This window comes from Kitasatospora sp. GAS204B (genome assembly GCF_029892155.1).
Lineage (GTDB): Bacteria > Actinomycetota > Actinomycetes > Streptomycetales > Streptomycetaceae > Kitasatospora.
In genome coordinates this window covers 1-55,581 of the sequence record NZ_JARZAG010000034.1, presented here as the reverse complement: position 1 = coordinate 55,581, position 55,581 = coordinate 1, and the positions used below count along the sequence as shown (strand labels likewise).

General features: G+C 72.5%; 53 protein-coding genes (1 of these 53 only partly in view). 26 read left to right on the top strand and 27 right to left on the bottom strand.

What is annotated here, in order from left to right:
- Together P3T41_RS32655 and P3T41_RS32650 are read left to right on the top strand one after the other, a co-directional pair.
- Nucleotides 1-164, top strand: partial view of an acyltransferase gene (locus tag P3T41_RS32655; RefSeq protein WP_280694216.1) — the 3' end only. It extends 589 nt beyond the left edge of the window; the window shows 164 of its 753 coding nt (coding positions 590-753); its start codon lies off the left edge, out of view; the stop codon is at nt 162-164.
- Nucleotides 165-173: 9 nt separating this feature from the next.
- Complete coding sequence (locus tag P3T41_RS32650) at nt 174-671, top strand: GNAT family N-acetyltransferase (RefSeq protein WP_280694214.1); 498 nt, start codon at nt 174-176, stop codon at nt 669-671.
- Between the two features lie 26 nt (nt 672-697).
- Here P3T41_RS32650 and P3T41_RS32645 read toward each other — a convergent pair whose 3' ends face one another.
- The 3 genes from P3T41_RS32645 to P3T41_RS32635 all read right to left on the bottom strand — a co-directional run bounded on the left by P3T41_RS32645 (nt 698) and on the right by P3T41_RS32635 (nt 3,305).
- Nucleotides 698-1,408, bottom strand: a complete 711-nt coding sequence (locus tag P3T41_RS32645) for a nucleotidyltransferase domain-containing protein (protein WP_280694213.1) — start codon at nt 1,406-1,408, stop codon at nt 698-700.
- 92 nt (nt 1,409-1,500) lie between these two features.
- The gene (locus P3T41_RS32640) at nt 1,501-1,989 is read right to left on the bottom strand and encodes a HutD family protein (RefSeq protein WP_280694212.1); all 489 of its coding nucleotides are present in this window, start codon (nt 1,987-1,989) and stop codon (nt 1,501-1,503) included.
- Nucleotides 1,990-2,081: 92 nt separating this feature from the next.
- Nucleotides 2,082-3,305: an MFS transporter gene (locus P3T41_RS32635; RefSeq protein WP_280694211.1), complete on the bottom strand. Its 1,224-nt coding sequence runs from the start codon at nt 3,303-3,305 to the stop codon at nt 2,082-2,084.
- Between the two features lie 47 nt (nt 3,306-3,352).
- On the opposite strand from P3T41_RS32635, the gene P3T41_RS32630 reads away from it, so the two are divergent.
- The gene (locus P3T41_RS32630) at nt 3,353-4,576 is read left to right on the top strand and encodes an ROK family protein (protein WP_280694210.1); all 1,224 of its coding nucleotides are present in this window, start codon (nt 3,353-3,355) and stop codon (nt 4,574-4,576) included.
- Between the two features lie 283 nt (nt 4,577-4,859).
- Here P3T41_RS32630 and P3T41_RS32625 read toward each other — a convergent pair whose 3' ends face one another.
- Nucleotides 4,860-6,830, bottom strand: coding sequence for a BTAD domain-containing putative transcriptional regulator (locus tag P3T41_RS32625; protein WP_280694231.1), 1,971 nt, complete (start codon nt 6,828-6,830; stop codon nt 4,860-4,862).
- Nucleotides 6,831-6,969: 139 nt separating this feature from the next.
- Here P3T41_RS32625 and P3T41_RS32620 point away from each other — a divergent pair, with 139 nt between their 5' ends.
- Together P3T41_RS32620 and P3T41_RS32615 are read left to right on the top strand one after the other, a co-directional pair.
- A complete protein-coding gene (locus tag P3T41_RS32620; RefSeq protein WP_280694209.1) occupies nt 6,970-7,851 on the top strand; it encodes an alpha/beta hydrolase in 882 nt (293 codons plus the stop codon).
- 550 nt (nt 7,852-8,401) lie between these two features.
- Nucleotides 8,402-10,036, top strand: coding sequence for an alpha-galactosidase (locus P3T41_RS32615; protein ID WP_280694207.1), 1,635 nt, complete (start codon nt 8,402-8,404; stop codon nt 10,034-10,036).
- Nucleotides 10,037-10,244: 208 nt separating this feature from the next.
- On the opposite strand, the gene P3T41_RS32610 is transcribed toward P3T41_RS32615, so the two are convergent.
- Nucleotides 10,245-11,189: an NADP-dependent oxidoreductase gene (locus tag P3T41_RS32610; protein WP_280694206.1), complete on the bottom strand. Its 945-nt coding sequence runs from the start codon at nt 11,187-11,189 to the stop codon at nt 10,245-10,247.
- Nucleotides 11,190-11,292: 103 nt separating this feature from the next.
- Here P3T41_RS32610 and P3T41_RS32605 point away from each other — a divergent pair, with 103 nt between their 5' ends.
- Both P3T41_RS32605 and dacB read left to right on the top strand, forming a co-directional pair.
- The gene (locus P3T41_RS32605) at nt 11,293-12,300 is read left to right on the top strand and encodes a helix-turn-helix domain-containing protein (protein WP_280694205.1); all 1,008 of its coding nucleotides are present in this window, start codon (nt 11,293-11,295) and stop codon (nt 12,298-12,300) included.
- 280 nt (nt 12,301-12,580) lie between these two features.
- Nucleotides 12,581-14,260 carry a D-alanyl-D-alanine carboxypeptidase/D-alanyl-D-alanine-endopeptidase gene (gene dacB / locus P3T41_RS32600; protein ID WP_280694204.1) on the top strand — a complete coding sequence of 560 codons (1,680 nt, stop codon included), beginning with the start codon at nt 12,581-12,583 and terminating at the stop codon, nt 14,258-14,260.
- Between the two features lie 343 nt (nt 14,261-14,603).
- On the opposite strand, the gene P3T41_RS32595 is transcribed toward dacB, so the two are convergent.
- The 3 genes from P3T41_RS32595 to P3T41_RS32585 form a co-directional block, all read right to left on the bottom strand.
- Nucleotides 14,604-15,758, bottom strand: a complete 1,155-nt coding sequence (locus tag P3T41_RS32595; protein WP_280694203.1) for a N(5)-(carboxyethyl)ornithine synthase — start codon at nt 15,756-15,758, stop codon at nt 14,604-14,606.
- A gap of 79 nt (nt 15,759-15,837) precedes the next feature.
- Complete coding sequence (locus P3T41_RS32590) at nt 15,838-17,118, bottom strand: RICIN domain-containing protein (protein ID WP_280694202.1); 1,281 nt, start codon at nt 17,116-17,118, stop codon at nt 15,838-15,840.
- Nucleotides 17,119-17,345: 227 nt separating this feature from the next.
- A complete protein-coding gene (locus P3T41_RS32585; protein ID WP_280694201.1) occupies nt 17,346-18,161 on the bottom strand; it encodes an AraC family transcriptional regulator in 816 nt (271 codons plus the stop codon).
- 139 nt (nt 18,162-18,300) lie between these two features.
- On the opposite strand from P3T41_RS32585, the gene P3T41_RS32580 reads away from it, so the two are divergent.
- Nucleotides 18,301-18,687: a VOC family protein gene (locus tag P3T41_RS32580; RefSeq protein WP_280694200.1), complete on the top strand. Its 387-nt coding sequence runs from the start codon at nt 18,301-18,303 to the stop codon at nt 18,685-18,687.
- A gap of 129 nt (nt 18,688-18,816) precedes the next feature.
- Here P3T41_RS32580 and P3T41_RS32575 read toward each other — a convergent pair whose 3' ends face one another.
- Entirely contained in the window at nt 18,817-19,563 is a 747-nt protein-coding gene (locus P3T41_RS32575) for an SDR family NAD(P)-dependent oxidoreductase (RefSeq protein ID WP_280694199.1), read from the bottom strand.
- Nucleotides 19,564-19,761: 198 nt separating this feature from the next.
- On the bottom strand, nt 19,762-20,661 hold the full coding sequence (locus P3T41_RS32570) for a LysR family transcriptional regulator (protein WP_280694198.1): 900 nt from the start codon (nt 20,659-20,661) through the stop codon (nt 19,762-19,764).
- Nucleotides 20,662-20,886: 225 nt separating this feature from the next.
- Here P3T41_RS32570 and P3T41_RS32565 point away from each other — a divergent pair, with 225 nt between their 5' ends.
- Nucleotides 20,887-22,014: an NADH:flavin oxidoreductase gene (locus P3T41_RS32565; RefSeq protein WP_280694197.1), complete on the top strand. Its 1,128-nt coding sequence runs from the start codon at nt 20,887-20,889 to the stop codon at nt 22,012-22,014.
- Between the two features lie 81 nt (nt 22,015-22,095).
- Here the strand turns inward: P3T41_RS32565 and P3T41_RS32560 are convergent, their stop codons facing one another.
- A complete protein-coding gene (locus P3T41_RS32560; RefSeq protein ID WP_280694196.1) occupies nt 22,096-22,968 on the bottom strand; it encodes an aldo/keto reductase family oxidoreductase in 873 nt (290 codons plus the stop codon).
- Between the two features lie 139 nt (nt 22,969-23,107).
- Between P3T41_RS32560 and P3T41_RS32555 the strand changes: the two genes are divergently transcribed.
- The 7 genes from P3T41_RS32555 to P3T41_RS32525 all read left to right on the top strand — a co-directional run bounded on the left by P3T41_RS32555 (nt 23,108) and on the right by P3T41_RS32525 (nt 28,612).
- A complete protein-coding gene (locus P3T41_RS32555) occupies nt 23,108-23,551 on the top strand; it encodes a helix-turn-helix domain-containing protein (RefSeq protein WP_280694195.1) in 444 nt (147 codons plus the stop codon).
- Between the two features lie 158 nt (nt 23,552-23,709).
- The gene (locus P3T41_RS32550; protein ID WP_280694194.1) at nt 23,710-24,390 is read left to right on the top strand and encodes a hypothetical protein; all 681 of its coding nucleotides are present in this window, start codon (nt 23,710-23,712) and stop codon (nt 24,388-24,390) included.
- A gap of 113 nt (nt 24,391-24,503) precedes the next feature.
- On the top strand, nt 24,504-25,502 hold the full coding sequence (locus tag P3T41_RS32545; RefSeq protein ID WP_280694192.1) for a DUF1996 domain-containing protein: 999 nt from the start codon (nt 24,504-24,506) through the stop codon (nt 25,500-25,502).
- Between the two features lie 76 nt (nt 25,503-25,578).
- Nucleotides 25,579-26,139, top strand: a complete 561-nt coding sequence (locus P3T41_RS32540) for a sigma-70 family RNA polymerase sigma factor (protein ID WP_280694191.1) — start codon at nt 25,579-25,581, stop codon at nt 26,137-26,139.
- Nucleotides 26,136-26,897 carry a zf-HC2 domain-containing protein gene (locus P3T41_RS32535; RefSeq protein ID WP_280694190.1) on the top strand — a complete coding sequence of 254 codons (762 nt, stop codon included), beginning with the start codon at nt 26,136-26,138 and terminating at the stop codon, nt 26,895-26,897. Before P3T41_RS32540 ends, P3T41_RS32535 begins: the two co-directional genes overlap by 4 nt.
- A 160-nt stretch (nt 26,898-27,057) precedes the next feature.
- Nucleotides 27,058-27,357 carry an SHOCT domain-containing protein gene (locus P3T41_RS32530; protein ID WP_280694189.1) on the top strand — a complete coding sequence of 100 codons (300 nt, stop codon included), beginning with the start codon at nt 27,058-27,060 and terminating at the stop codon, nt 27,355-27,357.
- Nucleotides 27,358-27,484: 127 nt separating this feature from the next.
- Entirely contained in the window at nt 27,485-28,612 is a 1,128-nt protein-coding gene (locus tag P3T41_RS32525; RefSeq protein WP_280694188.1) for a PLP-dependent cysteine synthase family protein, read from the top strand.
- A 7-nt stretch (nt 28,613-28,619) separates the two neighbouring features.
- Here the strand turns inward: P3T41_RS32525 and P3T41_RS32520 are convergent, their stop codons facing one another.
- Together P3T41_RS32520 and P3T41_RS32515 are read right to left on the bottom strand one after the other, a co-directional pair.
- Nucleotides 28,620-29,336 (bottom strand): alpha/beta hydrolase, encoded by a 717-nt coding sequence (locus P3T41_RS32520; protein ID WP_280694187.1) that lies wholly within the window; start codon nt 29,334-29,336, stop codon nt 28,620-28,622.
- A gap of 175 nt (nt 29,337-29,511) precedes the next feature.
- Nucleotides 29,512-29,871 (bottom strand): UBP-type zinc finger domain-containing protein, encoded by a 360-nt coding sequence (locus tag P3T41_RS32515; RefSeq protein WP_280694186.1) that lies wholly within the window; start codon nt 29,869-29,871, stop codon nt 29,512-29,514.
- A gap of 135 nt (nt 29,872-30,006) precedes the next feature.
- Here P3T41_RS32515 and P3T41_RS32510 point away from each other — a divergent pair, with 135 nt between their 5' ends.
- On the top strand, nt 30,007-30,600 hold the full coding sequence (locus tag P3T41_RS32510) for a YceI family protein (protein WP_280694185.1): 594 nt from the start codon (nt 30,007-30,009) through the stop codon (nt 30,598-30,600).
- A 6-nt stretch (nt 30,601-30,606) separates the two neighbouring features.
- On the opposite strand, the gene P3T41_RS32505 is transcribed toward P3T41_RS32510, so the two are convergent.
- From P3T41_RS32505 to mscL, 6 genes are all read right to left on the bottom strand, one after another.
- Nucleotides 30,607-32,109 (bottom strand): condensation domain-containing protein, encoded by a 1,503-nt coding sequence (locus P3T41_RS32505; RefSeq protein WP_280694184.1) that lies wholly within the window; start codon nt 32,107-32,109, stop codon nt 30,607-30,609.
- Nucleotides 32,110-32,545: 436 nt separating this feature from the next.
- Nucleotides 32,546-33,361, bottom strand: a complete 816-nt coding sequence (locus P3T41_RS32500; RefSeq protein ID WP_280694183.1) for a DeoR/GlpR family DNA-binding transcription regulator — start codon at nt 33,359-33,361, stop codon at nt 32,546-32,548.
- 55 nt (nt 33,362-33,416) lie between these two features.
- On the bottom strand, nt 33,417-35,834 hold the full coding sequence (locus P3T41_RS32495; protein ID WP_280694182.1) for a right-handed parallel beta-helix repeat-containing protein: 2,418 nt from the start codon (nt 35,832-35,834) through the stop codon (nt 33,417-33,419).
- Between the two features lie 91 nt (nt 35,835-35,925).
- Entirely contained in the window at nt 35,926-36,804 is an 879-nt protein-coding gene (locus tag P3T41_RS32490; RefSeq protein WP_280694181.1) for an MOSC N-terminal beta barrel domain-containing protein, read from the bottom strand.
- A 171-nt stretch (nt 36,805-36,975) separates the two neighbouring features.
- Nucleotides 36,976-37,650 carry a DUF6643 family protein gene (locus tag P3T41_RS32485; RefSeq protein WP_280694180.1) on the bottom strand — a complete coding sequence of 225 codons (675 nt, stop codon included), beginning with the start codon at nt 37,648-37,650 and terminating at the stop codon, nt 36,976-36,978.
- A 227-nt stretch (nt 37,651-37,877) separates the two neighbouring features.
- Nucleotides 37,878-38,321 (bottom strand): large conductance mechanosensitive channel protein MscL, encoded by a 444-nt coding sequence (gene mscL / locus P3T41_RS32480; RefSeq protein WP_280694179.1) that lies wholly within the window; start codon nt 38,319-38,321, stop codon nt 37,878-37,880.
- A gap of 417 nt (nt 38,322-38,738) precedes the next feature.
- Between mscL and P3T41_RS32475 the strand changes: the two genes are divergently transcribed.
- Both P3T41_RS32475 and P3T41_RS32470 read left to right on the top strand, forming a co-directional pair.
- Nucleotides 38,739-39,683: a slipin family protein gene (locus P3T41_RS32475; RefSeq protein ID WP_280694178.1), complete on the top strand. Its 945-nt coding sequence runs from the start codon at nt 38,739-38,741 to the stop codon at nt 39,681-39,683.
- Nucleotides 39,684-39,710: 27 nt separating this feature from the next.
- Nucleotides 39,711-40,364 (top strand): thiol:disulfide interchange protein DsbA/DsbL, encoded by a 654-nt coding sequence (locus P3T41_RS32470; protein ID WP_280694177.1) that lies wholly within the window; start codon nt 39,711-39,713, stop codon nt 40,362-40,364.
- Between the two features lie 11 nt (nt 40,365-40,375).
- On the opposite strand, the gene P3T41_RS32465 is transcribed toward P3T41_RS32470, so the two are convergent.
- Nucleotides 40,376-41,608 (bottom strand): glycosyltransferase, encoded by a 1,233-nt coding sequence (locus P3T41_RS32465; protein WP_280694176.1) that lies wholly within the window; start codon nt 41,606-41,608, stop codon nt 40,376-40,378.
- A 5-nt stretch (nt 41,609-41,613) separates the two neighbouring features.
- Between P3T41_RS32465 and P3T41_RS32460 the strand changes: the two genes are divergently transcribed.
- Nucleotides 41,614-42,411: an aspartate/glutamate racemase family protein gene (locus P3T41_RS32460; protein WP_280694175.1), complete on the top strand. Its 798-nt coding sequence runs from the start codon at nt 41,614-41,616 to the stop codon at nt 42,409-42,411.
- 35 nt (nt 42,412-42,446) lie between these two features.
- Here P3T41_RS32460 and P3T41_RS32455 read toward each other — a convergent pair whose 3' ends face one another.
- Nucleotides 42,447-43,349, bottom strand: coding sequence for an alpha/beta hydrolase (locus P3T41_RS32455; RefSeq protein WP_280694174.1), 903 nt, complete (start codon nt 43,347-43,349; stop codon nt 42,447-42,449).
- 64 nt (nt 43,350-43,413) lie between these two features.
- On the opposite strand from P3T41_RS32455, the gene P3T41_RS32450 reads away from it, so the two are divergent.
- Complete coding sequence (locus P3T41_RS32450; RefSeq protein ID WP_280694173.1) at nt 43,414-43,950, top strand: helix-turn-helix domain-containing protein; 537 nt, start codon at nt 43,414-43,416, stop codon at nt 43,948-43,950.
- Nucleotides 43,951-44,001: 51 nt separating this feature from the next.
- Here P3T41_RS32450 and P3T41_RS32445 read toward each other — a convergent pair whose 3' ends face one another.
- The 3 genes from P3T41_RS32445 to P3T41_RS32435 all read right to left on the bottom strand — a co-directional run bounded on the left by P3T41_RS32445 (nt 44,002) and on the right by P3T41_RS32435 (nt 46,192).
- A complete protein-coding gene (locus P3T41_RS32445) occupies nt 44,002-45,030 on the bottom strand; it encodes a polysaccharide deacetylase family protein (RefSeq protein WP_280694172.1) in 1,029 nt (342 codons plus the stop codon).
- 135 nt (nt 45,031-45,165) lie between these two features.
- Nucleotides 45,166-45,519: a hypothetical protein gene (locus P3T41_RS32440; protein ID WP_280694171.1), complete on the bottom strand. Its 354-nt coding sequence runs from the start codon at nt 45,517-45,519 to the stop codon at nt 45,166-45,168.
- A gap of 157 nt (nt 45,520-45,676) precedes the next feature.
- Nucleotides 45,677-46,192: a PTS fructose transporter subunit IIA gene (locus tag P3T41_RS32435; protein ID WP_348533715.1), complete on the bottom strand. Its 516-nt coding sequence runs from the start codon at nt 46,190-46,192 to the stop codon at nt 45,677-45,679.
- A gap of 370 nt (nt 46,193-46,562) precedes the next feature.
- Between P3T41_RS32435 and P3T41_RS32430 the strand changes: the two genes are divergently transcribed.
- The 3 genes from P3T41_RS32430 (at nt 46,563) to P3T41_RS32420 (ending at nt 49,628) form a co-directional block, all read left to right on the top strand.
- A complete protein-coding gene (locus P3T41_RS32430) occupies nt 46,563-46,760 on the top strand; it encodes a DUF397 domain-containing protein (RefSeq protein WP_221521773.1) in 198 nt (65 codons plus the stop codon).
- Nucleotides 46,761-47,423: 663 nt separating this feature from the next.
- Nucleotides 47,424-47,918 (top strand): hypothetical protein, encoded by a 495-nt coding sequence (locus P3T41_RS32425; protein ID WP_280694170.1) that lies wholly within the window; start codon nt 47,424-47,426, stop codon nt 47,916-47,918.
- 411 nt (nt 47,919-48,329) lie between these two features.
- Entirely contained in the window at nt 48,330-49,628 is a 1,299-nt protein-coding gene (locus P3T41_RS32420) for an acyl-CoA dehydrogenase family protein (RefSeq protein ID WP_280694169.1), read from the top strand.
- Nucleotides 49,629-49,747: 119 nt separating this feature from the next.
- Here P3T41_RS32420 and P3T41_RS32415 read toward each other — a convergent pair whose 3' ends face one another.
- Nucleotides 49,748-50,899 carry an aminoglycoside phosphotransferase family protein gene (locus P3T41_RS32415; RefSeq protein ID WP_280694168.1) on the bottom strand — a complete coding sequence of 384 codons (1,152 nt, stop codon included), beginning with the start codon at nt 50,897-50,899 and terminating at the stop codon, nt 49,748-49,750.
- 556 nt (nt 50,900-51,455) lie between these two features.
- Between P3T41_RS32415 and P3T41_RS32410 the strand changes: the two genes are divergently transcribed.
- On the top strand, nt 51,456-52,937 hold the full coding sequence (locus P3T41_RS32410) for a hypothetical protein (RefSeq protein ID WP_280694167.1): 1,482 nt from the start codon (nt 51,456-51,458) through the stop codon (nt 52,935-52,937).
- A 109-nt stretch (nt 52,938-53,046) separates the two neighbouring features.
- Here P3T41_RS32410 and P3T41_RS32405 read toward each other — a convergent pair whose 3' ends face one another.
- Together P3T41_RS32405 and P3T41_RS32400 are read right to left on the bottom strand one after the other, a co-directional pair.
- Nucleotides 53,047-53,223 (bottom strand): hypothetical protein, encoded by a 177-nt coding sequence (locus tag P3T41_RS32405; RefSeq protein WP_280694166.1) that lies wholly within the window; start codon nt 53,221-53,223, stop codon nt 53,047-53,049.
- A 151-nt stretch (nt 53,224-53,374) separates the two neighbouring features.
- Nucleotides 53,375-53,725, bottom strand: a complete 351-nt coding sequence (locus P3T41_RS32400) for a hypothetical protein (protein ID WP_280694165.1) — start codon at nt 53,723-53,725, stop codon at nt 53,375-53,377.
- Between the two features lie 320 nt (nt 53,726-54,045).
- On the opposite strand from P3T41_RS32400, the gene P3T41_RS32395 reads away from it, so the two are divergent.
- Nucleotides 54,046-55,479 (top strand): HEAT repeat domain-containing protein, encoded by a 1,434-nt coding sequence (locus tag P3T41_RS32395; RefSeq protein WP_280694164.1) that lies wholly within the window; start codon nt 54,046-54,048, stop codon nt 55,477-55,479.
- Nucleotides 55,480-55,581: the final 102 nt, after the last annotated feature.

The window sequence follows — 55,581 nt, the reverse complement described above, 5'->3', positions numbered from 1 at the left end:
TGGTGGCCGGCGCCCCCGCCCGCGTGGTGCGCAGCTTCACCGAGGCACAGGGCTGGCAGCCGCCGTTCCGGCACGACGCGCCGCGCCCGCTGCCCGACGGCATCACGGCCGAGCAACTGCGCGCGCTGGTCGGCTGGGACCTGCGTCCACCGACCGGGAGCTGACCCGCCGTCATGACCGTTCGCCTGCGCCCGGCCCGCCCCGAGGACGTCGAGCCCATCGCTGAGCTGCGTGCGGTGGTGCTCCGCGCCGACCTGGAGCGGCTGGGGCGCTACGACCCCGCCGGGGTCCGCCGGCGCCTGCGCGACGGCTTCGTGGCGGAGCACACCTGGGTGATCCTGGCAGCCGACGCTTTCGAGGGCTGTGACGGCGAGGCCGACGCTTTCGAGGGCTGTGACGGCGAGGCCGACGCATTCGCGGGCTGCGTCGCGCTGCGCCCGGCGGCGGACGGGCACTGGTTGGAGCACTTCTACCTGGCTCCGGAGCGGCAGGGTCGCGGTCTCGGCGGCGCGGTGCTGACCGAGTTGCTCGCCCGAGCGGACCGGTCGGGCCGGACGGTGCGCCTGAACGTCCTCCAGGGCAGCCCGGCGCGGCGACTCTACGAGCGGTTCGGCTTCACGGTGGAGCGGGCGGACGCGGTGGACGTCTGGATGGTGCGGCAACCCGGCTGAGCGGTGCCGGAGTTCGCCGGGATCGCTCAGCTTCCGCTGCCGCTCCACTCGCGCCGGAACCCCTCGCGCAGCGTGCCGCCGGTGCGGGCCAGCACGCGACCGCTCGCATGCAGCAGGGCGGTGGGGTCCTCGGGCGCGGTGCGGTGGGCGGTGAGCAGGGCCGCGCCGAGGGCCGGGGCGGCGGCACGCAGCCGGCGGGGGAGCCACTTGCCGGCGCCGTTCCAGGCCCGGTGGTGGTCGCAGAGCAGGTCGGCGGCGGTGCGCAGCAGTCCGTCGGCGAGGGCGGCCCGCTCCTCCGGGTCGGGGTTGTCGGCGAGGTCGTCCATCGCCTCGGTCAGGCTGTAGCGCAGTGCTTCGCGCTGTTCCTCGGTGAGCGGCGGGGGTCCGGCGGCGAGTTCGGTCTCGGCCGTCGCCCGGGCCTGGGTGGCGTGGCCCTCGGGGTCGTGCAGCACCACGCCCTCCGCGTACACCCGCTGCATCACCCCGCGCCGGTCCGCCCGGCTCGCGGCGAAGAGCTCCGGCAGGGCGTTCGGCGTGTGCACGAAGAGCTCGGCGACCCGACCCTCGAACCGGATGGTCTCGCGGTAGGTCCCCACCCGGGCCAGGATCGCCAGGTCCAGGTCGCTGCCGGCCGTCACCCGGCCGCTCGCGGCCGAGCCGCCGAGCACCGCCCCGAGGGCGTCGGGGAAGCGGGTGCTGACGAGGCGTCGGGCCTGGGCGGCGAGGTCTTGGCGCATGGCGTGAGGATGGCAGCAGGGGGCGCGGTTGGCCAGGGGGTTCGGGGAGAGCGCGGGGCTTTCGCCGTGGCTTCACACCGGACGCCCGGGCTTCACAGGCGGATCAGCGCCGTCAGCCCGGCCGGCCCCGGCGCGGTCGAGGGGTGGCTGACCAGGACCGCGTCGTAACCGTCGAGCGCGACGGCCAGCAGGCTGCCGCCCGATGCCGGGCGCAGCTGCTCGCCGCCGGGGAGCAGGGTGACCTCGGCACCCGGCTGACGGGTCATCAGATTGAGTGCGGTGACCGGGCCGCCGAGCAGCCGGGCGCTGGTCGGCAGATCACCGGGGAAGGCGAACGGCCGAAGCGGCGGGACGGTCACCGGCGCGTGGTCGCCGACGGTCAGCTCGAGGCCGGCCCCGTCGACCACGGTGAGGATCCGGGCCAGCCCGGGGAAGACCGAGAACGGCCCGTCCGCCGCGACCTCCGCCAGGCTCACCCGCCACGCCCCGCCGGGATCGGCCGCGACCTCGCGGGTGCGGCCGCCGCCGTTGCGCCAGGGGGTGACGGTGCGGGCGGCGGCGGGGAGGTGATGGACGCTCATCCGGGCAGGCTACCCGTGGTGCCCCTACCTGTAGTGCCTGTAGTGCCTGTGCTGCCCGTGCTGCCCGTGCTGCCAGTAGTGCCTGTGGTGCCTTAGCCGTGTCGTCGCCCGACCCGGTGCACCAGCGCCGCCAGTGCGGCGGCTCCCGCCGCGGCGGCGGAGACCGTGGTCAGCGCCAGCGGCAGGCTCGCCGCGTCGGCCAGGAAGCCGATCACCGGCGGGCCGATCAGCATGCCCGCGTACCCGAGCGTGGAGGCGGTGGCCACCCCGCGCGGCCCGCCGAGCTCGCCGGCCCGGGCGATCGCCAGCGGGAAGAGGTTGGCGAGTCCGAGCCCGACCAGCACGAAGCCAGCCAGCACCAGCCAGGGGGAGGGGGTGAGCGCGGCGACCAGCATGCCGGCGCCCGCCGTCAGACCGCCCGCCACCATCAGGCGGGCGGGGCCGAGCCGGATCGACAGCCAGGTGCCGGCCAGGCGTCCGGCGGTCATCGCGAAGGCGTAGGCGGCGTAGCCGAAGGCGGCCAGCGCCGCGCTCGCGTGCACGTCGTCGGTCAGGTGCAGGGTGGCCCAGTCGGCGAGCGAGCCTTCGCCGTACGAGCTGCACAGTGCGGTCAGTCCGACCAGCGGCACCAGCAGCTTGGCGGCGCGCGCCAGCGGCCGGCCGGCGCCGCGCTCGGCCGGCGTGTCGCGCGGCGGAGCGGTGCTGCTGCGCGGGGGAGCGGGGGAGTCGTGACTGGGGGAGTCGCCACGTAGCAGCACCACCCCCGCCCCGGCAGTGACCAGCACCCCCAGCACGCCGCTGCAGGCCAGTGCCCAACTGGCCGTCAGCTGCCCGGCCAGCAGCCCGCCGACCGCCGCGCCGAGCAGCCCGCCGAGGCTGTAGCCAGCGTGGAAGCTGGGCATCACGGGACGCCGCAGCTCGGCCACCAGCTCGACGGCGGTGCTGTTCATCGCGACGTTGGCGGCCCCGTACCCGGCGCCGAAGAGCAGCAGCACCGCGCCGAGCGTGGGCACCGAGTGGGCGTGCGGCGGCAGCACCACCGCGGCGCTCAGCACGGCGAGCGAGAGCACGGTGATCCGGCGGCTGCCGTGGCGCAGGCAGAGCCGGCCGACCAGCGGCATGGTCGCCACCGCGCCGGCCGAGACGCAGAGCAGCGCGAGCCCGAGCGCCGAGTGCGAGGCGTGCACCTGGGCCCGGATGTCGGGGATCCGGACCACCCAGGCGGCGAAGAGGAAGCCGTCGACGGCGAAGAAGGCGGTCAGCGCGAGCCGGGCGGCCGACCAGGCGGTGGCCGCCGTGGCGGACGGGTGAGGCATGGTGGAGCGTATTTTGTTTAGGAGCGGCACAAAGTGAGAATAGAGGAGTGCCGCACACTCCGACAACCCGTCGCGCGCCGGATCGAGGCCGCAGCCTGCTCGGGCCCGCCCTCGAGCTGGTCCACACCGGCCGCGCCCCGACCCGCTCCGCCCTCACCGCCGCCCTGGGAGTCACCCGGGCCACGGCCGGCGCCGTCGCGGGCGAACTGGCCGCGCTCGGCCTGGTGACGGTCGACCAGCACCCGATCGGCAGCAGCCGGGGCCGCCCCTCCCACCGGCTGGACCTGGCGCCCGACGGCCCGGTGGTGCTCGCCGCCCAACTGCACGCCGACGGCCTCACGGTGGCGCTGGCCGGCCTGGGCGGGTCGCTGGGCGAGCCGGTCCGGCACCCGCTGCCCGCCCGCACCGACCCGGCCTCGGTGATCGGAGCGATCGCCGAGGCCGGTGCCGAACTGATCCGCGCCGACCACCGCCGCTGCCTGGGCGCCGCACTCGCGCTGCCCAACCCGGTCCGCGAGCCGGAGGGCACCGCCCCCGCCGCGCTGACCTTCGGCTGGCCCGGCGACACCCCCGCCGCCGCGCTGTTCGCCGCCGCCATGGCCGCCCAGGACCTCGGCCCCCGGGCCCGCCGCCCGCTGCCCACCGCCGTCGCCAACGACGCCAACCTGGCCGCCCTCGCCGAACACCGCCACGGCGCCGGCCGCGACGCCCGCCACCTGCTCCTGGTCACCTCCGGCCACCGCGGCGTGGGCGGCGCCCTGGTGGTGGACGGCCGCCTGCACACCGGCAGCGCCGGCCTCGCCCTGGAGGTCGGCCACCTGACGGTGGATCCGCTGGGCCGCCCCTGCCCCTGCGGCAACCGAGGCTGCCTCAACGTCGAGACCGACCCGGCCGCCCTCCTCGCCGCCGCCGGGCGCCCGAGCGACCCTACGGGCCAACTGCTCGACCAGGCCCGCGAACTGACCCGGACCGCCGACCGGGACCCCGCCGCCCGGGCGGCAGTGCACCAGGTGGTCGACCGCCTCGCCCTGGGCCTCGCGGGCCTGGCCAACATCCTCAACCCCGACCGCATCGTCCTCGCCGGCCTCCACCGCGACCTCCTCGCCGCCGCCCCCGACCGCCTACCGGAGGCGGTGATCCGGCACAGCCTCTGGGGACGCTGCGACCAGGTCCCGATCGCCGCCTCCGCCCTGGCGCACGGGGGGTTGGTGGGGGCGGCGGAGCTGGCGTGGGGGCCGTACCTGGCGGACCCGCAGGGGGTGGCGGGGTAGCGAACTGGGGCTGACGGCCGCGGTCGGCTCGACGGCCGACGCCGGCGTCCCGACCTACCGGATCGCGGCGGCGGCGTCGACGGCTGCGTGGGTTGCAGCTATGGGCGCACGCTTGGAAAGCGTGTTGGCGGCAACCCCTCACGAGTTCGAATCTCGTATCCTCCGCCTTGATCGAAGGCCCGGACTGCTCAGCGGCCCGTGCCTTCGTCGCGTCTCTGAGCTGATCCCGTGATCGGAGGCAGCCGGACCTGGCTGGTTCAGCGGAGCGTCGCGACGTCAGCAGCTACAGATCAACGCGGGCTGACCCCGCCGACCTGCGCAACGCCACGGCGATGGCAGTGAGGTAGCGCTCGACGGGGCCCAGAGTGAGCAGGCCGCTGCCCGCGCCCGCGAGTTCGCCGGCGGCCGGCAGCAGACGTGTGTGGACACGCTTCAGCACAACAGGGTCGCCGACCTCCAGCGCAACCGTCGCCTCCAGACAGCAGCACGCCTCGTACAGCAGATCCCAGCGCGGCTCCGGCAGCGCGCGTAGTGCGGCCTTCGCCTCGGTGTGGCGCCCGGCCTGCACCAGTGCGAACGGCTCGGCCCAGGGGCGGTAAGGCCCCCAGTCGGCTTGCAGGTCGATCCCGGTCGATGCCGTCCTGGACCACGTCCTGTGCGCAAGGCGCAGGGACAGCAGCGCGAACGGCAGCAGGCCGCGCTCCAGGCCGGGCATGCCGGCGCCGTCCAGCTGCGCGGCGGCGCCCCGGTAGGCGGTCTCGGCCTGCGGAATCCGACCGGACGCGGCCAGCCGCAGCGCTCGGTACCACTGGGTGAAGATCCCCACGAGCGGCAGTTCGTGGCGCTCGGCCAGGCGGTCGGCAGTGGCGGCATGTTCATCCGCCGCCGGGAAGTCGGCCAGCGCGCTGCGTGCCTGAAGCCGGATGAGGTGGCCGAGTACCTCGAAGGTCGGCAGGCCGTGCCGGGAGGCCAGCGCGATCAGCTCTGCGCCGATCCCGTCCCGGCGCGCAGCAAGGCCGGCCCGGGTGAAGGACTGCATGAACGTGCCGTTGAGCGCGAAGGCCAGCAGTGCGGGATCGTCGAGGCGGCGGGCGATCTCCTCCGCCTCGCAGGCGGCTTGGGGCCCACGCCCGTCCCTGGCGCCGCGCGTTTCCAACGCGATCGTGGCGAGCAGGCGGCCGCGCGCCGCGTCGTGCGCGCCGCTCGGCAGGGCGGTGAGCGTGCGCTCAGCAGCCGCGACGATCTGCTGCGCCAGCTGGGGATCGTCGCTGCGGGTCCAGATCGCGGGGACGTCGAATGCGCCGATCACCCGAGCGGTCAGTTCCGGATCGCCGGACTCCTCCGCCGCCGTGATGGCCGCCATTCGGTGCTGCCGAGCAGCCTCCAGCCCACCGCCCCCGGTCACCGCGAGGCTCCGGAGCAGGCTCACCGTGGTCTCCAGCCGGGCGCGCGCACCGGCAGCGACCGTGCGGTCGTAGGTCGTGGCTGCCGCTGTCCACAACCGGGCCGCCGTCGCCTCCGGACCGGCTGGAAGGTCGAGTCCGGGCGCCTGGGCAAGGATGTCCGCCTCCAGCCGGCGCAGGTGCGGGCCGGGATCCACGCCCAGTCGGCCGACCAGCGTCGCCCGGGCCCGGCGCAGTACGCCCAGCGCGTCTCCCTGACGGTCCATCCGGTACAGCGCCAGCGCCAACAGCCGCCAGGCGTCCTCGCGCCAAGGGTGGTCGACGAGGTGCGCGTCCAGATCGGGGACCACCTCGCCAGCCAGGCCCAGCGCCAACTGTGTCCCGGCTCGCCGTTCCACCGCCTGCATCCGCAGTTCGGCAAGGCGGGAACGCTCACCACGAGCCCACTCCTCCTGCGCGAACTCGGCGTAGGCAGGCCCTCGCCACAACCCGAGTGCCTCCTCCAACCGCGACAACGCATCCTCGGCCGACAACTTCGTGGCAGCGCCGAGAGCCGCCTCGAAGCGCCAGGCGTCCACAGCGCCCGGCTCAGCGCGCAGCACGTACCCGGGACCGTCGGTGACCAGCAGGCGGGCGGGGGTCCGGGGCGGACGGTCCGGTTCCAGGGCTCGCCTGAGCGCTCCGACGAAGGTCTGTACGGCGCCCACTGCGCCGGGCGGCGGATCCGTCCACAGATCCTCCACCAGGCGGCCGACCGGGACGACGCGGCGGCGGGCCACGATCAGGCGGGCCAGGACGGCGCGGTGCCGCGGACCCTTCAGCGCGAGCGAAGCGCCACCACACTCGGCCATGACCGGCCCGAGCACACCGAAGGTGATCCGCTCCACACCCCACCTCCCCGACCGTCCTGCCGCCACGGTACGCGCTGATCAGTTGCTGATTCACGCCCGGCAGGCTCAAGGTGTCCGTCACCTTCCGAAAGGGCGAACCATGGCACCGACCATTCCCGGCTTCGACTACCGCCGGGTCCCCGTCGCCGACGACGTCGCGCTCAACGTCGCCGTCGCGGGCTCCGGCAGCCCGATCGTGCTACTGCACGGCTTCCCACAGACCCACCTGATGTGGCGGCACGTGGCCACCGACCTCGCGGCCGACCACACCGTCATCTGCCCCGACCTGCGAGGCTACGGCGCCAGCGACAAGCCCGCCGACACCGACGGCGCCACGTACTCCAAGCGCACCATGGCCGCCGACATCGTGGCGCTCGCCCACGCCCTGGGCCACGATCGTTTCGCTCTGGCCGGGCACGACCGCGGCGCTCTGGTCGCCTTCCGCGTCGGCCTCGACCACCCCCAGGCGGTCACCCATCTCGCCTCGCTCGACGTACTGCCGACACTGGACATGTGGGACGTCATGCACGGCACCACCGCGGCCGTGGGCTTCCACCTCTACCTGATGGCCCAGCCGGCCGGCCTGCCCGAGCAGCTGATCCAGAGCAGCGCAGACGCCTTCTTCGGCCATTTCCTTGACAGTTGGACGCGGGACCCGCAGGCGGTCCCGGCCGAGATCCGCGCCGCCTACCTGGCGGCATCGCGCGCGGCCGTCCCCTCCATCGTCGCCGACTACCGCGCCTCCGCCGGCATCGACGTCGAACACGACCAGGCCGACCGAGACGCCGGGAACCGGCTGCGCATGCCGGTGACCGTCCTCCAGCAGGACTGGGGCGCAGTCCTCGGCTTCGACGCCGCCGCACTGTGGAGCGCCTGGGCACCCGATCTGCAACACACCACCGTCTCCTGCGGCCACTTCATGGCCGAGGAGGCGCCCGCCGACGTCACTGAAGCCATCCGGTCCCTCCTCACCCGCTGCTGACGGCATTCCGCCGTCTCATCGGCGACCCGCAGCAGGTCGGCACACCTGCTGTCGTGGTTGCCGTTCTGGCTGCATTCACCCCCGTACGGCGGCGTCCGAAGCCAGCCGGGTGAGCCGCTCCGCCACAGGTCAGGACGCCTGTGGCCGTCCCCGGACAGCCGGACGAACAGTTGTGCGCTCACGACTCTCGTCGGCCTCGGGGGCCGTCCAGGGCGTTCCCGGAGGTATCGACGAGATCTCGGGCGCCTGTTTTTGATCAAAGCCTTGACACAGGGGTGAACGAAGCCGTTCGATGTCACTCGCCGTGTTCGATATCGTCGAGTTATGGCGAGCAATGTTCACTTCTGGTAGTTGCTGGTACCTCAGTTCGTCTTCGCCATGGAGCTTCTGTCGGTGAGTCACAGCCTGGCGGCGGGCCGGGGCAGGCGGTGGCCGTCGTCCAGGTGGCAGGCGTGCCAGCGGTCCGGGAGGTTCAGTGGGCTGATTTCAGGGATTGGGGAAGCGGATGGCAGCAAGGGCGAATCGGTCTTGGCGGCTGCGGCGGGCAGCCGTGGCGGCGGGAGTTCTGGTGGCGGGGGTCGGCGCGGTCCCGGCCGCGGTCGCTGCCACCCCGACACCGCTGCTCCAGGTTCCGCCCATGGGTTGGAACGCCTGGAACACCTACGGGTGCGGCGCGACCCAGTCACTGATCGAGTCGGTCGCGGACAGCCTTGTCGCGAACGGCATGCGGGACGCCGGATACCGGTACGTCAACGTCGACGACTGCTGGATGGCCCGTGACGCGAACGGCAATCTGACCGGTAACTCCAACTACCCTGACATGAAGGCCCTCGGCGACTACCTGCACGCGCGGGGCTTCAAGTTCGGCATCTACGAGTCACCGGGTGCCAAGACCTGCGCGGGATACTCCGGTAGCGCCGGGCACGAAGTCAACGACGCCGACACCTTCGCGTCCTGGGGCGTCGACTACCTCAAGTACGACTACTGCGAGAGCGCCTCGTCGCTGTCCGCCCAGGTCGCCGACTTCGCCAAGATGCGCAACGCGCTGAATGCCACCGGCCGGCCGATCGTCTTCAGCATCAACCCGAACAGCGGCAGCAATACCGGGGCGGGCGTCACACGGGACTGGGGCGACGTCTCCGACCAGGCGCGCAGCACCGAGGACATCGGGAACCAGTGGTGGGGCCAGAGTTGGCCCAACGGCATCGCCAACATCGTCACCGAGAACGCCACGCTGGCTTGGCGGGCCAAGCCGGGCTCGTTCAATGATGCGGACATGCTGGAGGTCGGCAACGGCGGGCTCACCACGACCGAGGAGCAGACCCACTTCGCCATGTGGGCGATGATGGCCGCGCCCCTGATCGCGAGCGCCAACCCGAGCAGCGTGAACGCGACTTCACTGGCACTGCTGAAGAACCCGCGGCTCATCGCGATCGACCAGGACGCGCTGGGCCTCCAGGCGAGGGTCATCGGTGGGAGCCGATTGATCAACTCCTCGGGGTCGCTCGTCCTCGCGAAGCCGCTCAGCAACGGTGACGTCGCGCTTGCGCTCTACAACGGGTCGGACAGCGCGCAGACCCTCAGCACCTCCCTCGCCTCGGTGGGCATCCCCGGCACGGGAACCTGGACCGACCAGTACACGGGCACCGTCGTCCAGAGCAGCGCCGCCGGCATCACCACCCAGGTCCCGGCCCACGGCACCGCGGTGTACCGGGTCACCGCGCCCAGCGCGCCGGCCTCCTGGTACACCGCGCTGATCAACCCCACCGCGGGTGCCCAGAGCTACGAGGCCGAGGACCCCGCCCACTCGATCGTGTCGGGCCGCTGGATCAACAATTCCGGCGCGGTCTTCTCGGCCTGCTCGGTCTGCTCGGGCGGCGAGAAGGTGAGCTGGATCGGGGGAACGAACAAGCTCTACATCAACGGTGTCTATGCCCAGAACGCCGGCACCTACCCGGTCACCGTCCAGTACGTGAACGGGGACGGGGATCGCTACGCCTCGATCTGGACCAACGGCGAGAACCTGCAGAAGGTCTCGTTCCACGGGAACGGCAACTGGAACTCGACCCAGACAGCGACCGTGGAACTGACGCTGAACGCGGGCTACAACACGATCACCTTCGGCAACGAGTACGGCGGTTGGGCCCCCGACATCGACAAGATCTCGGTGCCCGCCACCGGTTGACGTGCAGCGGTTGTAACAGGCGCCGTTTTGGGTCTCGTTCACCCCGGTCCAACGGGGTTCGGAGGACGACCAGGAGACCTCTGCCGCACCCGCCCGCCAGGGCAGCCGAAGGACCCGACCGCACTGCGGCCGGGTCCTTCGCCGTTTCCGTGACTGCAGTTCTTCCGCCGTTTCCGTGACTGCAGTTCTTCGTTGCGCCAGCTCCGGATCAGTCGACGGTGAGTACCAACTTCCCCGTGGTCCTCCCGGTTTCACCGAGCTCGTGGGCCTTGGCGGCGTCCGCCAGCGGGAAGACGGCCTCGACGTGGACTTTCAGCTTGCCGGTCTCGACCAACTCCGTGAGGGCCAACAGTGCTCGCCGGTCGGGCTCGACCAGCATGAAGCCCGAGCGGATGGAGCGCGCGGCCGCGGCCGTGGCGAGCGCCTCGGTCTCGCGGGCCGCGAGAGTGATCAACGTGCCACCGTTCCGCAGCACCGACAGCGAGCGCTCCTGGTAGTCCCCGACGATCGGGTCGATCACCACATCCACATCGGAGACCACCGAGGCGAAGTCGACCGCCGTGTAGTCGATCACCTCGTCCGCACCCAGCTCCCGCACGAACTCGTGCTTGCCTACGCTGGCCGTGCCGATGACATACGCGCCGTACGCTTTGGCGACCTGCACCGCCAGGTGCCCCACGCCGCCTGCCGCGGCGTGCACCAGGACTCGCTGCCCCTCCTGCAGGGCCGCCGTGTCCACCAGGGCCTGCCAGGCTGTCAGCGCGGCCAGCGGCAGGGCCGCCGCCTGCACGTGGTCGAGTCCGGCCGGCTTGGGGGCGAAGTGGCGTGCCGGAGCGGCCACGTACTGCGCATAGGCGCCGACCAGCCGCGGAAAGCCCGGCATGCCGTACACCTCGTCACCCGGCCGGAAGAGCGTCACGCCGAGGCCGACGGTCTCCACCACACCCGAGACGTCCCATCCCACGATGCCATCACCAGGGACGAGCAGGACACCGGCCGCCCGGGTCTTCCAGTCCACCGGGTTGACGCCGGCCGCGTGCACCCGGACCAGGATCTCCGTCGGACCGGGTACCGGCCGCTCCCGTTCAACGACCTTCAGGACCTCCGGCCCGCCCGGCTCTTCGAAGGCCACGGCCATCATCTTCTCCGCCATCTGGACTCACTCCCCCGTCTCGTTCGCGGTTGATCAACAGCCTGACGCCACCCAGCAGCCGAAAACGAGTGGCCAGATTGCCAACGAGTGAGAGAATCCGGCCATGCAGCAGGCCATGCACCGCGTCGTCGTCCTCGCCCTCCCCGGCGTCTTCCCCTTCGAACTCGGCATCCCTGCCAAGGCCTTCGGCCTCGCCTACGGCCCGGACGGCGACCGGCTCTACGAGGTGCTCACCTGTACCCCGGACGGTCGGCCGGTGCGCACCAGCGAGGACTTCTCGATCGCCGTCGAGCACGACGCGAGCGTGATCGCCACCGCCGACACCCTGATCGTGGCGGCCATCGATGATCCGATCGGCGGCAGCGACCCGCTCCCCAAGCCGGTCGCTGCCGCTCTGGGCCAACTCCGGCCCGGCACCCGCTTGGTGTCGATCTGCACTGCCTCCTTCGTCCTCGCCGCCGCCGGGCTGCTCGACGGCCGGCCCGCCACCACGCACTGGATTCACGCCGAGCGCTTCCGCGAGCTGTACCCGCGGACCCCGCTCGATCCCGATGTCCTCTACGTGGACGACGACGACGTACTCACCTCGGCCGGCGCCGCCGCCGGGATGGACCTCTGCCTGCACCTGATCCGCCGCGACCACGGCAGCGAGATCGCCAATCAGGTCGCCCGCATATGCGTCGTTCCGCCATGGCGCGACGGCGGACAGGCCCAGTACATTGCCCGACCCGTCCCCGACGCGACCGGCAGCGACACCGCCGGGGCCCGCGAGTGGGCCCTCCGGCAACTCCACCAGCCCATCCAACTCGCCCAGTTGGCCACCCAGGCGGGCATGAGCGTGCGCACCTTCAGCCGTCGCTTCCTCGCCGAGACCGGCCAGACCCCCGGCCAGTGGCTCACCGTCCAACGGCTCGAACTCGCCCGCAGGCTACTGGAGTCCAGCGATCTGTCGGTGGACCGGGTCGCCGAGCGCGCCGGGTTCGGCAGCGCCTCCTCGCTGCGCCAGCACCTGGCCGCCGCAATCGGCGTCTCACCCGCCGCGTACCGCCGTACCTTCCAGGGCCGGGACCACTGTCTGGCCGGCCGTCAGCCGGTGAAGGCTGCCGGCTGACCCTGACTCCTCTGTCGGACAGCCACGAGCCGGACGCGATCACCGCAGAGGTGTCCCCCCTCGTAGGTGGCGGCCAGCCTGCCGCTCTCGCCGGCTGACGGCCCGTCCACTGTTCGACCCCGACTCATATGGGTGCCCACCTTCGACCAACCGAATGATTTTTCACACCCCTCACCGTCAGCACACCGCGCAGCAGCCCCGCCCCCGGAGTCCGCGCACCTACTGTGCGCCGTGACCGCCCTGCAAAACGGGGCTTCCGACTCCAGAAACGGCTGGGCGAATGAGATCAAGGATCCGTGGTCGGCTTCGGGCCTGGGCCACCGTCGGCGTCACGCTCGCGGTCGTGGCCGGTACTGCTGCCGCCGCACCTGCGGGGGACTCACACAGCGACCTCGGGCCCGACATCACGGCGATCATGAACAAGCCCGCGTACCAGCACGCGCAGTGGGGTCTGCTGGAGATCGACCCCCAGGACGGGCGGGTCATCCACTCCATGTACCCCGACCAGTTCTTCATGCCAGGCTCGACCATCAAGCTGATCACCATCTCCGGTGCCTGGCACGCCCTTGGCCCGGACCACCGCTTCACCACGCCGGTGAACGCGATCGGCCACATCGATGGATCGACCCTCACCGGGAACCTGGCGCTCGTCGCCCAGGGCGACCTCACCATGGGTGGCCGGACCAAGGCGGACGGGTCGGTCGACTTCACCCCCATCGACCACACCTATGCCGACGACGTCCCGGGCGCCACCCTCACGCCGGAGGACCCGCTCGCCGGCCTGGACCAGATCGCCCAGCAGGTCCGCGACTCGGGCATCACCACGGTCGACGGCGATGTCGTCATCGACCCGCGGCTGTTCACGCCCCCGCCGATCACCCCGCAGCCGACGCCGCTCATCATCAACGACAACGTCATCGACCTGCTGAGCACGCCGACCACCCCCGGGCAGCCCGCCCAGCTGAGCTGGCGCCCGCAGGTCGCGCCGTACCAGGTCACCTCCAACGTCCAGACGGTGGCGGCCGGCGGCACCACCGACATCCAGGTCGCCACATCCCCCGACGGCACGGCCATCACGCTCTCCGGCACGATCGCCGCCGACGCCCAGCCCACCCTGAAGAACTCCCAGATCCAGGACCCCAACGCCTTCGGCCGCACAGCCCTGATCGAGGCGCTGGGCCGCGCCGGAGTCACCGTCACCGCCCCACCGACCGGGCCCAACCCGGACAGCACGCTGCCCACCTCGTACAGCGGTGATCCCCAGGTGGCCGCCTACGTCTCACCGCCGTACCGCGACTACGCCAAGCTGATCCTGAACGTCAGCCACAACCTGGGCGCCAACCTGGCCCTGTGCAACATCGCCGTGAACATCGGCAGCACGAACTGCTTCGACGCCTTCCCGGTCATCCACGACTTCCTCGCCCAGACCGCGAACGTCGACCCGACCCAGTTCCAGATGGCGGACGGACGCGGCGACGTCCCCGTCGACCGCGTCACGCCCACCGGGCTCAACCAGCTGCTCGCCTACTGGCTGCGCACCCCCGACGCGGACGCGTTCCGCACCTCACTGCCGATCCTCGGGGTGTCCGGCACCGGCGCTCTCTACTGCACCACCGACTGCCCGGCCAAGGGCAAGGTCTTCGCCAAGCCCGGCACCATCATCGGCGGCGACCTGCTCAACCAGGGGATCGCCATCAACGCGCAGACGTACGCGGGCTACCTGCAGGCCGACGACGGCCACCTCTACACCTTCTTCATCGGCGTCAACGGCGCGGCGGCACCGACCATCCAGGGATTCTTCGACACCAACGACGACGTCGACCAGATCGCCGTCATCCTCCAGCAGAAGGCATGCGCGGAACGCGACGCCGCCCGCTCGCAGCACAACGGCGTCAGGTCCGCGAGACGGCCCCTCTCCCGGATCATCCGACCATCATCAGGGAGGGCACCGACTAGGTGACGGCCGGGCGGTCGGGTGCGAGGGAAGACCGAATGAGGCTCCCCGGCGGTTGAGCGAACTGTCTCGCCTCTCAACCAACCGTCCAGGGAGTCTTGTTGGTCGCCAGGTCCAAGGCGGCCGACGCCGGGTGCAGTTCGGTCGTCCGCGATCTTCCAAACCACGTGAGCGACCGCCGACATGCTTGCCCGTGGCAACCGTGACGAACGGGATTTGGTCGGCGGCCGTCACTCGCATGACCCGTCCAGCACCGTCCGGAGCCAAGCAGCTCGAAGGCCCCGACCGCTTCTGCGGTCGAGGCCTTCGAGCGTTGCCGGCCGCAGCGATGACAGCCGACCGGAAGTGGCTACACCTTGAGGTGGGGGTAGTTCGGGGACCGGTGCTGGAAGGCCAGCACGGCGGGGTTCTGGATGGCACCTTCGCGGATCTCGATGGCACGACGGATGGTCTCGTCCGCCTCCCAGCTGCTGGGACCGTCGAGGACCGAGCGCAAGTGCGGGATCAGCGCCTCACTGTTCTCCCAGGTGGCGGCGTTCCACAGGTAGGAGGGGCTGTGGTCCACGCCGTAGTAGTGCACGTTGTCGCCGACGGTGAACATCGGGTCGGTGAAGGTCGTCGGCCGTGCCCAGCTGAATCCCATGCCCTCGTCGCAGGAGACATCGATGACGAGGGTGCCCGGCGCCAGCGTGTCGAGGTCCTCGTCGACCAGGAAGGTCAGCGGTGCCCCGGTGTCCTGGAGGACGCAGTTGACGATGATGTCGTGCCCTGAGAGGAACTCCGCCAGTGGGATCCGGCCTTCGTCGGTCAGGGCGTGGCTACGGCGGGGGTCGGAGGTACCGTCCGCCTCGTCGTGATCGAACTGGACGATTCGAGCGGAGTGGATCGGTGAGCTGACGGCGGTCACGCCACGCGCGGTGAGCACGTCGACGTTGTGCACGCCCAGGGAATTCAACGCCGTGACGGCCCCGCGGGCCGTCGCGCCGAAGCCGATCACGACCGCGCGCAACCGTCGGCCGTAGTCACCGGTCGAACCCCGCAGCTGCATGGCGTGCAGCACCGAGGCGTACCCGGCAAGCTCGTTGTTCTTGTGGAAGACGTGCAGGTTGAACGAGCCGTCCCTGGTCCAGTGGTTCATCGCCTCGAAAGCGATGAGCGTCAGCCGACGGTCGATGGCCGTCTGGGTGATCCTCTCCTCCTGGACGCAGTGCGGCCAGCCCCACAGGACCTGCCCCTCGCGCAGCTCGGCGACATCCTCCGGCATCGGCTTGGCCAGCAGGACGACATCGCACTGTGCGATGAGCTCCGTCCGTGGGAGCAACCCGGCGACGAGGGGGGCCAGTTGCTCGTCGGAGACACCGAACTTCTCTCCGTAGCCCAGCTCGAGGTGGATGCGTCCACGGAGGTCGAGGTCAATCCGCTCGAAGTGCGCGGGATGGATCGGCAGTCGATGCTCGTTTTCCTTGCGTGACTGCGCCATGATTCCGAGATTGAGTTGGTGCAAAGTGCCCCTTTGATTGATTCAGGTGTAGCACGTCGCACCTAATCGCGAGTAGCGCAGCCAGTTGCCCAGAGGCCGGCTCCTACTGGAGCTTCCACTGCTGGTTCCAGGCGTTGTTGCAGGTCCAGACGCCCAGGGCCTTGGCGTCCTCGTCGTAGGTCAGGCAGTCCTGGTCGGTGATCCGGATCTGGTACTGGCCGCCGCCCTGGCTGACGAGCTGCCACTTCTGCTCGCCGGCGCCGGTCCACGGTTTGGCGTCGGCGTCGTAGGTCTTGGTGTTCTCGGTCAGCGCGAGGCCGGACACGGCACTGGTGATCTCGTAGCGGCCGTCGCCCACCGAGGTGAACTGCCAACCGGAGTTCTTGGCACCGCTGTTGCCAGCGAGGATCGAGGGACCCGAGGCGGACCCGGTGACGACCGGGCCCTGGCCGGTCTTCACCTTGGGGTAGACCAGACCGGCGATGGTGCCACCACCACCGCTACCGCCACCCTGGTGCGCCGGGATGCCGGGGGTGGGGTTGCCGCCCACGTTGACGCCCGGGGTCGTACCGGGGTTGGCGGGGATGCCGGGGGTGGGGTTGCCGCCCACGTTGACGCCGGGGGTAGTGCCGGGGTTGGCGGGGATGCCGGGGGTGGGGTTGCCGCCCACGTTGACGCCCGGGGTCGTACCGGGGTTGGCGGGGATGCTCGGGGTCGCGGGGGTGCCGGTGTTGGGGTCGCCCGCGTTGGCCGCCGGCGTCGTGATCTCGCGGGCGGGGAAGTGGATGATCCGCTGGCTGTCGGTACAGGTGATCCGCACGCACGGCCTGCTGTTGGTCACGGTCCGGTCGGAGTCGTTGCCGACGAACGCCCAGTTCCCGTAGCCGCCGTCACCGTTGTTGGTGAAGGTCGAGTCACCCGAGAAGACCCAGATCCGGAAGTCGTCGTAACCGGTCGGGCCGCCCTCCGAGTCGTGGTGCTCCAGCTTGACGGTGGTGTCGACCAGCACCCCGTTCATGTCCGCCACGTAGGGGTTGTGGAACACGGGGCCGCTGCTGTAGAGGTCGGTTCCGTCGTACTTGAACACCATGATGTTGTAACCGGGTGCCGCAGCGCTCAGCTGGCCGGCCATCCCCTGGGTGAATGCTGCGTTGTCGGCCTGCGCGGTGAGGGCCGCGCTGCGGAAGCCTCCGATCATGGCACCGATCGAGTTGATCAGGGCCGAGTCGCAGTTGCCACCGCCCACGCTGTCCTGCCCTGAGCAGTCGTAGGCCGAAGCCTGCTGCGGCACGGCCATCAGCCCGGTCACGGCCAGGGCCGACAGGAGAGTGCCGGCGGCGACGCGTTGGGTGAGCGTGGTCGTCCGACGGGAGGAAGCGCGCATGCTGAAGTGCCCCGATCATTCGGTGTGGTGACGTTCGTCTGCGGAGGAGAGACGGTTCTTCGGAGGCTAGGGCCGCTCACAGCTCCCGCCCAGCGGCCTTGACGGCTCCCTGACGGAGTGCGGTGATCTTCTGCCCGTCCGGGCAACCGCGACCTGCGGGCCCGAGCTGGGACTCGCACTCGTCGTTCTCCGTCTCGGTCGGCCGCACCCAGCCGAGCTGGGCCCGGTCAGGGTGCGGACGCCAGGAGCCGTCGCACCGCCGTCGGCGTGTGGCCCAGGTGCTGGCGCATCGTCCGGGTCAGATGGGCCTGGTCGGCGTAACCGAGGTCGGCGGCGAGGGTGCTGAGACTCCGTTCGCCGGCCGCCAGGCGGTCGAGGGCCCTGCCGATCCGGACGCGGTGGCGGTAGCGAGTCACCGACACACCGAGTTCGTGCGGGAACGCCCGGCTCAGCCGGTAGGGAGAGACGCCGAGCAACTCGGCCAGCGAGAACAGCGTGTCGGAGGCCGGGTCTCCTTCGATGATCGCCTCGCGGGCGGCTGTCACGAGGCCCGGGTCGGGTCGGGCGCACGCTGCGGTGATCGGTGTTCGTCCGGTCACCGTCCGGCCGATGGCGGTCGACAGGCGAGCCAGCAGCTCCTCGGAGAGCGCGTAGTCGACATCACCCAGGTCCGCGGCGGCGAGCAGCCGGCGGTGGGCCAGGTCCAGGCGCGGGTCGACGTAGACCGTGTGCGCGACCGGGCCCGCGACGTCCCCGGCCAGGGAGCGCCACAGCTTCGGCGTCACGCTGATCGCGGTGCAGACATCGCCGCCGGCGGGATGGGCGAAGCACTCCTCCTCGCCCGGGGCCCCCACGTAGGCCAGGGTCGCGTCGATGTCGGCGGGCACGCCGGCGGCCATCCTGCGGAACCGGCCTCGGCGCACGAGCACCACGCGGTAGTCGCTGCGGACTTCCGGCATCGACCAGCGAGCGTGGTCGTCGCGGCAGGCCACCGCGCTGATGCCGAAGTCGGGACACGTGGCGACAGGAACGGCGGTGAGCACCCGTCGAACGCTACGTGGCGGGTCTGACAGCCGCGCAAGGATGTTCAAGACGCCGGCCTGCCGCCGAAAGCATGCTGGCGACGTGCGAGGGGCCGTTCCCTTCGTGCTTCGCCAGTACCGACATTCAGGAGTCATCGGCATGCCCGTTCTCAAGCAGCTCAGCACTGTCGTCCTCGACTGCGCAGATCCGGTCGCGCTCGCCGCGTTCTACCAGAAGGCCACCGGGTGGGAAATCACCTGCAGCGAGCAGGACTTCGTGTCGCTGGGCGACGGCGACAGCACCCCGGTCCAGCTCGCCTTCGTCCGCGTCGAGGGTTACCGGGCGCCGGGCTGGCCCGACGGCGCCAAGTACGTGCACCTCGACTTCACCGTCACCGACCTGGACGGCGCGACCGAGGAACTGCTCGGCTTCGGAGCTTCCCGGCCCGAGTTCCAGCCGGGCGACGGCGGGTGGGTCGTCCTCACCGACCCGGAGGGCCACCCGTTCTGTCTCGCCGCCGACACTTCCGACACCACCGGCAACTGAGCACCCCTCAGGGAGGAGAGCGACCCGTGGCATCGGGTCGCTCCGCCGGTGCTCACCGGTGCTCACCGGTGCTCGCCGTGGTCTGCGTGGGGCTCGTACGCTCCCACGCAGGCCGCGGCGAGGGGGGTGTCAGACGGCGATGCGTCCGCCGTCGACCGGCAGCACGGCACCATGCACGAAGCTGGACCGGTCGGTGGCCAGGTAGACGATGGCCTCGGCCACCTCCTGTGCGGTTCCCGGTCGGTGGGCCGGGGCCTGGGCGGCGAGGGCGTCCAGGGCTTCGGGCATCCCGGCGGTTCCCTCGGTCGCGGTGGGGCCCGGACTGACCGCGTTCACCCGCACTCCGCGCGGGCCGAACTCCGCCGCCCATGCCTTCGTCAGCAGGACCAGGGCGGCCTTGCTCGACCCGTACAGGCTCATGCCGTCCGCGCCGTACTCCGCGACCATCGTGGTGACGTTGACGATCGCGCCACGACCGCGCTCGGCCATGGCGGGGGCGAGCTCGGCGACCAGGAAGTACGGCGCCTTCACGTTCAGCCCGTACACCGCGTCGAAGTCGGCCTCGGTGACGTCGGCGGTCGGTCCGAACGGGAAGGCGCCGGCGTTGTTGACCAGGACGTCGATCTGCCCGACGAGCGCACTGGCCTGCCGGGCCAGCGCGCGGGCGGAAGCCTCGCCCCGCAGGTCGGCCGCTACGAAGTGACCCGCACCGCCGGCCGCCTCGATCTCCTGGACGACCCTCTTGCCGCGCTCGACATCGCGGCCCGACACCACGACGGTCGCTCCGAGCCCGGCGAGCGCCAGCGCGGTCGCCCGGCCGATACCGCTGGTCCCGCCTGTGACCAGCACCGAAGTACCAGAAAGCTCTGACATCACTACCCGCTCCCAGCTCTGTGTGTGCCCGTGAAGGGCCTGCCGGCCCAGCCGCTCCGTAGCGGTGGCGACTCGACCCGGGAGATGTAAGGCGCAGAGCTGCCGAGCACTTCCCCAGCGGTCAGACGCCCGGCCTATACCCCTCATAACTGCCACTTTGAGGTCGCTGACCTGGCTTTCACCGCCCCACGGCTGCCAGGCTCAGGCCTCCTGGGGCTGCTCCAGGGCCGCGATCAGGTGGCCGAGGTCGCGCCGGTGCGAGCCGGCGGGCCAGACCGCCCACGTGCGCCGCACGAGGGGGTGGCCGACCAGCGGCGACCAGGTGACGGTCGCGGGCAGGGGTTGGGACCAGTCAGGGGGAGCGAGGGTGAAGGCCCGGCCGGCGCCGACGGCGGCGAGTTTCACCTCGGCGATCAGGGACTGTCCCGTGGGGGGCTCGGGCCCGAGGTCGATGCCGTGGCTGCGCAGGATGGCGGTGAGGGCGTCGTACCAGGCGGGACTGCCGGAACGCGGGAAGCCGACCCAGTCCAGTCCGGTGAGGGCGTCCAGGCGGATCCCGTCCGGCCCGGCGAGCTTGGCGGCCAACTCCGTGGCCAGCAGCACGCCGAGGCGCTCCGCTACGACGAGCATCGCGTCGAGGTCCTGCCCGGTGGGGCGTTCGCGCAGCAGGCCGAGGTCGAGTTCGCCGCTGCGCAGCGCGGTGAGCTGGTCGGACGTCGACAGGTGGCGGGCCAGGACCCGGGTGACGGGATAGGCGTCGGCGAGGTCGGCCAGGGCGTGGGAGAGCAGCTCGGTGGGCAGTTCCAGCGGGATACCGATGCGCAGGACGCTGCCGCCGGCCGCGGTGTGGGCGGCCATGGCGGCCACGGCCCGGCCGTGGCGGGCCAGTACGGCACGGGCCTCGGTCAGCAGGGTCAGTCCGGCGTCGGTGGGCTGGACTCCGGTGCTGCTGCGGACCAGCAGCTGAACACCGAACTCGCGCTCGAGGCCGACCACGGTCTGGGACAGCGCCGGCTGGCTGATGTGCAGCCGGCGCGCCGCCGCGGACAGGCCGCCCTCCTCGACGACCGCCACGAACGCACGCATCTCCCGCAGTTCCATGCGTCCATCGCATCACGGCTGCCACGACCGGCGCCATCACCGCCGGGTGCACCTCCCGCTCCGTCTCCGGCTGCGGCAGCGCGAAACCCCTGGCGCGAGGCGCGTGTCCGGGATCACAGGGCGGTTCGCCACCTGGGCGAAATGCCGCGACCGCCGGAACGGTTGGCACCTGCACGCGTTCAATGCACGCGTGCACACCGTCTGGCACCTCCGAGGAGCACCCCCGTGACCGTCCCCGCGTCCTCCGTCTCCCGCTCGGCCGAGATCCTCTCCCGGCCGGTCGCGCTGAACGGCCTGACCGTCCCGAACCGCATCGTGATGGCTCCGATGACGCGCATGTTCTCCCCGGGCGGCGTCCCGGGTGAGGACGTGCGGTCGTACTACGCCCGTCGCGCCGCCGCAGGTGTGGGCCTGATCGTCACCGAGGGGACCTACGTCGGCCACGAGTCGGCCGGGCAGAGCGACCGGGTGCCGCGGTTCCACGGGGAGGAGCAGCTGGCCGGGTGGGCGAAGGTCGCCGAGGACGTGCACGCGGCGGGCGGCACGATCGTGCCGCAGCTGTGGCACATCGGCATGGTGCGCAAGCAGGGCGAGCCGCCCTACGCCGACGCCCCGGCCGTCGGCCCCTCCGGCATCCGCGTCGACGGCACCGAGGGCGCCGGCACGGCGATGACCCGGAGCGATCTGGACGACGTCATCGGCGCGTTCGCCGAGGCCGCCGCGGACGCCGAGCGCATCGGCTTCGACGGTGTCGAGCTGCACGGCGCCCACGGCTACCTCATCGACCAGTTCCTGTGGGCGGGGACGAACCGCCGCACCGACGCCTACGGCGGCGACTCCGTGGCCCGGACGAAGTTCGCGGCGGAGATCGTGGCCGCGGTCCGCGAGCGCGTCTCGGCCGAGTTCCCGGTGATCTTCCGCTACTCGCAGTGGAAGCAGGAGGCCTACGACGCCAGGCTCGCCGAGACCCCCGAGGAGCTGGAGGCGATCCTGGCCCCGCTCGTCGCGGCCGGCGTCGACGCCTTCCACGCCTCCACCCGCCGCTACTGGCTCCCGGAGTTCGAGGGCTCGGACCTGAACCTGGCGGGCTGGACCAAGAAGCTCACCGGCAAGCCCACCATCACCGTCGGTTCGGTCGGCCTCGACGGAGACTTCCTCCGCGGCTTCCAGGGCGAGGGCGCCCCGGTCCTGGGCATCGACAACCTCCTCGACCGCATGGAGCGCGACGAGTTCGACCTGGTCGCCGTCGGCCGCGCCCTGCTCCAGGACCCGCACTGGGCGGCGAAGGTGCTGGGGGAGCGGTTCGAGGAGCTGGCGCCGTACGACGCGGCGGCGCTGAAGACGCTGAGCTAGCGCCGGAAGCGGCCTGTCCGCACGGTGGGAAGCGTCGTCATGCTCTTCGTAGGGCATGACGGCGCTTCGTCATGACACGCGTTAGCGGCCGATCCTGTCCAGCTCGGCGAGTTCCTCGTCGGAGAGCGTGAGTCCCGCGCCGGCGACGTTCTCGCGCAGGTGCGCCGTCGACGAGGTGCCGGGGATCAGCAGGATGTTCGGCGACCGCCGCAGCAGCCAGGCCAGGGCGACCGACATCGGAGTCGTGTCCAAGCGGGCGGCTACGGTCGAGAGCGCCGAGGACTGCAGCGGGTTGAAGCCGCCGAGCGGGAAGAAGGGCACGTAGGCGACGCCCGCTGCGGCGAGCCTGTCGATCAACTCGTCGTCTTGGCGGTAGGCGAGGTTGTACAGGTTCTGCACGCACACGATCGGCGCGATCGCCTGCGCCTCGGCGACCTGTTGCGCCGTCGCGTTGCTCACGCCGAGGTGCCGGATCAGGCCCTGCCGCTGGAGTTCGACGAGCGTCTCGAACGGCTCGGCGAGCGAGCCGGGTTGGGGCCCCTGGGCGTTGCCGATCCGGAGGTTGACCAGGTCCAGCACCTCGAGGCCGAGGGCTTCGAGGTTCTCGTGGACGGAGCGGCGCAGGCTTTCCGGGTCTCGGGCCAGGGGCCAGCCGCCCTGCGGGTCGCGGGTCGCGCCGACCTTGGTCACGATGTGCAGCGATTCGGGGTATGGGTGCAGCGCTTCGCGGATCAGCTGGTTGGTGATGCTCGGCCCGTAGGCGTTGCTGGTGTCGATGTGGGTGATTCCGAGGTCGACGGCCGCACGGAGGACGGCGAGTGCTCCGTCGTGGTCGGCGGGCGGCCCCATGACCCCGGGGCCGGCGAGTTGCATGGCGCCGTAGCCGAACCGGGTGACGGTCAGGTCGCCCAGGGTCCAGGCGCCACCGGGAAGCGAAGTGGAGAGCGTGCTCATGCCGCTGCCTCTCGTGCTTTCGTGTTGGGCTGGATAGTGGTGCCCAACGGTTCCTTGCACCACTATGGATAGGCAGCTTCCTGACGGGAAGTAGGCACTCCGGAGTGCGTAAGCCACCCACGGGTGAGGGGAGCGGGCGATGGCGACGATGACGGCGGCCCAGAAGAGGGCGCAGACCAAGGCGGAATATGACGCTTTTCTGGCGGCATGCCCCAGCCGCAAGCTGCTCGACCGGATCTCCGACAAGTGGGTCACGCTGATCCTGGCCGCGCTGGGCAGCGACGGCTCGCACCAGCCAGGCATCGACTGCGCCGGTGAGCCCCGCTCGATGCGCTACTCGGAGCTGTCCCGCCTGCTGGCCGGCGTCAGCCAGAAGATGCTCACTCAGACGCTGCGCTCGCTGGAGCGTGACGGGCTCATCACCCGCACCGCGACGCCGACCGTGCCCGTCACGGTCTGCTACGAGCTGACCGACCTCGGCCTCTCATTGCACCAGATGATGCGCGGCCTCAAGTCCTGGGCCGAGATGAACATGGACGACGTGCTCGCCAACCGCGCGACGTACGACACCCGCGTGCTCTGAACCAAAGAGTGGGGGCGTCACCGACCGCGCCGAGGGCCGGGGCCGAAATATCTCCGACGAACGTTGAACTCCTCCTGAGCCGCGTGCGTGTTGAGGGTGCGAGCGTCACGAAGACGCACAGAGCGCCTCAAACCACCTCTCTTCTGGGGGAATTCGCCATGCCCAAGCTCACCGACCGCCGCATGCTCACCGGCCGCCGCCTGCTCGCCGCCTCCGGCATCTGCGTCCTGGCCCTTGCCGTCAGCGCCTGCGGCAGTAGTGCGAGCAGCAGCCACACCAGCGGCAACGGTGCGGCGGCCGCGCCCGGCCCCGTCGCGGCCAACGCCCCCGCCACCACGCCTGCCGCCCCCGCCACGCCCGGTGCCGGTGCCGGTGCGTCGGTCCAGCTCGTCGCGGTGAACTCCGCGCAGCTGGGCCCGATCGTGACGGACGCGGCCGGGCGCACCCTGTACCGCTTCGACAAGGACACCAACAAGCCGTCCGCCACCAACTGCACCGACGCCTGCGCGGTGAAGTGGCCGCCCGCCACCGTCGCGGACAAGGTGGAGGTCAACGGCGTCAGTTCGGCGCTGGTCGGCAGCGTCACCCGGCCTGACGGCAGCAAGCAGCTGACGCTGAACGGCTGGCCGCTGTACCGCTTCGCCGGTGACAGCGCGGCCGGCCAGGTCAACGGGCAGGGTGTGGGCGGCACTTGGTTCGCGAGCACGCCGGAGGGCAAGAAGGCCCAGAGCGCCGGACCGGGCTCCGCACCGGCGGCCGTCCCCAACTCCTCGCAGAGCAGCGGCTATTCGGGCGCTAACTCGGGCAGTGGCTCGGGTGGCTACTCGGGCGGTTACTGACGGATGGCCGTCAGCCGGCGGGCCTGCCATCCGGCCGGGCCCGCCGGCTGACCAGCGGTTCGCGCCCCGCGATCGCCTTGCTTCCCGGGCAGGCCCTGGACAGACTGTCGCAGGTGAACCAGCTCCGCCACCACCCGTCGTTCGGACGCGCCGCACTGCCGACCGGCATCCTGCTCTGCCTGGTGCTGGGGCTGTCCCTGCTCTTCGTGCGCCTGTGGCCGACCGGCTCCCCAGGTTCCCAAGGTTCCCCGGGCTCCACCGACTTCGTCCCGATCGCGGCCGTGGCCACCCAACGGGCCGCCACCCCACCCGGACCGCAGGCGTCCACCGGCTCGTACCGCGAGGACTGCGGTCGCAACCAGGACGGGCACCGCAACGCCGACAACCTGGTGATCTCACCGGGGGTCGTCGGCGGCGCCCACCACGTGCACGACTACGTGGGCAACCTCTCCACCGACGCGCTGTCCACCGACGCGAGCCTGGCCGCCGCCGGGACGAGCTGCGCCGACGGCGACCGGTCCAGCTACTTCTGGCCGGTGCTGCGCCGCACCGACCGGAGCCTGCGCACGGACGGCGAGCACGGCAACCTGGGGGAGATCCTCACGCCGCAGGCGGTGTCGATCGAGTTCCTCGGCAACCCGTGGAGCCAGGTCGTCCCGATGCCCCGCTTCCTGCGGCTGCTGGAGGGGGACCCGACGGCAGCCACCGACGGCGGGGAGCAGGCCCGGGCGCAGTGGGGCTGCGCGGGCTTCCCCGGCCGGTCGACCAGCCGCTACCCGCTCTGCCCGGCCGGCGATCTGCTGACCCGCACCTTCGACTTCCCCAACTGCTGGGACGGGCGAAGCACCGACACGCCGGACCATCGCACCCAGGCGGTGTTCCCGGGCGGTTCGGGCGCCTGCCCGCACGACACCTTCCCGATCCCCCACCTACAGGTGACGGTGAGTTACCAGCCGCCGCCGGGCCAGGCGTTCGCCCTGGACGCCTTCCCGGAACAGCGGCACAGCCCGGTCACCGACCACGGCCTGTTCATCGACGTGATGAGCGACCAGCAGATGGCCGCCGTGGTGGCCTGCCTGAACCAGGACCGCGCCTGTGGTGACGACCGTTGAATCCGTTGAACGCGTTGAACCCGTCGGCCGCGCCGTACGTGCCTGCTTTGACGGATCCCGACGGAGGAGTGGGCGGATGGCAGGGGCACGATCCAGCGCCCGGTACGGTGCGGCTGACGAGGCGTTGATCCGGACGCTCTACGAGGAACACGGCGGCGCGCTGCTCGCCTACGCGATCCGGTTGACCGGTGACCGGGCGGCCGCGGAGGACGTGGTGCAGGAGACCCTGATCCGCGCCTGGCGGCACCCGGAGGCGCTGACCGAGGCTCGTGGCTCGGTCAGGGGCTGGCTGCTGACGGTGGAACGCAACCTGATCACCGACCGGTTCCGCGCCAGGGCCGCCCGGCCGCCGGAGGTCGCCGAGGTGTCCGAGGCGCTGGCGACGGTGCCGGTGGAGCGCGACCACGCCGACACGGTCGTCGAGTCCATGGCGATGATGGAGGCGCTGGAGCAACTCTCCGCCGACCACCGGGCGGTGCTGCACTCCATCTACTTCCAGGGGCAGTCGGTCGCCGAGGCCGCCGAGCAACTGGGCGTACCCGCGGGAACGGTCAAGTCCCGGGCGCACTACGCGCTACGGGCGCTGAAACAGTCGTACACGGGCAGGCCCAACGGGTGGAAGGGAGCGGTGGCATGAGCAGCGAGCAGCGGGAGCAGCGGGAGCACGGACACGAGCAGAGCGTGGAGTCGCTGGGTGCCTACGCTCTGGGCGCGTTGGAGCCGGCGGAGGCGGCGTCGCTGGAACGGCACCTGCTGAACTGCGAGTCCTGCCGGAACGAGGTGGCCGACATGCGGGATCTCGAGCGGATGCTGGGCGAGGTGCCGCCCGAACTGTTCGTGGACGGGCGCCCCGAGGGCGGTGACCTGCTGCTGCAGCGCACCTTGCGTCAGGCCCGCGCCGAGCGGGGGTCACAGCAGCGGCGGCGCTGGGTGCTGGCCGGTGCGGCCGCCGCGGTCGCGGCCGCGGCGGTGCTGGGTGGCGGTGTCCTGCTGGGCCGGAGCACGGCGCCCACCTCGCAGGCCGTCGCGATCGGCCCCGGGGCGTCGGTCAACCCGGTCCCGTCGAGCAGCGTCTCCCCGCCGCCGCCCGGCACCAGGACGGCCTCGGCGACGGACCCCGCGACGGGCGCGCGGATGACCCTCACCATGACCCCGGCGGCCGGCTGGGTGCGGGTCAGCGCGGCGGTCACCGGGATTCCCGCCGGCCAGCGCTGCCACCTGGTGGTCCACAGCGGTGGCGGGGCGAGCACCGAGGCGGGCAGCTGGCTGGTCTCCACGGTCGGTGCCACCGCCGGCACCACCCTGGACGGATCGGCACTGGTCGCACCAGCGGACGTCACGTCCGTGTCGGTGGTGAACGACTCGGGCCAGACGTTCGTCACCGTCCCGCTGTGAGGGCCACGGGACTCCCGCCGGAGCACCCCGCCCCGCCCGGATACTCCCCGCGCGGTACGCCAGGTGCCGCCGCCCGCACGACGCGCCGACCCACCCCCGCGCGGGACGCTCAAGGGAACGGACCCGGTAGGGCCGGGTCGAACCCGAGGAGATGGACCTGATGAACGCGACGACGGCGACAGCCCTGCTGGCCGACGACCACTGGCACGGCGGCCCGTGGTTCCTGCTCTTCCCGCTGATCTGGCTGCTCCTCCTGGTCTTCGTCTTCGCGACCCTGCGCCGCACCGCCTGGCGCCGCGGCTGGCGGGGCCCTCACGGCCCCTGGGCCAACGGCGGCTCGCAGGCCTCGCCGCTGGCGGTGCTGGGGGAGCGGTACGCGCGCGGGGAGATCGACGAGGACGAGTACCGGGCACGGAAGGCGACGCTGACGGAGGACGAGCGGGGGGACGGGGGGAAGTAGGCGGCGTCCTCGGCCCCCACACGTGGGGGCCGAGGACGATCCCTACGACCCACCGTGGTGCCGCACAAGCTCCGATAAGCGGAACCTGTAGCTACCGAAACGATTACTTTCCGTTACAATCGATCCCATGGAAACCCTGGATGTCGACCGCTCCGACGCCGCCTACCGCGCCTGGCTCAAGGAGGCGGTCCGCCGTGTGCAGGCCGACGCCAACCGCTCGGCCGACACGCACCTGCTGCGCTTCCCGCTGCCAGCCGAGTGGGGGATCGACCTGTATCTCAAGGACGAGTCCACCCATCCCACCGGCAGCCTGAAGCACCGATTGGCCCGTTCGCTCTTCCTCTACGGGCTGTGCAACGGGTGGGTCCGGCCCGGCAAGCCGGTGATCGAGGCGTCCAGTGGTTCCACGGCGGTCTCCGAGGCGTACTTCGCGAAGCTGATCGGGGTGCCGTTCATCGCGGTGATGGCCAAGACCACCAGCCAGGCGAAGATCGACCTGATCGAGTTCCACGGCGGCAGCTGCCACCTGGTGGACGATCCCAGCGAGGTCTACGAGACCTCGAGTCGGCTCGCCGCCGAGACCGGTGGGCACTACATGGACCAGTTCACCTACGCCGAGCGGGCCACCGACTGGCGCGGCAACAACAACATCGCGGAGTCGATCTTCGCCCAGCTGCGCCTGGAGCCGCACCCCGAGCCGGCCTGGATCGTGGCGACGGCCGGCACCGGCGGCACCTCGGCGACCATCGCGCGCTACGTGCGGTACCAGCAGTACGACACCCGGATCTGCGTGGCCGACCCGGAGAACTCGTGCTTCTTCGACGGCTGGGTCAACCACGACCCGGAGGCGGTCTGTGAGCGCGGTTCGCGGATCGAGGGGATCGGTCGGCCGCGGATGGAGCCCAGCTTCGTGCCAGGGGCGATCGACCGGATGATGCGGGTTCCTGACGCCGCGTCGATCGCCGCGATCCGGGTGCTGGAGCGGGTGCTCGGCAAGCGCGCGGGGGCCTCCAGCGGTACCGGGCTGTGGAGCGCGCTCGCCATCGTGGCGGAGATGCGCGGGCGGGGCGAGCGCGGCAGCGTGGTCACCCTGATCTGCGATCCGGGTGACCGGTACCTGGACAAGTACTACGCCGACTCCTGGGTCGCCGCCCAGGGCCTGGACCTCGGCCCCTACGAGCGGGACCTGGAGGCGTTCCTGAGCGGGGCGAGCGGTGCTCGGCTGACTCGTCCGGGTGCTGCCGGGTCTGTCTGAACGACTGTCAGACCTGCGTGGCGGCGCGGGCGATGTCGCCGAGGAGGGCGGCCAGTTCGGCGGGCGCGGACAGGAAGGGGGAGTGGCCGGTGTCGAGTCGTTCGACGCGGGTGGCACGTGCGGACATCTGCTCCTGCCGCGCGGGCGGGAGTGCCTGGTCACGTTCGCAGACCACGTAGGTGGAGGGCACGGTCCGCCATGCCGCACGGGTCACCGGCTGCTGGAACGACCGCACGCTCTGCTCGACGAGCCGGCCGACGGCGTGCTCGGCCTGGTCGTCGGGCAGGTCCCCGTACAGCGAGGCGCGGGGGTCGTCGAAGATCCCGGGGTTGGTGCGGGTGAGGTCCTCTTCCTCGGGCCCGGAGATGGCGTGGCCGTGGACGCCGCCGAGCGAGTCGCCCTCCGCCGGCAGGTAGGCCGCGAGGTACACCAGGTGGGCGATGTCCGCCTGCTCGACGGCCGCCTGGGTGACCGGGAAGCCGCCGTACGAGTGGGCGACGACGACCACTGGGCCTTCCAGCTGCCGCAGCTGCGCCGTTATCTCCTCGGCGTCGTCGTACATGCCGGCGGTGGGCGTGCGCTGCGGGCCGGCGCTGGGCAGATCGACCGTGTGGGACCGCCAGCCGCCGGCTGCGAGGGCCTCCCGCAGAGCGGTCCAGCAAGTGGACCGGTGCCAGGCGCCGTGGACGAGGAGGAAGGACGGGCGGACCGGGGCGGTCGACATGCTGCTGCTCCTGGTGGCGTGACGAACTGAACGGCCTAACCGGTGGGCCGCTCCAGCGAGTCTGGGCCGCCTGCGGCGATTCAGTAAGTCGGAGCCCTTTTTGTGCGCGGATCCGACATCCTGGGCGCCAGGAAGACGAATCTCGACACATTCACCCCCGCCCCCGGGTGGCGCTCTAGTGCAGCAACTCCTGCCAGTTGGCGGGGACCTTGCCCCGCGGGCCCGGCGTCGGCTGGTCGGCAGGATGGGAGGTCGGCGGACTCAGCGGCGGGCCCTCGTAGTACTCGCCGGTCTCCACGTTCCAGAACCAGTCCTCGCCGGGTTCGAAGCTGGTCAGGAAGGGGTGTCCGGTCGAGCGCGCGTGGTTCGTCGCGTGCTGGCCGGGTGACGAGTCGCAGCAGCCGATGTGCCCGCAGGCCGCGCACCGGCGCAGGTGCAGCCACCACCCCTGACCGTCACCGCCCAGGCACTCCGCGCAGCCGTCGCCGCTCGGTGTGGCGCTCGGGTCGATGCCCGGGATCCGGTACTCCGTCATCGCTGCCTCCTCGGTCCTCGGCCGTCCTCACCAGCCTGACCCGGCGGGAGAATTGGTGCCAGCCCGGCGGCGCGCGAGGCCGCCCGTCCGCGGCCTACGCTGGGATGCAGGGGGCAGAGCTGCCTGGGAGCTGCGATGGCGACGGCAAGATGGTTCTTCGAGCCCAGCCACACCGGCGCGGAGTTCCGCGCCAGACACATGATGGTCACCTACGTGCGCGGTCAGTTCAAGAACGTGCACGGCTTCCTGGAGGTCGACCCGGAGGAGCCGGAGAAAGCCGTGGTCGAGGCGACGATCGACGCGACCCAGGTCTACACCGGCGCGCCCGAGCGTGACGCACACCTGCGCAGCGCCGACTTCTTCGACGTCGAGCACCACCCGACCTGGAGGTTCGTCGGGTCGCGAGTCCACCAGGTGAGCGCGAGCGGGTTCGAGGTCACCGGCGATCTCACCATCCGCGGCGTGACGCGACCCGTCGTCCTGGAGGTGAGCTATCTGGGCCAGTGGGACACGCCCTGGTGGGAGGGTGAGCAGAACCTCGGACCCAGGCGGCGTGCCGGGTTCACGGCCAAGACCCGGATCAACCGTCACGACTTCGGCGTGAGTTGGAACGACGGCCTCGACCGGGGCGGCGTGGTGGTCAGCGACACGGTCGACGTCGCGATCGACATCGAGGCCGTCCTCGAATCCCCCGGGACGACGGCTTCTTCGTCCTCGCCGCCGGCCTGACCGCAGTCAGCGCACGGCCCGGACACCCCCGGCGGTGAGCGGTTGGCCAGGCTCGGGGACGCGCACGGGAGCGGGCCGCGACGGCACCGTGTCGTCCGCCGGCGCGGTGGCGCGCGCGGCCACGCCTTCTCGCGCCACCGAGACGATGAGTTCCCGCAGCCGCTCGACGTACAACCGCATGTTCTTGTCCGCGACGCCGGTGTCCGGATAGCGGCAGGCGAACTGCAGGCCCTCGTGGAGCCTGGTGATCCACGCGCACACCTGGTCGCCGTACGAAACCCGCAGCAGCGAGTACGCCTTCAGGTCCTGCCAGCGCTCCGCTCCGGGGATGCCGCGCGCGTCGACGAACGAGACGATCGAGTACAGGTCCGGAGATGTGGGCCGGAAGTCGGAGCCCAGCAGCTGGAGCACACGGGCGATGGGCATCCTGGACAGCGGACGGTTCTCGCGCAGCGCCGCGCGCACCGTCTCCAACGCGCTGTCGAAATCGGGCGTCCGCGCTACGGGAACCTCGATCGGCGCGCCGCCCACGTACCAGCCCACCGAGTCCGTCCACTGGGAACGCGCCCTGGTGTGGAAGGGCACGACGGTGCGGTACACCTGCTGCCCGGCGTCCTCGCGGACGATGAGAGCGGTGGCCGCGAGGACGCCGCTCAAGCTCCCGCCGTACGGGCGGCAGTACGCCTCGAAGGCCGCCGCATCCGAGGCGTCCACCAGCATCTCGTGCATGAACTTCTGGGTCGGCAGCGGCCCTTCGGGGTCGAGACCGAGGTCGAGGGGGAAGTTCGGCAGCTTCCCGTCACACCGGTTGACGAACTCCCGCCAGCGAGTGACGATCGCGTGCGTGTCGTCGATCTGATCAGCGCTCGCGCGCTCGGTCGCGCAGAAATCGACGTAACTGGCGACCGGTGCCCCGTCCACGGCGCGGCCGTCGAGGCCGGCCGCGTAGAGTTCGTGAATCTCCGCGGTGATCCGCTGGAGCGAGTACGCGTCGACGTTGGTGTGGTCGAACGCCATGTAGACACTCGTGCTGTCGTCCCGGACGGCAGCGGCGAAGATGAAGTTCGGCCAGCTGAGCGCGTCCGCCGCGAGATCGAAGCGGTCCTGTAGGTACTGGGTCAGCCTCGCCGCGTCGGGGAAGTCGCCGATGTCCTCGCGGTGCAGCACGACGGCATCGGCATCCAGCGTGAAGCGTCGCATCTCGTCGCCGACCCAGCGCAACCCGCTGCGCAGCGTCTCGTGTCGAAGCGTCCAGGCCCGCAGCGCGCCTTCGAGGACGTCGAGATCGACCCGTCCCGGGATGTCGAACGCGGTGCCGAGCCAGGTCGGTACGAACAAGCCGGCTTGGCGTACCGCCCGCGCTGTTCGAACGTGGGCCTCCTGTACGTACGCGGGCGGGCGGGAATCGTCCGGCAGACCGGTCGCGACCTCGACGGCCGTCGGATGCAGGGTCCACTCGACGAGACGTCCGGGCCGGATCTCGCAACGCTGGATGTCGGTCACTCGCACGAGGTCTCCGTTCGCATGCCCCGGGACACGGACGGGGTGGGGGCGGACACAGGTGAGCGCGAGGTAGCGGCCGTCGGCCGCGCCGGGAGGTGTCACCGCCACGCGGGTCGCCGTCGATCCACGCCCGGAGGGCATCGCTCAACGGCACAACCAGCCCAACGATCGGATGATCCCGGAGAAACGCCCAGACCGATTCGGGCTGACCTCGCCGGTCCACCACCGGACGGGGGCGCGGCGCCCTGGCCAAGCCCACCGAACGGGCCGCGGCGCCCTGGGGCCTCTCTTACGGATCTTGCCGGGCGCGCGACGCCGGGCATCCCGCCTGGACGCACCGGCGAATCATCCAAGTACGACCCAGTACGAGGACGATCCGCCGGCACGCCCAGCCGGGCGCCCACCGCCGCGCGCTGATCCGACAAGATCCGTAAGAGAGGCCCTAGCCGAGCCCACCGGACGGGGCCAGCACCAGCTCCCGCACCTGCTCCCGAGCCGCCTCGCCCGCCTCGGGCGACAGCGCCGCGTCGGTGACCCAGGTGTCCACCTCGGCCAGCTCGGCGAAGGTCGACAGGCCGACCACGCCCCACTTGGTGTGGTCGGCCACCACCACGACCCGGCGGGCCGAGGCCACGAAGTTCCGGTTGGTCTCCGCCTCGGCCAGGTTCGGGGTGGAGAGCCCGGCCTCGGGGGAGAGGCCGTGGGTGCCGAGGAAGAGCAGGTCGAAGTGGAGCGAGCGGATCGCCCGGTCCGCGACGGGGCCGACCAGCGAGTCCGAGGGGGTGCGCACCCCGCCGGTCAGCACCACGGTGGTGCCGGTCCCCTCGCCCTGGCGCTGGGCCCGCTCGAAGACGTCGGCGACCCGGACCGAGTTGGTCACCACGGTCAGCGGGCCGATCGTCACCAGGTGCTGGGCCAGCGCGAAGGTCGTGGTCCCGCCGGAGAGCGCGATCGCGCTGCCCGGCGTCACCAGCGCGGCGGCCGCCCGGGCGATCTCCTCCTTGGCCGAGAGCTCGAGGGTCGACTTCGCCTCGAAGCCCGGCTCATGGGTGCGGGCCTCCTCGACCGGCACCGCGCCGCCGTGCACCTTCTCGATCGCGCCGACCTTGGCCAGCGCGTCCAGGTCCCGGCGGATCGTCATGTCCGACACGTTCAGCCGTCGGGTCAACTCGTTGACCCGCACTCCGCCGCGCCGTCGTACTTCGTCCAGGATCAGCGCCCGGCGCTGCTCGGCGAGCAGGTTGCTGTTGTCGGCCACGTACGCCGCCCCGCCTTTCGTCGTTCCGTTCTTATAGTCATCCTGCCACGTCGGCTCACCCGCGCGGGAGCGGCAGGTCGGCGGGAACCAGGAGTTGGAGGTCCTCGGTGGACGGGTCCGGCAGCTGGGCCACCCGCATCGCGTGGCGCTCGATCATCGTCTCGAAGACCTGCCGGGCGGTGCGGCCGTTGCCGAAGCTGGGGCCGCGGTGCAGGGTGGCGAAGTGGCCGAGCAGCGCCTGCTCGGTGGCCTCGGCCAGCTGGTACTCGTGTTCCACGGCCTGGGTGCGGGCGATCGCCAGCAACTCGGCGTCGGTGTAGTCGGGGAACGCGATGGTGCGTGAGAAGCGCGACGAGACACCGGGGTTGGAGCTGAGGAAGCGCTCCATCTCGGCCGTGTAGCCGGCCACGATCACCACCACCTCGTCGCGGTGATCCTCCATCAGTTTCACCAGGGTGTCGATCGCCTCCCGGCCGAAGTCCCGGGCGCCGTCCTCGGGGGCCAGCGTGTAGGCCTCGTCGATGAACAGCACCCCGCCCCTGGCCTGGTCGAAGGCGGCCTGGGTGCGGATCGCGGTGGAGCCGATGTGCTCGCCGACCAGGTCCACCCGGGCCACCTCGACCAGGTGGCCGCGCTGCAGCACCCCGAGTGAGGCCAGGATCTCGCCGTAGAGCCGGGCCACCGTGGTCTTGCCGGTGCCGGGGGAGCCGGTGAAGACCAGGTGGCGGCGGAGCGAGGGCGCCTTCAGCCCGGCCTGCCGGCGCCGGCGGCCGACCGAGATCAGGTCGATCAGGGTCCGCACCTCCTGCTTCACGGTGGCCAGCCCGATCAGCGCGTCCAGCTCGGCCAGCGCCTCGTCGGCCGGGCGGCAGTCCGGGATCGGCGCGATCTGCGGCGGGGCGACGAGCGCGGGGGACGAGGTCAGCTGCGCGGTGCGCGGGCCCGGCACGTTCTCCGCCGGCGCGGGCGCGGCAGCGGACCTGGCCGGGGCGGTGCTCGCGGCTGCCACGTCGTCCGAGGTGCAGGCCTCCACCACCGGGCCCGGCTCGGCGAACTCGAAGCCGGCCCGCCCGTTCTGCTCGGCCCGGCAGCGGGTCAGCGCGGTGCGGCAGCCGTCGATCACATGGAAGCCGAAGCCCTTGCCCTGCACCGCCCGGCAGTCCTCGAAACTGCCCCGGCCCTGCGCCGAGACGTACACCGCCGCTTCGGTGCTGCCGCGCACCACGCAGTCGCGCAGCACCGGATCGGCGCCTTTGGTGACGATCACACCGGTGGCCACGTCCGAGATCTCACAGTCCGTCAGCAGTCCGCCGCTGCCGTGGTCGCGGAACCAGAGCCCGGTGCCCGCCGAGCGCACCTTGCAGCGCTCCAGCGCCACGCTCGCGCCCGAGCTGACCGAGACGGCCGAGCTGCGGATCTCGCTGAACGAGGTGTCGGCGACGGTGGCCCGGGAGTCCCGGTCCAGCACGAAGAGCGCGTCCGGCAGGTTGTGCAGGGTGCAGTCGGTCAGGGCCAGTCGGGCGCCGTCGCTGACCCAGATCGCCGGGTAGTCGCCGGTGCTGTCCTCGATCACGCAGCTGGTCGCGGTGGCGCTGGTTCCGGTGTCCCAGACCGAGAGCGCGCCGCGGCCGAAGGCCCGCACGGTGCTGCGCTCCAGCGTCAGGGTGGCCCGGTCGCGCAGGTCGGCGGCGTTCTCCGGCAGCTCGTGCAGCCGGCAGTCGACCAGGTGCAACTCGGCCTCGGTGTCCAGGGTCAGGCCGTTGCCGGTGACCCGGTGCACCGAGCAGTCGGTCAGCCGGCCCACCGCCCTGGCCTCGGCCTGCACGCCGCTGCCCTTGATCTCGTACAGCTCGCAGCCGGTCAGCTCGGCCAGGGTGCCCGGGTCGGTGAGCAGCACCCCCGCGCCCACCGTGTGGTGCAGCCGGCAGCGGTTCAACCGGGCGGTGGCGCCTTCCAGCACCGCCAGGCCGGCCTGCCCGGCCTCGGTGATCTCGCACTCCTCGAACCGCGCGGTGGCGCCGCCGCGCAGCCGCAGGCCAAGGCCCGACGGATTGCTGACGGTGCATCCGGTCAGCCGTGCCTCGGCCTGGTCGGCCACCTCCACGCCGACCGCCGAGTGGGTGTCCACCCGGCAGCCGATCAAGGTGGCGTCCGCCTCCGGGCCCTCGATCCGCACGGCGGCGGCCGAGCTGTTGAAGCCCTCGATCACCAGGTCGCGCACGGTGGCGGCGGCGGTCACGGTGAGCGGCACACCGGCGGGCGGGTCGATCCGCACGGTGCCGGGGCCCTCGGCGGGCAGTAGCGTGACCGCCTTGTCGAGCAGCACGTTCTCCCGGAACACGCCGGGACGCACCGTGACCGTGTCGCCGGGCTCGGCGGCGGCCAGCGCCTCGGCCAGCGTCTGGTACTCCCCGGCGCGACGCCGCCAGCGCGAGCCGCTGTCCTGCGTGACCCGGACCCTGTGCTCACTCATGACGGTGCTCACTCATGACGCTGCGTCGTCCCGCCTTCCACTGCTCCTGCCGTGCGCCTCACCGTAGCGTGCTTGCCTGGGCCTTCCGCTGCTAAGCGGCTGGGAGTCGCTCGCCCCGGGCCAGCACCGTGACCTGGTCGCCCACCCGCAGGGTGCCGAGCGCGGGCCCGGTCACCAGGTCGGGGCGGTCGGGAATCAGGTTGACGCCGAAGACCGCCTTCTTGTCGAAACGTCGGCGCTTGTTCAGGGTGCGCAGCGGCTCCTGGCCCAGCCGCTCGCCGCTCTCCTGGTCGGTGGTGGTCACGATGCAGCGCCCGCACAGCTTGACGGCGCGGAAGGTCAACTCGCCGACCCTGACCCGGCGCCAGCCCTCCTCCTCCCAGGGCTCGGTGCCGTCGATCACCAGGTTCGGGCGGAACCGCTCGGTGGGCAGGGCGGGCCGCTCGGCCTCGGCCAGCCAGGCGTTCAGCGCGGCCAGCGAGGCGGTGGTGGTCGCCAGCAGCGGGTAGCCGTCGGCCATGCTGACGGTCTCGCCCGGCGCGCCGAAGGCGGGATCGATCCGCCGGGCCAGCGGATCCTCCAGGCAGAGCAGCCGGACCTCGCCCAGCTCGTGCGGGCCCAGCCGCTCGGCGAACCAGAGCTGGGCCTTCGCTTCGGCCTCGACGGCGGCGAACCGGTTGCCCCACACGTCGCCCTCGGCGGGGATGGCGCCGTCCTGCGCCCGGGGCACGGGTATCCGCAGCTCGTCGCCCTCGGGGGAGGTGACCAGCAGGGCGTCGTCGTCGGCGAGTTCGATCCGGTACCGGGCGAGTTCGGGGAGGTCGCGCTGGGTGACGGCCAGGCCGCCCGGGCGGGCGAGCATCCAGCGCCGGTCTCCCCGCAGCCCCCAGGGTTCCACGACGGCGTGCGCGAGGTCCTGCCGGTACATCGATTTGACGGGGTATCGGTGCAGTCCGGTGAGGAGTGGCATGTGCCCATCCTGCCAGCTCGCGAAGGCGCTCCTGACCTGCCGCCGCCCGGTCGCCGGTTTCGGGCGAATACGCACGGGCCGCCCGGCACACCGTACTTCGGTGTTCCGGGCGGCCCGTGAATGACCGTCCCCCTGGTTGTCGCCTGCTCAGCAGACCGGCTGCCGCATGGCTCAGTAGGCCTGCCCCTGGTAGGGCTGGCCCTGCTGCGGCGCCTGGCCGAACTGCGGCTGGCCCATGGGCTGCTGCTGACCGAAAGGCTGCTGCTGGCCGAACTGCGGTTGGCCGAACTGCTGCTGACCGGCCGGTTGCTGCTGCCCGGCGTAGCCCTGCGGCGGTTGCGGGGCCGGCGCCTGCTGGCCGCCGAACTGCTGGCCCGGCTGCTGGAAGAACTGCTGCGGCGGCATCGGGCGGACCGGAGCCACCGAGGCGGGCGTCATCGGCCCGCTCGGCCGGAAGGCGCCCGGCTGCTGGTCCCAGGGCTGCGGCGCGGGCGGCTGGGCGTAGCCCTGCTGCTGCATCGGCGCGCCGGGCACCCGAGGACCGGGCACGTACGGCTGGCCGCCGAAACCGGGGCCGGGCTGCGCGCTCTGGTAGCCGGGGCTGCTGGGGCCCGGGCCGAGCGCCAGTCTGGCCGGCGGCAGGGCGGGGAGCAGGCTGGTCGACTCCAGTGCCGAGCCGCCGTAGCCGCCCGCCATACCGGGCGCCGGGGGGAGCGCGGCCGGCACGTTGATCGGCGCGATCTGGGGGACTCCGCGCTCTGCGACCAAGCTGTCGTAGATGGGCGTGCCCGACGAGAAGGACGGAGGGTAGTAACCGACTCCGTCGTAGGAGCGGGGCGAGGTCATGGGGCATACCGTAAGCCCAGAATGCGCCCCTGAGGAGTCTGGGAGGGGTGGCAGTTCGAGTGTTTACGCAACCTTCGCCAAGGCAAACCTGGCGAACGGTCAGAGAACGGACATTTTGCCGGTGTTTTTCGGTCAATCTCGGTCATGAGAACGGAGTGAGCCCCCCGCACCGGGGGGCTCACTCCGGCGCACGCCGTCATCGCGCGACACCGGCCTCGGGCCTCTGATCAGCTACGCTGCAGTGCCTGGGCGGGGAAACCCGGCTGCGCGACCACCTCGGCGGTGCAGAACGCGCAGCGCGAGGCGGCGGCCGGAATCCGGCTCAGGCACTGCGGGCAGTCCGCCTTGGCCGGCTCGGTCGCCTTCGGCTTCTCCAGCCGCGCCTGCAGCCGACCCACCGGCAGCACCACCGCGAAGTAGATCACCGCGCTCACCAGCACGAAGCTGAGCAGCGCGTTCAGGAACGCGCCGTACGGGAAGCTGGTCCCGGCGATCGCGAAGCTCTCCTTGGTGAAGTCGCCCACCGCACCCATCGCCACCCCGATCAGGGGCGTCAGGAATGCCGTGACGAAGCCGGTGACCACGGCGGTGAAGGCCGCGCCGATGACGATGCCGACGGCCAGGTCGACGACGTTTCCGCGCAGCAGGAAGCTGCGAAAGCCCTTGAACACGGCACTGACTCCAGGGGGATCACGCGGGGCGGTGGCCCGGCCCGCTTTCGGGGCTCATCCTGACCGGGCCGAGGCGCGGTGGTCCACTCAGGATCACCCGCTCTGCCCAATGCTGGTACGGAAGTTGACGTGCCGTCAGGCGATCCGCATACGCACCCGCCGGGTACGGCGGGGAGCAGCGGCGCAAGCGGGCGTGCGGGCGGGTGGTGGTCCTGGCCGCCACCGTGTTGACGGCTGCGGCGCTCGGGTCGGGCCGGTTGGGGAGGGACTCTCTCGGTCGGGACCACCGGCGATCCCGACCGAGGCCTGTCGCCCCGCCCTGGTCGGGCGCATACTGATCCGCACGGCGCGTGCCGTCCGACCGGACCTGCGGGGGCCCGGCGCGGCGGGCCGTCGGAGGGGATGGGCGAGTTCTCGATGCCTGGCGTGATCATCGCTGTGGTGGTGCTCGGGGTGCTGTTCCTGGCCAGCAGCGTCCGGGTGGTCCAGCAGTACGAACGTGGTGTGGTGTTCCGGCTCGGGCGGGTGCGCAGCAAGGTGCGCGAGCCCGGGCTGACGGTGCTTCTGCCGGTGGCGGACCGGATGCGCAAGGTCAATGTCCAGGTGATCACCATGCCGGTGCCGGCACAGGAGGGGATCACCAAGGACAACGTCACGGTCCGGGTCGACGCGGTGCTCTACTACCGGGTCGTCGAGCCGGTGCGCGCCACGGTGGACGTGCAGAACTACGCCTTCGCGATGCTTCAGGTCGCGCAGACCTCGCTGCGGTCGATCATCGGCAAGAGCGAGCTGGACGACCTGCTCTCCGGGCGTGAGCAGTTGCACCGCGGCCTGGAACTGATGCTGGAGAGCCCGGCGCTCGGCTGGGGTGTGCACATCGACCGGGTCGAGATCAAGGACGTCGCGCTGCCCGACTCGATGAAGCGCTCGATGGCCCGCCAGGCCGAGGCCGACCGCGAGCGGCGGGCCCGGATCATCACCGCTGACGGCGAGTTCCAGGCCGCCGCCAAGCTGGCCGAGGCGGCGCACACGATGTCCGAGACGCCGGCCGCGATGCAACTGCGGCTGTTGCAGACGGTGGTGGAGGTGGCGGCGGAGAAGAACTCGACGCTGGTGCTGCCGTTCCCGGTGGAGCTGCTGCGGTTCTTCGAGAACGCGGCGGGTCGGGCCGGTGCGGCCGGTGCTCCCCAGGCCGCCGCTGCCCAGGCCGCGGCCGCGGCCGAGGCCGTTGCCGAGCCGGTCGCCGCCGAGGCCGGTCCCGCCGCGGTCGACCAGGCCCCGGTGGCGCCCGCCCTGGAGGCCCGTCCGGATCAGCCGGCTACGCTCGATCGGGCGAACCTGAGCGAGGCAACTGGCCTGTAGCGCAGGGGAACTGGCACGGTGGCGGGCATGAAGCCCGTCACCCGTGCCGTTGTTCTGCTGGTCTCGGTCGCCTGCACGTTCGGCGCCGCCGTCCCCGTCAGCGATGCCGCATCCGCGGACACCGCGTATGTGAACCTGCGTCATCCGCAGCCGGTGCGCGACAAGGCCAAGCGTGAGGTGGTCGAGGTCTTCTGGTACGGCTGCGTGCACTCCCAGCTGCTGGAGCAGCCGCTGGAGCAGTGGGCCGCCCGGCAGCCCGCCGATGTGGTGCTGCGCCGGCTGCCCGCCGTGTGGCCCGGCGAGTCCGACCAGACGGTGGAGCGGGCGCACGCCCGGCTCTACTACACGCTGGAGCGGCTCGGCGAGGTGGACCGGCTGCAGGGCGCCGTCTTCCACGCCGTGCGCGACGAGCACCAGGACCTGACTACCGAGGCGGCCGCCGCCGACTGGGCGGTGAGCCAGCAGGTGGACCGGACCCGCTTCACCACCGCCTACGAGTCGGACCAGGTCGGCCAGGAGGTCGCGCAGGCGCCGAACGACCTGGCGCGCTACGAGATCACCGAGCTGCCGAGCGCCGTGGTGCAGGGGCAGTACCTCACCTCGCCGACCCGGGCGGGCGGGGTCGACGCGATGCCCCAGGTGCTCGACCAGCTGCTCGAGCGGGTGCGGGCCGGGCACTAGGCCCGGTCCGGTCAGTAGGTCCGGCCCTTCCAGGCCGCGCCCCGCCCCCGGTAGTGCTGCACCGCGGAGTCCACCGTCATCAGCAGGTAGAGCAGCGCGGTGAACGGAAGCAGCAGCGCGGCCGGGGCGGGCCGGTCGTAGTAGCGGGTCATCGGCAGGTAGGTGGCGGTCATCAGCGCCCAGGCGGCGGCCCCGGTGGCGAGCAGCGGCCAGGCACCGGTGGCCAGCCCCGCGACGGTCGCCACCGGCGGCACCAGGTAGATCAGGGCCAGTCCCAGCACCGTGCCGAGCAGCAGCGGCGGCGAGTGCCGCAACTGCGCGTACGCGCTGCGCGAGACCATCCGCCACAGCGGCGCCAGCCCGGGGTACGGGCGCACGCTGCGCACTGCCAGCGTCTCGGTCCGCTCGGCCAGGCCCAGCCAGGTCCGCCCGCCGGCCCGCTTGACGGCGCGGGCCAGCGAGACGTCGTCGATCACCGCACCGCGGATCGCTGCCACCCCGCCGGCGCGTTCCAGCGCCGCCCGGCGCACCAGCGAGCAGCCGCCGGCCGCGGCGGCCGTCCGGCTGCCGGGGCGGTTGCTCCGGCGGAACGGGTAGAGCTGGGCGAAGAAGTAGACGAAGGCCGGCACGATCAGCCGCTCCCAGCCGGTCTCGGTGCGCAGCCGGGCCATCTGCGAGACCAGGTCGAGCCCCTGGGCCTGGGCGCCGGCCACCAGCGCGGCCAGCGTCTGCGGGCCGTGCGCGATGTCGGCGTCGGTGAGCAGCAGCAGTTCCACGTCGCCCGTCTCGCAGGCCAGTTCGACGCCGTGGCGGACCGCCCAGAGCTTGCCGGTCCAGCCGGCCGGCAGCGGCGGCGGGGTGGTGACGGTCAGCGGTAGGCCGTCGGGGATCTCGGCGGCCAGCTCGCGCGCCACCTGCGCCGTGCCGTCGGAGCTGTGGTCGTCCACCAGGATCACCCGGGCCCGCCCGAGGTACTTCTGCCCCAGCAGCCCCGGCAGGCTCAGCGGCAGCACGGCGGCCTCGTCCCGGGCCGGCACCACGATCGCGACCTCCGGCGGCCGATCCGGATCGGTGCGGTCCGGCGGCAGGCGCACGTCGGTGCGCCAGAAGAGCCCCTGGCAGCAGGTCAGCCAGAGCCAGCAGAGCAGCGACAGTCCGGTCACTCCGGTCAGCACGGTCACTCCGGCAGTCTGCCGCAGCGGCACCGCCTGGGCGGGCAGCCTGGCCGGATCGGCTAGGGTCATATGTCGTGAAGATCGCACTGATTGACTCCGGAATCGGCCTGCTCCCGGCGGCGGCCGCCCTGCGGACCCTGCGTCCGGACGCCGATCTGGTGCTCTCCAGCGACCCCGACGGCATGCCCTGGGGCCCGCGCACCCCCGCCGACCTCACCGAACACGCGCTGGCCTGCGCCCGGGCCGCCGCCGCGCTGGGTCCGGACGCGCTGGTGGTCGCCTGCAACACCGCCTCGGTCCACGCGCTGGCCACGTTGCGCGCCGAGTTGGAGCCCGAGTTGCCGGTGATCGGCACCGTCCCGGCGATCAAGCCGGCCGCCCTGGCCGGCGGCAAGGTCGCGATCTGGGCCACCCCGGCGACCACCGGCAGCGCCTACCAGCGCGGGCTGATCGCGGAGTTCGGCGGCGACGCGGAGATCACCGAGGTCAGCTGCCCGGGCCTGGCCGACGCCGTGGAGCACGCCGACGAGGACGCCCAGCGGGCGGCGATCGCCGCGGCCGCCGCGCTCACGCCGCCCGGGACCACTGACATCGTGCTCGGTTGCACGCACTACGAGCTGGTCGCGGAGCCGATCCGGGCCGCCGTCGCGTCCGTCGCGCACCCGGACCTCGTGCTGCACGGCTCGGCCGACGCCGTCGTGGCCCAGGCGCTGCGCCGGGTGCCCGCCGAGGCCCTGGCCCGCACCGGCGGCGGCACCCTGACCGTGCTGCAGACCGGCCGGGTCAGCCAGCTGCCCACGGCCGCCACCCGCTACCCGCAGGCGCTGCTGACGGCGGGGACCGCGGTCGGCGTGCGCGGCATCAGCGGTTGAGCGCGTGCGGCAGCAGGGGCTGACCGTGCGCGGCATCAGCGGCTGAGCAGGTCCTCGATCGCCCGCAGCACGGCATCCTGGCGCTCCTCGTGCAGCCAGCCGTGCCCGGCATCCGTGACCACCCGGTGCTCGCCGTGCGACACCGACGCGGCCAGCTCGGCGTGCAGCCGCTGCTTGCGCTCGTTCGTCAGGCGAACGACCTCCTCGGACCACATCTGCGACTGGTTGGCGTCCGGGCCCAGCGCGCTGATCACGATCATCGGGACATCGGGCAGCGCCGGCCCGTCCCGGAGCTCGTCGGCGACCACGTCGTAGAGGTTCCTGCTCTCCAGCAACCCGGTCCGCCAGGCGCTGAGGTGATGCTCGATCAGCGGCTCGCGCACCGCCTCCGGCCAGCTCGCGAAGTGCTCGCGCAGCACCTCGCGGGAGCGCTGGACCTGCTCCTCGGTCGCCTCGGGCAGCTCCAGGTCCTTCAGCTCGGCCAGCCGGTCCAGCACCTCCTGCGGCGCGCCGGTGGTGAGGTCCTCGTGGAACGGGTCCAGCAGGAGCAGGCCGGCCACCTCGAGGGGGAAGCGCTGTGCGAAGCGGCGCGCATGGGCGCCGCCCAGCGAGTGGCCGACCAGCAGGTAGGGGCCGGGCAGGCCGGCCACGTGCAGCAGCTCGCGCAGTTCGTCGGCGACCTCGGCGGCGGTGCGGGGCAGTTCGATCCAGTCGCTCCAGCCGGTCCCCGCGCGGTCGTAGAGCACGCTGGTGGTGAGCTCGGCGGTGCGGTGGTGCAGGTTCAGGTAGTCCAGGCCGACCAGGTTGGCGCCCGGGAGGACGACCACGGTCGGGCCGCCGCTGCCGGAGCGGTGCAGCAGCAGCCGCTGGCCCCCGACCTCGTACCGGCGTCCCAACGGCGGTGTCTCCAGTGGCGAGTCCAGTGGTGCCTCTGACATGGGTCCTCCCCGTGATGAACGGTCTCAACTTTGAGAAAGGTATCGAAGGTGAGACCGTGTGTCCATGGACACCGTGGACCTGCTCCTGCATCCCGTGCGGCTGCGCCTCGTGCACGCCCTGTCGGGCGGGCGGACGCTGACCACCTCTCAGCTGTGCGCCCTGCTGCCCGATGTCTCGAAGGCCACCGTGTACCGGCACGTCGGACTGCTCGCCGAGGGCGGCCTGCTGGAGGTGGCCGAGGAGCACCGGGTGCGCGGCGCGGTCGAACGCGAGTACCGGCTGCGCCGGGAGCGGGCGGTGATCGGGGCCGGCGCGGCCGCGGCGGCCTCCCGCGACGACCACCGGCGGATCTTCGCGGTGGCGATGGCCACGCTGCTGGCCGAGTTCAACGCCTACCTGGACCGGGACTCCGCCGACCCGGCCGCCGACCTGGTCGGCTACCGCCAGCACGCGCTCTGGCTCAGCCCGGCCGAGCTGGCCGAGCTGATCGGCGAGTTGCGCGCCGCGATCGTCTCCCGGATCGGGAACGAGCCCGCACCCGAGCGCACCCGGCACCTGCTCAGCCCGATCATGTTCCCGGCCGAGCAGTCACCGGAGTGAGAGCGGCGCGCGATCGGCGTGCGACCGCGCGCGAGCAGCGCCGGCGAAGCGTCAGACGCCCCGCCAGCGCCGTACGGCCGGGTGCAGTCCCGACAGCACCGCCTCGAACTCGGCCTTGTCGCAGCTCGCGTCGACCGGCAGCCGGCTGACCCGCAGCGCCTCGCGGGGCAGCCGCGGGCTGAGGCGGTGGTCGCTCACGAAAGCGGTGGGGTAGCCGAGTTCGGTCAGCAGCCGGGCGGCGCGCGGGTCGTGGTTGCCGCTGGGGTAGGCGAAGGCGCTGGGGGCGCCGCCGAGCCAGTCGGTCAGGGCCTGGTGGGCGGTGCGGATCTCGACCTGCACGGTGGCGTCGTCGCAGCGCCGCAGGTCGGCGTCGCCCAGGGTCTGGTTGCCGATCACCACCTGACCGGCGGTCAGGCGGCGCAGCTGTTCCGGCGTCAGGCGTTCCCGTCGCGGCGGCCGGGCGGGCGAGCTGACCCGCAGTTCGTGCAGGCTGCGGCGCCGGTCCGGGTCGGGCAGCGCGGCGAGCCGGGCCAGCCGCCCGGCGAGGCCGTCGCCGGTGACGGACCGGGCGTGGCCGCCGTTGGCGAGCAGGAACGCGGCCTCCTGGCGCCAGGACGGACGGTCGGTGCCGATCAGCTCGGTGACCACGAAGGCGACCGCGGGCAGCCCGCGTGCCGCCAGCGCCGGCAGCGCGTGGTCCAGCACGCCGCGATCGGCGTCGTCGAAGGTGATCAGCACGCTGCGCGGCGGCAGCGGCCGGCCCTCGCGCACCGCCTGCTCCAGGGCGGGCAGCGAGATCGGCACCGCGACCCGGCACAGCCGGTCCAACTGGGCGCCGAAGGCCCGGCGATCGGTCACCCGGCGGTAGGCCAGCACCACCAGCCGGCGGGCCGCGTGCGCGCGGAAGAGCGGCTGTGCCGGCGAGTGGCGCAGCCAGTGGACCAGCCGGTCGGCGGCGGCCGGCGCGGGCACCTCGCTCGGCGTCCTGTACTCCTGCGTCCTGTACTCCTGCGTCGTGAAGTCCTGCGTCGTGAAGTCCGGTGTCCTGAAGTCCGGTGTCCTGGTGTCCGGTCGCGGCACGGGTGCCCCCAAGGCATGGCCGGGCGCACCCGGCGAGAGATCGCTCGATGTACTACGGACTCCCAGGTCCTGCGGATGGTTGTACGCGACAGGACCGACACCGAGGCAGAAGTCGGTGCGGGCGGCGCGGTGCGGCTACGGCTGCCGGTCGCGGAACCAGCGCGCCGTGCGGGCCGGCCCCACGCGCACCGGCACCGGCGCCGGTGCCAGGTCGGGGAACAGCTCGCGCCGCCGCCCGATGCCCGCCACCGAGTCACGCACGTCGCCGGCTCTGGGCTCGATGTACGTCACCTCCAGCGGCCGCCCGAGGACCTCGCCCCGGTGGCGGGGCAGCGGATCGGCCGGCGAGCGCGACGCAAGCTCGTCGGCGCCGCCGATGCCCGCCTCGAGCAGGGCCGGATCCAGGATCGAGCCCTTGAACAGGGGCACCGCGAGCCCGACCTGGTCGGCCCCGATGAACCCGGCTCCGCCGGTGATGACCACGCACATGACGAGGTTCCTCCGGGCGTTCGGGGACAGGTCGGGCGGTCGGACGCGGCTGATCGTAGCCGACCGGACACGTTCCGTGTAGTCCCTCAACGGGCTGTTCATCTGATCGTTCGCCAGCGGTGGCGCCCCGACCACCCGGCGGCCCGATCGATCGCACTCAGAGCTTGCGCTGCCGGTAGGTCTCCTCCGCCGCCTCGACCACCGCCGCCAGATCCCCGCCCGCCGAGGCGGTCTGCACGGCGACCACCGCGCCCTCCACGAACGGCGCGTCGGCGAACCGCACCGGGAACGGCAGCCCGTGCTCGTCGGCGGCCGCCAGCACCGCCAGCACCACTTGGACGGCCGACGGCAGATCGGCCAGCACCGCCACCCCGTGCCCCTGGTCCACCCGGCGGGCCGCGGCCGCGATCAGCAGCGCACTGCTGCCCAGGCCGTCGCCGGGGTGCCCGCCGGTGGCCGCCACCGCGGCCGGGTCGTCGGTCGGCGACACGGCCTTGGCCAGGTCGGCGGTGTCCTGCGCGAGGTCCCGGCTGTGCGAGACCAGTACCACGCCGACCCGGCCCAGCGCGGCCGACCGGATCGGCGACTGGCTCGGTACCCGGGCGGCCGAGGGCGCCTCCCCGATCGGGATGACATCCGCCCCGCCTGTGCCCCGAGGGCTGATCTGTCCCATCGGCTGCTCCCTCCCAGCTCTGCTGCCTGCGACCGTGCCGACTCTCGCTGCCCACTCTCGCAAACCGGGCGCGCCGCTCCCGCCCGCCGCGCCGGAAGGCGATGCGTCCCAGGGCGTGTCTCGCTGACTCCCGCCAGGCGCGAACCAGCGAGACGCGTCCTAGCACGCCGCCGCCGCCCGCGGCGCCCGGTCCGCGTGGACTCCGCTCGACCGGAGGAGTCCCGAAGAGCGTGGCCCGGGCGGCGGTGCGGACGGATACGCTGACCACCCTGAAGGACGTTCGGGAGGAGCAGGACCAGTGACAACCGAGACCAGCGCAGACGAGACCGCCCAGGGCGGCCCGGCCGTCCCGCCGGCGCGCAAGCCCAAGTTGGACACGACCGGGGCCGAGTGGCTCTCCGCCAAGCAGGAGGACGGCTCGCCCGGTGACGTCCAGATCGCCTTCGTGGACGGCTACATCGCGATGCGCGACGGCCGCTTCCCGGACGGGCCGGTGCTGGTGTTCACCCCGGAGGAGTGGCGGGCCTTCGTGCTCGGCGCCCAGGACGGCGAGTTCGACCTGACCTGAGTTCAGCTCGACTCCCAGGGCCGCCGGTTCCCGAGACCGGCGGCCCTTTCGTCTGCCGGTTCGTACGCCGGTTCGTCTGCCGGGTCGCGCTCGAAAAGCAGCCAGGCGCCGTGCCGACCGCCCCCACGCGGTCGTGCACGGCGCCTGCTGTACGGCCCGGTTCGCGAAACCGGGCTCCTCCGGCTGTCCCCGATGCCGGTCCGCGAAGACCGGCGCCGCCGGGAGGCAGGTGACGGGGCCGCGAGGGCCCAGGCCACCGGTGCCCGGGATCCGAACGCCCCCACGCGTCGGTGTCCCGGGCGCGGTCCGTGGGTGCGACGGAGTCGGGGAACCCACGAACCAGGCTTTGGGTGAAGGGTTGCGAAGCTTGAAAACGTTGCATGGATCAACGAACTGCGTTGGTGCACAAGAACCGCAGCCGCTGCACGACCTGTGCCAAGGGTGGCAAGGGTGGATGGGCGCATGCGAATGCGCCACAGCAGGCCACCCCCACGTGGAACGGGTCCACAGCAGCTGCCGTACATCCGCGACCGTAGCCCGGACGGTTGCTCAGCGTCAACATTCGTCTCGGAGCGTGGAGCTCGCGCATTTGTGAACGCTCGGCGAGCGCGCCTCGGCGCCGCCCCGTGCGGTCGCGCGCCCCCGGGCACGTACGATGGCGACATGTCATTTCTCCGCCGACGCTCCGGCACCCCCGCGGGCCCGGACTTCGACGTCCTCGCGATGGACCCGGGCGACTGGCCCGGCCTCTTCGGCGCCGCGGTGATGACCGGCCCGGACGGCTCCTGCCAGGGGATCTTCCTGCGCTACGACCTGTTCGGCGGTCGCGGCCCGGCGATGTTCATCGGCAACCTGCCCGAGAGCTCGCCGGCGCGGGACCCCGAGGACGGGGTGCCGTTCGAGATCAGACAGCTCCTCGCGGCACTCGAACTGGAAGAGCCGGTGGAGTTCGTCTCGGCCGAGGACTTCCCGGTGATGCTCGGCGACGACCTGCTGATCGTGAAGAAGGTCAAGGTCTCCGAGGAGCGGGTGTTCTGCGCCCAGTTCGACCGCAGCGACCAGGTCCAGGTCACCATCGCCAGTTGGGACCGACCGATTGCGGACGACCTCTACCAGTTGCTCAAGCCGCTGCCCGCGGACCTGTTCCAGCAGGGCTGAGAGCCGCCGCGCAGTCGGGTCACACCGCCGGCGGTGCGATCGCTGTTCGGGCGTTGCTTGACGGTTTCGATCATTGCTTCGTACAGTCACCAGCATGCCGTCCCGCCGCCCGCTGCTGGTCCGCCGCAGCTATCTGGACCTGCGGCGGACCGCCAGCGCGCTCTGTCGCTAGGTCCTGTCGTCAAACCCCCTTCTGCTCGGCGACGCCAAGCCGCCCTACGGGCGAACGAAGAGGGTTTGACGACAGGCCCCAGGGCCGCGCGGGTCCCGACCGACCCGCGCCCCGGCCGAGGACGACCGCGCTGCCCCGATGCCAGATCGGCCGCGCCTCGCGTTCCCGCACGCCCCACCGCCGTGCAGCCGACGCCGGCTGCCGAGCCCCCACGCCGGCCGCCCGGAGGCAGCAGCGCCATGACCGCTCGAACCGACCGTTCCGACCGCACTGACCGTTCCGACCGTTCTGACCATGCGTCAATCTCCGACAGCCGTACGCCGTCGGACGTCCCGGCGCCGGCGGCCGAGGCGCTGGCCAGGCTGCCCCGGGTGGTGGACCTGCTGGCCGCGCGGGCCGAGGAACACGACCGGGACGCGACCTTCCCGTATCAGGGCATCGAGGCGGTGCACGAGGCCGGCCTGCTCACCCTGACGGTCGGTCAGCGCTTCGGCGGCCCGGGCGGCACGCTCGCCGACACCGTCCGGGTGCTGGCCGAACTCGGCCGGGGGGATGCCTCGGTGGCCCTGGTCACCGCGCACACCCTGCTGCTGCACGCCGAGCAGGACCGCACCGGGGGCTGGCCGGCCGCGGCCTACCGTCGCCTGCTGACCGAGTCCCGGCGCGGGCCCGCGCTGGTGAACACGCTCGATGCCGAGGCCCCCATGACCGATCCGCGCGACGCCGATCCGCGCGATCTCGAACCGGGCCGGCGGCCGCTGCTGGCCCGGCGGAACGGGGCCGGCTGGCAGCTGAACGGCCGTCGGAGCGGCTGTACCGGCGCCGAGGCGCTGGCCTGGCTGGTGGTGCGGGCGATCACCGACGAGGCGGCGCCGCGTACCGGCCTCTTCCTGGTCCGGGATGAGAGCCCGGGAGTCGAGGTCGACCCGGTCGGCGACCAGGTGGGCCTGCGGGCCGCCGCGGGCCACGACGTGGTCTTCACGGAGGTCGCCGTGGCCGCCGAGGCGGCGCTCGGGCTGCGCCCGCTGGACGCCGCGCCCGACCCGGCGGGCGTCACGGCCGCTGAGCTCAGTGCCGCGTGGCGGGACCTGGCGCTCGCGGCGGTGCAGCTCGGCGTGGGCCGGGCCGCCCTGGACTGGCTGGTCGGGTTCCTCAGCCGGCGCACTGCGGCCGACCTCGGCGAACCCCTGGGCGGGCTGCCGCGGTACCAGGTGGGTCTGGGCGAGGTGGCGAGCGCGCTGGTCGGGGCGGAGGAGCTGGTGGTGGGCCTGGCGGCCCGGATCGATGCGGGCGAGAGCGGCACCGCGGCCCGGACCGGCGCGGCTCGGCTGCTCGCCGACCGCGCGGTGGTCGACGCGGTGCAGCGGGCCGTGGCGCTCACCGGAGCGCCGGGGCTGAGCCGGCGCCACCCGTTGGAGCGCTACCTGCGCGACGCGCTCAGCGGCCGGCTGGACGGGTGCGGCGAGGAGCGGGTGCTGGCCGAGGTCGGCCGCGCCGCCCTGCTGGCCGGCGCGGCCCGGCCCCGCGGCGCGGCCTGAGCCCTGCGCCGACGCCTGTCGGGCCGGCGCCGACGCTGGTCGGGCCGGCGCCGACGCTGGTCGGGCCGGCGCCGACGCTGGTCGGGCCGCGGCTGACGCCGAGGCCCCGGCGGCGCCGCTCAGCGGGTCCCCACCGCGGCCCGCACCGCGCGGCGGGCCAGCGCCGCGTCGTCGTACAGCCGACGGATCATCAGCCGCTGCTCCTCACCGGCACCCGGCACGTCGTAGATCCGCAGCTCGCGCATCAGCACCAGCACCAGGTTGACCAGGAACGCGTCCCGGGCCACCGTGCCGCCGACCTGGGCCAGTTGACTGATCTGGCGCCGGGCCGCGGTGTCCCCCGAGAGCACGCTCCACAGCACTGCCAGGTCGTAGCCGGGCAGGTACCAGCCGGCCTGCTCCCAGTCGAGCACCACCGGTCCTGAGGGGGCCAGCATGATGTTGCTGAGCAGCGCGTCGCCGTGGCACAGCTGCCAACCGGTGTGCGAGAGGCCGTACATCAGCTGTCGCAGGTCGCCCGCGTCCCGGTCGGTCAGCTGCCCGACCGAGTGGTACCGGCCGATCTCGAACTGGTAGTCGAGCGGCTGGTGGAAGACGTCGACCGGCGGGCGCCACAGGTTGAGCGAACGGATCGAGCCCAGGATCGCGCGCACCTCGCCGGGCGTCGGCGCGTTGGCGGGGTGGCGTTCGACTGCGGCCGGCCGGCCCGGGATCCGCTCCAGCACCAGCACGCAGCGGTCGTGGTCGGCCGCCACCAGGCGCGGCATCCGCACCGGCGGACGGTGCCGCACGAAGGTCCGGTAGATCGCCACCTCACGGCGGAACCGCTCCACCAGCACGGCCCGCCGGTCGCTCTGCACCGCCTGCGGGGAGAGGCACTTGGCGACCACGGCGGTGCGCCCGATCAGCCCGGTGATCAGGATGTGCGCCCCGTCCTCGCGCAGCACCTGACGCGCCGAGAAAGCGGGACATATCCGGGTGATGTGGGCGAGCGCGGCCCGCACGGCCGGGGTGGCGAGGGCGGCGGTGTCCACCCGGCCCCAGCCCTCGGCCGCCGGGGCACCCAGGCCGTTGGTGCCGGCGTACTGGGGCGCACGGGGGCGCAGCAGGCGCTCACCGGCGCGCGGCAGATGGGCGGGTGCCTCGATCCGCCCGGCGGGACGGGCGGGGACGGCAGGCTTCGGCCCGGGCCGGCGGACCGCCACGGAGGACGGCGGTCGCTGCGGGATGCCGGTCCGGGGCGCGGTGGGGGAAGTCGCGGAGGAGTACATGAGGGGGAGGGATTCCCTTCCTTGCCGACGGCATATGACAGCCAAGGCGGCGGCCCTGGCGGGGTCAGACGGTGGTGCCGTGGAGCCCGGTCGTAACCCTGTACGACCTGGCTCGCCAGCGTGTGCGACGGCGCACCTGGGGCGTGCTCCGGCGTACCCGGTTGCGGTGACCGCCCAAGGGGGGGTGGGACGGACGGCCGGTGGCGCTGGGCGGAGCGGGTGCCGGGACCGGCCGGCCGAACGAGCCAACGCACCCTGGGGAAATGCGCTGGTCCGTGCGGTCGGCCGGGCCCGGCACCGACGCGCCACCCGGTCACGCCACCCCCCTTCGCCAGGCCGGTGGGCGGCCCGTCGACGACCCTGGGATCCCTTCCCCGGCCGCTGTTTCCAGGGCTCGGAGCGATCCCGAGCCCCGGGTGGGGGTTGCGCATCTCTACCTGACACCCCGGACGCACTGGCTTTCCAGCTGGCGCACCCTGGCGGACCGTGGCGAATGCTCGCCTGGCATGTGACAGGCCATTAGGCTCGAACCAGCCGAGGAGCCTGGGGGCTTGATGTGAGCAGTGGATCCAACACCAGACTCGCTGACCTGTTCGCCCTGACCGGTTGGTCGAAGGGGGAGCTGGCCAGGCTTGTCAACCGGCGCGGTGCGGCGATGGGGCAGCAGCAGCTGTCCACCGACACCTCGCGGGTGCGGCGGTGGATCGAGCGGGGCGAGATCCCGCGCGATCCGGTGCCGCGGGTGCTGGCTGCGGTGTTCACCGAGCGGCTCGGCCGTGTCGTCTCCATCGAGGACCTCGGTCTGGCGCGACACCGGCGATCAAGTTCGGCCAAGGCGGGTGCTGCCGAGGCCGAGGAGCCGGAGCGGACGGCCGAGATCCTCACCGAGTTCACGGGAATGGATCTCATGCTCAACCGACGCGGACTGGCCGATACCGCCACGGAGATGCCGGGCGCCTCCGTCATCCCCGACTCCCTCTACCGCTGGCTCGCCGGTGACGACGTCGCCTACGCGGCGGCGCGCCCCGGGCCGCGCCAGGTGATCACCGGCACCCCGGGCCGACCGATCGTGGACGTCTACGAGCCGGGCCCCGCGGGCCAGGAGGAGGTCGCGGCGCTGGAGTGCTCGTTCGAGGTCTTCCGGGCCTGGGACGCCTCCCGCGGGGGCGGGTTGCAGCGCAAGGCGGTGATCGGCCAACTCAACGAGGTGGGCGGGCTGCTGACCCACCGGCATCCGCCCGAGCTGGCCCGGCGGCTGTGGCTGGTGGCGGCCAACCTGGCGGCGCTGGCCGGCTGGATGTCACACGACGTGGGCCTGGAGTCGACCGGGCAGCGCTACTTCGTGATCGCCGCGCAGGCCGCCAAGGAGGCCGGTGACCGGCCGCGGGCCGGTGAGGCGATCTCGCGCTGCGCCCGTCAGCTGCTGCACCACGGCCGGGCCGCCGAGGCGTTGGACCTGATGCGGATGGCCCACGCCGGCGCCGGTCCCGGCACGGGGCCGCTGACCCGGGCGATGCTGAACACCGTGGAGGCCTGGGCGCAGGCGTCCCTGGGCCGCACCCAGGAGGTGGCGCGGCTGCTCGGCGAATCGGAGGAGTACTACACCCAGGGCGCCGGGGACCCGCAGCCGAGCTGGATGCAGGTCTTCAACGAGGCCGAGCTGCACGGCATGCAGTCCCTGGTCTACCGCACGCTGGCGGAGCACGATCCGAATGCCGCCGAGCTCGCCGTGGCGCATGTCCGGGCCGCGATCCGGCTGCGCGCGGGGCAGGGCCAGGAGCGCTCCACGGTGCTGGACCTGGTCACGCTCGCCTCGGTGCACTGGCTCACCGGGGAGCCGGAGGAGGCCCAGCGGCACACCCGCCAGGCGCTGACACAGATCGGCGACACCTCGTCGCACCGGACCTGGGACCGGCTCTACCGGATGGACCGGCTGGCCGCCCGCTACCAGGCGCTGCCGGGAGTGGCCGAGCTGCGAGCCGAGCTACGGGCCGAGATCAGGGCGGCGGTGCCGCCGGCCCGCCGCCCCGCTGACTGATCCAATGGTCGCTTGATGAGGTTCTCCTCCGCTACGGGCGGGTGCCACCTCGTACCTCGGCGACCCCCACCCTTCGCTGCGTCGAACCTCAGCCGCTCGGGTGTCAGGCTCAGAGGGTGTCGACGGCGGCGCTGTGCACCTGGTCCCAGGCCTCCTGGACGTAGCGCTCGCGCTCGACCAGGGTCAGCGTGGGGAAGTACTCCTTCAGCCGCTCCACCACGATCTGCTCGGGCTCGTGGCACTCGTGCAGCAGGAACGCGGCCTTGTGAAGAATCTGGCTGTCCATGGAACGGTCCTCCCTAGGTGCAGGTCCGCCCTGTGCCGACGCTGCGCCGCACAGCATATGTCGCGCGGGGGAGCCGCCGATCGCGCAGGGCGGCTCGACACGAGGCGGCCCGAGCGCGCGCGGGGCGGACCCGCTCGGAGCGCGGGTCAGCTCAGCAGGCGCGGATCAGCATCCGCAGCGAGACCACCTGACCGTCCGGGCCGAGCACCGGGCGCCCCGAGCAGTGCACGGCCGCGCCGGTGCCGCCCGGCTGGTGGATCCGGACCACGCCGTCCAGCGGGCGGCCGTGCACCAGGGCCTCGGTCATCATCCGGCTGAGTGCCGGACGATCCTGCGGGACCAGCTGGCCCGGCAGTTGATCGAGCGTCAACGGACCGAGGCCGGGGTCGCGGGCCAGTATGGGGTAGGCCTCGGCGGTCCAGCTCACGGTGTCCTGGACCAGGTCCCACTCCATGGCGGCCGTGGCCTTGGCCGGAGGTGCGGTACGCAGGGGGAGACTCATCGGCGGTCCCACGGGGGCTTGGTGGCGGTGGCGGGCGGGGTCGGGGGAGTGGTGAGACGACTGTTGCACAGCCTCACGCTCCGTGTGGGAAGAATGGCAGAAACGGAGCGAACTTTCATCTGGCATATGCCGAGCGGGCATTCGAAGATCCGGTAGTCGCCCGGGACGGAACCGGATCGGATTGAGGTGTGTGCGTCACGGGCAGGCAGGCGGTAACCTACGGTGATTCCGGCGCCCGGGCGCCCGCCCAGCGTGACCACCAGACCCCCGGCGACGGAAATCCCGTTGCCTCGACGACCGCCGCAACGGATGCTGACCTCATGTTCGAGCCCGTGATAGCCCCCAGCAACAGCCTCCTCGGCCTGCTCCAGCGAGGACGCGGTGACGGGCAGTTGCATGCGCTCGCAGCCGACCGTGACGAGGCCATCGCCGCCCTGGAGGAGTGCGTCACCAGCGACCCCCGCGGCGACTGGCAGGTGGAGAACCGCTCCCTTTACTACGCCCGCGTCTTCATGGAGCTGGAAGCCCCGCTCGGCGGCATCGAGCGGCACCTGGGCCACCCCGACGACCTGCTCGACCTGGACGAGCAGCGCACCGGCCTGGCCCTGGCCGTCCTCGGCCACCTGGCCGGCTACGGCCGCCGCGACGCCCTGCTGCTGCTCCGCCAGTACGCCGCCACCGGCGGCAACTGGGCCTGGGCGCTGGACGAGCTGGGCCTGCGCGACGAGGACGCGGCGCTGCTCGCGCTGGCTCCCGCCGTGCTGCGCCGCTTCCCCGAGACCCCGCAGGGCGAGGCCGACCTGCGGGCCGCGATCCGCGCCGCCTACGAGCCGCGCCCCTGGCGCCTGTGGGCCGAGCGGCATCCGCGGGTCGCCGCGGCCGGCGAGCAGTCCCCCTTCGACCTCTGGCAGCGCCAGCTGGGCCGCAGCCAGGTCACCCCGGGCTGGAGCGTGGCCGACGTGCTCGCCTGGGCCGACCAGGCCGACAGCGTGGTGCGCCCGGACTCGGCCGCCGTCGAGCGCCGGGCCGCGGCCGCCGCCCGCTGTCTGGCCGCGGTGGCCCGCCCCGAGGACCGCGACACCCTGCTCGCCGCCGCCCGCGACGGCGCCGAGGGCGCCCGCCGGGCCGCCCTGCGCCACCTGGTCGACCAGGACGACGAGGCGCTCACCGAGCTGATCGAGGCCGCGGCCGCCGATGCCGACCAGCGGGCGGTCCGCGCCGCGCTGGACGCGCTGGCCAGGATGCGCGGGCCGCGCGCACTGGCCCGGGCCCGCCGCTGGGCTGACCCGGCCACCGGGGGCGCCGACAGCGTGCTCGGCGAGGCCGCCGTGCTGCTGCTGGCCGACATCGGCGAGCCGGCCGACGCCCCCGCCGTGGTGGCCGGTCTGCGGCACCGGGTGCTGCTGCACGGCGTCCGCGACGCGGGGCTGGCGGGCCTGGTGGACGGCGCGGGGCGGCTGGCCGCCGTGGAAGCCGTCCCGATCCTGCGCCACATCTACGGCGAGGCCGCCTCCTCCGACCTGCGCGGACGCGCCGCCCGAGCGCTGGCCGCGACCGATCGCCACTTCGCCAGCGGTGTCGCCGTCGAGTGTCTCTGGGACTGCGAGGAGGCCACCCGCGAGCTCGCCGCCCGCCACGTGGTGACCACCGGTGACGCCAGGGTGCTGGAACGCCTGCGCCGGCTGGCCGCCGACCCGGCCGAGGAGGCCGAGGTGCACGCGGCGGTGCGCGGCCGGCTCACCGCGAGGGGCTAGGGCCTGCACGGCGGATCTTTCCGGGCCCGCGACGCCGGGCATCCCGGCTGGACGCACGCCCGAATCGCCCAAGTACGTCCAGTACGAGGACGACTCGGGCGC

Bases quoted from the DNA above. Each gene is read 5' to 3' on its own strand.
- P3T41_RS32650 (WP_280694214.1), top strand. From the start codon at position 174: ATGACCGTTCGCCTGCGCCCGGCCCGCCCCGAGGACGTCGAGCCCATC.
- P3T41_RS32465 (WP_280694176.1), bottom strand. From the start codon at position 41,608: ATGACCCTAGCCGATCCGGCCAGGCTGCCCGCCCAGGCGGTGCCGCTG.
- P3T41_RS32400 (WP_280694165.1), bottom strand. From the start codon at position 53,725: ATGAGTCTCCCCCTGCGTACCGCACCTCCGGCCAAGGCCACGGCCGCC.
- P3T41_RS32440 (WP_280694171.1), bottom strand. From the start codon at position 45,519: ATGTGCGTGGTCATCACCGGCGGAGCCGGGTTCATCGGGGCCGACCAG.
- P3T41_RS32490 (WP_280694181.1), bottom strand. From the start codon at position 36,804: ATGCCACTCCTCACCGGACTGCACCGATACCCCGTCAAATCGATGTAC.
- P3T41_RS32425 (WP_280694170.1), top strand. From the start codon at position 47,424: ATGTCATTTCTCCGCCGACGCTCCGGCACCCCCGCGGGCCCGGACTTC.
- P3T41_RS32485 (WP_280694180.1), bottom strand. From the start codon at position 37,650: ATGACCTCGCCCCGCTCCTACGACGGAGTCGGTTACTACCCTCCGTCC.
- P3T41_RS32415 (WP_280694168.1), bottom strand. From the start codon at position 50,899: ATGTACTCCTCCGCGACTTCCCCCACCGCGCCCCGGACCGGCATCCCG.
- P3T41_RS32580 (WP_280694200.1), top strand. From the start codon at position 18,301: ATGCCCGTTCTCAAGCAGCTCAGCACTGTCGTCCTCGACTGCGCAGAT.
- P3T41_RS32640 (WP_280694212.1), bottom strand. From the start codon at position 1,989: ATGAGCGTCCATCACCTCCCCGCCGCCGCCCGCACCGTCACCCCCTGG.
- P3T41_RS32470 (WP_280694177.1), top strand. From the start codon at position 39,711: ATGAAGCCCGTCACCCGTGCCGTTGTTCTGCTGGTCTCGGTCGCCTGC.
- P3T41_RS32620 (WP_280694209.1), top strand. From the start codon at position 6,970: ATGGCACCGACCATTCCCGGCTTCGACTACCGCCGGGTCCCCGTCGCC.
- P3T41_RS32570 (WP_280694198.1), bottom strand. From the start codon at position 20,661: ATGGAACTGCGGGAGATGCGTGCGTTCGTGGCGGTCGTCGAGGAGGGC.
- P3T41_RS32420 (WP_280694169.1), top strand. From the start codon at position 48,330: ATGACCGCTCGAACCGACCGTTCCGACCGCACTGACCGTTCCGACCGT.
- P3T41_RS32590 (WP_280694202.1), bottom strand. From the start codon at position 17,118: ATGCGCGCTTCCTCCCGTCGGACGACCACGCTCACCCAACGCGTCGCC.
- P3T41_RS32435 (WP_348533715.1), bottom strand. From the start codon at position 46,192: ATGGGACAGATCAGCCCTCGGGGCACAGGCGGGGCGGATGTCATCCCG.
- P3T41_RS32515 (WP_280694186.1), bottom strand. From the start codon at position 29,871: ATGACGGAGTACCGGATCCCGGGCATCGACCCGAGCGCCACACCGAGC.
- P3T41_RS32625 (WP_280694231.1), bottom strand. From the start codon at position 6,830: ATGGCCGAGTGTGGTGGCGCTTCGCTCGCGCTGAAGGGTCCGCGGCAC.
- P3T41_RS32555 (WP_280694195.1), top strand. From the start codon at position 23,108: ATGGCGACGATGACGGCGGCCCAGAAGAGGGCGCAGACCAAGGCGGAA.
- P3T41_RS32530 (WP_280694189.1), top strand. From the start codon at position 27,058: ATGAACGCGACGACGGCGACAGCCCTGCTGGCCGACGACCACTGGCAC.
- P3T41_RS32520 (WP_280694187.1), bottom strand. From the start codon at position 29,336: ATGTCGACCGCCCCGGTCCGCCCGTCCTTCCTCCTCGTCCACGGCGCC.
- P3T41_RS32535 (WP_280694190.1), top strand. From the start codon at position 26,136: ATGAGCAGCGAGCAGCGGGAGCAGCGGGAGCACGGACACGAGCAGAGC.
- P3T41_RS32560 (WP_280694196.1), bottom strand. From the start codon at position 22,968: ATGAGCACGCTCTCCACTTCGCTTCCCGGTGGCGCCTGGACCCTGGGC.
- P3T41_RS32455 (WP_280694174.1), bottom strand. From the start codon at position 43,349: ATGTCAGAGGCACCACTGGACTCGCCACTGGAGACACCGCCGTTGGGA.
- P3T41_RS32605 (WP_280694205.1), top strand. From the start codon at position 11,293: ATGCAGCAGGCCATGCACCGCGTCGTCGTCCTCGCCCTCCCCGGCGTC.
- P3T41_RS32475 (WP_280694178.1), top strand. From the start codon at position 38,739: ATGCCTGGCGTGATCATCGCTGTGGTGGTGCTCGGGGTGCTGTTCCTG.
- P3T41_RS32395 (WP_280694164.1), top strand. From the start codon at position 54,046: ATGTTCGAGCCCGTGATAGCCCCCAGCAACAGCCTCCTCGGCCTGCTC.
- P3T41_RS32510 (WP_280694185.1), top strand. From the start codon at position 30,007: ATGGCGACGGCAAGATGGTTCTTCGAGCCCAGCCACACCGGCGCGGAG.
- P3T41_RS32525 (WP_280694188.1), top strand. From the start codon at position 27,485: ATGGAAACCCTGGATGTCGACCGCTCCGACGCCGCCTACCGCGCCTGG.
- P3T41_RS32495 (WP_280694182.1), bottom strand. From the start codon at position 35,834: ATGAGTGAGCACAGGGTCCGGGTCACGCAGGACAGCGGCTCGCGCTGG.
- P3T41_RS32540 (WP_280694191.1), top strand. From the start codon at position 25,579: ATGGCAGGGGCACGATCCAGCGCCCGGTACGGTGCGGCTGACGAGGCG.
- P3T41_RS32635 (WP_280694211.1), bottom strand. From the start codon at position 3,305: ATGCCTCACCCGTCCGCCACGGCGGCCACCGCCTGGTCGGCCGCCCGG.
- dacB (WP_280694204.1), top strand. From the start codon at position 12,581: ATGAGATCAAGGATCCGTGGTCGGCTTCGGGCCTGGGCCACCGTCGGC.
- P3T41_RS32610 (WP_280694206.1), bottom strand. From the start codon at position 11,189: ATGGCGGAGAAGATGATGGCCGTGGCCTTCGAAGAGCCGGGCGGGCCG.
- P3T41_RS32645 (WP_280694213.1), bottom strand. From the start codon at position 1,408: ATGCGCCAAGACCTCGCCGCCCAGGCCCGACGCCTCGTCAGCACCCGC.
- P3T41_RS32450 (WP_280694173.1), top strand. From the start codon at position 43,414: ATGGACACCGTGGACCTGCTCCTGCATCCCGTGCGGCTGCGCCTCGTG.
- P3T41_RS32405 (WP_280694166.1), bottom strand. From the start codon at position 53,223: ATGGACAGCCAGATTCTTCACAAGGCCGCGTTCCTGCTGCACGAGTGC.
- P3T41_RS32550 (WP_280694194.1), top strand. From the start codon at position 23,710: ATGCCCAAGCTCACCGACCGCCGCATGCTCACCGGCCGCCGCCTGCTC.